The 54,537-nt window shown below is 57.0% G+C and carries 58 protein-coding genes, 5 tRNA genes and 4 pseudogenes (1 of these 67 only partly in view); 41 read left to right on the top strand and 26 right to left on the bottom strand.

Going from position 1 to position 54,537, the window contains the following annotated elements; genetic code table 11:
* The 4 genes from AB2L51_RS07420 to AB2L51_RS07405 all read left to right on the top strand — a co-directional run.
* Positions 1-213 carry the 3' portion of a tetratricopeptide repeat protein gene (locus tag AB2L51_RS07420; protein ID WP_395582037.1) on the top strand. Its footprint begins 744 nt before the window's first position, so only the last 213 of its 957 coding nucleotides appear in the window; its start codon lies beyond the left edge, outside the window; its stop codon occupies positions 211-213.
* Between the two features lie 74 nt (positions 214-287).
* Entirely contained in the window at positions 288-929 is a 642-nt protein-coding gene (locus tag AB2L51_RS07415; RefSeq protein WP_395582087.1) for an LON peptidase substrate-binding domain-containing protein, read from the top strand.
* Between the two features lie 24 nt (positions 930-953).
* On the top strand, positions 954-1,139 hold the full coding sequence (locus tag AB2L51_RS07410) for a Trm112 family protein (protein WP_059024588.1): 186 nt from the start codon (positions 954-956) through the stop codon (positions 1,137-1,139).
* 34 nt (positions 1,140-1,173) lie between these two features.
* Positions 1,174-1,569 (top strand): hypothetical protein, encoded by a 396-nt coding sequence (locus AB2L51_RS07405; RefSeq protein ID WP_400921351.1) that lies wholly within the window; start codon positions 1,174-1,176, stop codon positions 1,567-1,569.
* Between the two features lie 9 nt (positions 1,570-1,578).
* On the opposite strand, the gene AB2L51_RS07400 is transcribed toward AB2L51_RS07405, so the two are convergent.
* Together AB2L51_RS07400 and AB2L51_RS07395 are read right to left on the bottom strand one after the other, a co-directional pair.
* A complete protein-coding gene (locus AB2L51_RS07400) occupies positions 1,579-2,811 on the bottom strand; it encodes a multidrug effflux MFS transporter (protein WP_395582039.1) in 1,233 nt (410 codons plus the stop codon).
* Positions 2,812-2,957: 146 nt separating this feature from the next.
* Positions 2,958-3,566, bottom strand: a complete 609-nt coding sequence (locus AB2L51_RS07395; protein ID WP_395582040.1) for a Spy/CpxP family protein refolding chaperone — start codon at positions 3,564-3,566, stop codon at positions 2,958-2,960.
* A 614-nt stretch (positions 3,567-4,180) separates the two neighbouring features.
* Here AB2L51_RS07395 and AB2L51_RS07390 point away from each other — a divergent pair.
* Together AB2L51_RS07390 and AB2L51_RS07385 are read left to right on the top strand one after the other, a co-directional pair.
* Complete coding sequence (locus AB2L51_RS07390; protein WP_395582041.1) at positions 4,181-5,674, top strand: methyl-accepting chemotaxis protein; 1,494 nt, start codon at positions 4,181-4,183, stop codon at positions 5,672-5,674.
* A 251-nt stretch (positions 5,675-5,925) separates the two neighbouring features.
* Positions 5,926-6,318, top strand: a pseudogene (locus AB2L51_RS07385) (tyrosine-type recombinase/integrase); the annotation flags it as partial.
* Here AB2L51_RS07385 and AB2L51_RS07380 read toward each other — a convergent pair.
* Together AB2L51_RS07380 and AB2L51_RS07375 are read right to left on the bottom strand one after the other, a co-directional pair.
* Positions 6,303-6,635, bottom strand: coding sequence for a type II toxin-antitoxin system HicB family antitoxin (locus AB2L51_RS07380; RefSeq protein WP_395582043.1), 333 nt, complete (start codon positions 6,633-6,635; stop codon positions 6,303-6,305). The pseudogene AB2L51_RS07385 and the gene AB2L51_RS07380 overlap by 16 nt on opposite strands.
* A complete protein-coding gene (locus tag AB2L51_RS07375) occupies positions 6,632-6,886 on the bottom strand; it encodes a type II toxin-antitoxin system HicA family toxin (protein ID WP_086640009.1) in 255 nt (84 codons plus the stop codon). The genes AB2L51_RS07380 and AB2L51_RS07375 overlap by 4 nt, the downstream gene beginning before the upstream one ends.
* 274 nt (positions 6,887-7,160) lie before the next feature.
* Between AB2L51_RS07375 and AB2L51_RS07370 the strand changes: the two genes are divergently transcribed.
* A complete protein-coding gene (locus AB2L51_RS07370) occupies positions 7,161-7,601 on the top strand; it encodes a RusA family crossover junction endodeoxyribonuclease (RefSeq protein WP_395582044.1) in 441 nt (146 codons plus the stop codon).
* Positions 7,602-7,971: 370 nt separating this feature from the next.
* On the opposite strand, the gene AB2L51_RS07365 is transcribed toward AB2L51_RS07370, so the two are convergent.
* The 3 genes and pseudogenes from AB2L51_RS07365 to AB2L51_RS07355 all read right to left on the bottom strand — a co-directional run.
* On the bottom strand, positions 7,972-8,358 hold the full coding sequence (locus AB2L51_RS07365) for an ImmA/IrrE family metallo-endopeptidase (protein ID WP_395582088.1): 387 nt from the start codon (positions 8,356-8,358) through the stop codon (positions 7,972-7,974).
* Positions 8,359-8,593: 235 nt separating this feature from the next.
* Positions 8,594-8,947, bottom strand: a complete 354-nt coding sequence (locus tag AB2L51_RS07360; RefSeq protein WP_395582045.1) for a helix-turn-helix domain-containing protein — start codon at positions 8,945-8,947, stop codon at positions 8,594-8,596.
* 160 nt (positions 8,948-9,107) lie between these two features.
* A pseudogene (locus tag AB2L51_RS07355) lies at positions 9,108-9,188 on the bottom strand (transcriptional regulator); the annotation flags it as partial.
* A 57-nt stretch (positions 9,189-9,245) separates the two neighbouring features.
* On the opposite strand from AB2L51_RS07355, the gene AB2L51_RS07350 reads away from it, so the two are divergent.
* Positions 9,246-10,003 (top strand): IS5 family transposase gene (locus tag AB2L51_RS07350; RefSeq protein ID WP_395582046.1). Its coding sequence is split into 2 segments (ribosomal slippage): positions 9,246-9,582 and positions 9,582-10,003, totalling 759 coding nucleotides; the frame shifts between segments, so codons are not numbered across the junction.
* A gap of 160 nt (positions 10,004-10,163) precedes the next feature.
* Here the strand turns inward: AB2L51_RS07350 and AB2L51_RS07345 are convergent.
* Both AB2L51_RS07345 and AB2L51_RS07340 read right to left on the bottom strand, forming a co-directional pair.
* Positions 10,164-10,239, bottom strand: a tRNA-Ala gene (locus AB2L51_RS07345).
* A 94-nt stretch (positions 10,240-10,333) separates the two neighbouring features.
* Positions 10,334-10,966, bottom strand: a complete 633-nt coding sequence (locus AB2L51_RS07340) for a Maf family protein (protein WP_395582047.1) — start codon at positions 10,964-10,966, stop codon at positions 10,334-10,336.
* A gap of 368 nt (positions 10,967-11,334) precedes the next feature.
* Here AB2L51_RS07340 and hemE point away from each other — a divergent pair, with 368 nt between their 5' ends.
* The 5 genes from hemE to AB2L51_RS07315 all read left to right on the top strand — a co-directional run bounded on the left by hemE (position 11,335) and on the right by AB2L51_RS07315 (position 14,537).
* On the top strand, positions 11,335-12,414 hold the full coding sequence (gene hemE / locus AB2L51_RS07335) for a uroporphyrinogen decarboxylase (RefSeq protein WP_395582048.1): 1,080 nt from the start codon (positions 11,335-11,337) through the stop codon (positions 12,412-12,414).
* Positions 12,414-13,106 carry an HAD family hydrolase gene (locus AB2L51_RS07330; protein WP_395582049.1) on the top strand — a complete coding sequence of 231 codons (693 nt, stop codon included), beginning with the start codon at positions 12,414-12,416 and terminating at the stop codon, positions 13,104-13,106. The genes hemE and AB2L51_RS07330 overlap by 1 nt, the downstream gene beginning before the upstream one ends.
* A complete protein-coding gene (gene hemJ / locus AB2L51_RS07325; protein ID WP_395582050.1) occupies positions 13,106-13,558 on the top strand; it encodes a protoporphyrinogen oxidase HemJ in 453 nt (150 codons plus the stop codon). Before AB2L51_RS07330 ends, hemJ begins: the two co-directional genes overlap by 1 nt.
* Positions 13,559-13,805: 247 nt before the next feature.
* Complete coding sequence (locus AB2L51_RS07320) at positions 13,806-14,390, top strand: LOG family protein (protein WP_395582051.1); 585 nt, start codon at positions 13,806-13,808, stop codon at positions 14,388-14,390.
* A 70-nt stretch (positions 14,391-14,460) separates the two neighbouring features.
* Positions 14,461-14,537: transfer RNA gene (locus AB2L51_RS07315), tRNA-Pro, on the top strand.
* Between the two features lie 219 nt (positions 14,538-14,756).
* Here the strand turns inward: AB2L51_RS07315 and AB2L51_RS07310 are convergent.
* Positions 14,757-15,206: a hypothetical protein gene (locus AB2L51_RS07310; protein WP_395582052.1), complete on the bottom strand. Its 450-nt coding sequence runs from the start codon at positions 15,204-15,206 to the stop codon at positions 14,757-14,759.
* A gap of 249 nt (positions 15,207-15,455) precedes the next feature.
* Here AB2L51_RS07310 and AB2L51_RS07305 point away from each other — a divergent pair, with 249 nt between their 5' ends.
* Positions 15,456-16,082, top strand: coding sequence for a hypothetical protein (locus AB2L51_RS07305; protein WP_395582053.1), 627 nt, complete (start codon positions 15,456-15,458; stop codon positions 16,080-16,082).
* Positions 16,083-16,134: 52 nt separating this feature from the next.
* On the opposite strand, the gene AB2L51_RS07300 is transcribed toward AB2L51_RS07305, so the two are convergent.
* A complete protein-coding gene (locus tag AB2L51_RS07300; RefSeq protein ID WP_395582054.1) occupies positions 16,135-16,599 on the bottom strand; it encodes a methylated-DNA--[protein]-cysteine S-methyltransferase in 465 nt (154 codons plus the stop codon).
* A gap of 181 nt (positions 16,600-16,780) precedes the next feature.
* On the opposite strand from AB2L51_RS07300, the gene mnmE reads away from it, so the two are divergent.
* The 6 genes from mnmE to AB2L51_RS07270 all read left to right on the top strand — a co-directional run bounded on the left by mnmE (position 16,781) and on the right by AB2L51_RS07270 (position 22,416).
* Complete coding sequence (gene mnmE, locus AB2L51_RS07295) at positions 16,781-18,100, top strand: tRNA uridine-5-carboxymethylaminomethyl(34) synthesis GTPase MnmE (RefSeq protein WP_395582055.1); 1,320 nt, start codon at positions 16,781-16,783, stop codon at positions 18,098-18,100.
* 21 nt (positions 18,101-18,121) lie between these two features.
* Positions 18,122-20,002 (top strand): tRNA uridine-5-carboxymethylaminomethyl(34) synthesis enzyme MnmG, encoded by a 1,881-nt coding sequence (gene mnmG / locus AB2L51_RS07290; protein ID WP_395582056.1) that lies wholly within the window; start codon positions 18,122-18,124, stop codon positions 20,000-20,002.
* Positions 19,992-20,588, top strand: a complete 597-nt coding sequence (rsmG, locus tag AB2L51_RS07285) for a 16S rRNA (guanine(527)-N(7))-methyltransferase RsmG (RefSeq protein WP_395582057.1) — start codon at positions 19,992-19,994, stop codon at positions 20,586-20,588. Before mnmG ends, rsmG begins: the two co-directional genes overlap by 11 nt.
* Complete coding sequence (locus AB2L51_RS07280) at positions 20,575-21,366, top strand: ParA family protein (RefSeq protein ID WP_395582058.1); 792 nt, start codon at positions 20,575-20,577, stop codon at positions 21,364-21,366. Before rsmG ends, AB2L51_RS07280 begins: the two co-directional genes overlap by 14 nt.
* The gene (locus AB2L51_RS07275) at positions 21,363-22,274 is read left to right on the top strand and encodes a ParB/RepB/Spo0J family partition protein (protein WP_395582059.1); all 912 of its coding nucleotides are present in this window, start codon (positions 21,363-21,365) and stop codon (positions 22,272-22,274) included. Before AB2L51_RS07280 ends, AB2L51_RS07275 begins: the two co-directional genes overlap by 4 nt.
* Positions 22,275-22,340: 66 nt before the next feature.
* A tRNA-Lys gene (locus tag AB2L51_RS07270) sits at positions 22,341-22,416 on the top strand.
* Between the two features lie 703 nt (positions 22,417-23,119).
* Here AB2L51_RS07270 and AB2L51_RS07265 read toward each other — a convergent pair.
* Positions 23,120-23,194, bottom strand: a tRNA-Gly gene (locus tag AB2L51_RS07265).
* A 181-nt stretch (positions 23,195-23,375) separates the two neighbouring features.
* Between AB2L51_RS07265 and AB2L51_RS07260 the strand changes: the two genes are divergently transcribed.
* The 9 genes and pseudogenes from AB2L51_RS07260 (at position 23,376) to ubiM (ending at position 31,676) form a co-directional block, all read left to right on the top strand.
* Positions 23,376-25,427 (top strand): NAD(+) synthase, encoded by a 2,052-nt coding sequence (locus tag AB2L51_RS07260; RefSeq protein ID WP_395582060.1) that lies wholly within the window; start codon positions 23,376-23,378, stop codon positions 25,425-25,427.
* Positions 25,428-25,485: 58 nt separating this feature from the next.
* Positions 25,486-26,082 carry an imidazoleglycerol-phosphate dehydratase HisB gene (hisB, locus tag AB2L51_RS07255; protein ID WP_165991186.1) on the top strand — a complete coding sequence of 199 codons (597 nt, stop codon included), beginning with the start codon at positions 25,486-25,488 and terminating at the stop codon, positions 26,080-26,082.
* Positions 26,083-26,219: 137 nt separating this feature from the next.
* On the top strand, positions 26,220-26,876 hold the full coding sequence (gene hisH, locus AB2L51_RS07250; RefSeq protein ID WP_395582061.1) for an imidazole glycerol phosphate synthase subunit HisH: 657 nt from the start codon (positions 26,220-26,222) through the stop codon (positions 26,874-26,876).
* Positions 26,876-28,215: pseudogene (gene hisA / locus AB2L51_RS07245) on the top strand (1-(5-phosphoribosyl)-5-[(5-phosphoribosylamino)methylideneamino]imidazole-4-carboxamide isomerase). Before hisH ends, hisA begins: the two are co-directional and overlap by 1 nt.
* Positions 28,209-28,997 (top strand): imidazole glycerol phosphate synthase subunit HisF, encoded by a 789-nt coding sequence (gene hisF, locus AB2L51_RS07240; RefSeq protein WP_395582062.1) that lies wholly within the window; start codon positions 28,209-28,211, stop codon positions 28,995-28,997. The pseudogene hisA and the gene hisF overlap by 7 nt, the downstream one beginning before the upstream one ends.
* Positions 28,994-29,476 carry a phosphoribosyl-ATP diphosphatase gene (locus AB2L51_RS07235; protein ID WP_395582063.1) on the top strand — a complete coding sequence of 161 codons (483 nt, stop codon included), beginning with the start codon at positions 28,994-28,996 and terminating at the stop codon, positions 29,474-29,476. The genes hisF and AB2L51_RS07235 overlap by 4 nt, the downstream gene beginning before the upstream one ends.
* Positions 29,477-29,482: 6 nt before the next feature.
* Positions 29,483-29,857, top strand: coding sequence for a histidine triad nucleotide-binding protein (locus tag AB2L51_RS07230; protein WP_086646532.1), 375 nt, complete (start codon positions 29,483-29,485; stop codon positions 29,855-29,857).
* A 40-nt stretch (positions 29,858-29,897) separates the two neighbouring features.
* Complete coding sequence (locus AB2L51_RS07225) at positions 29,898-30,479, top strand: nitroreductase family protein (RefSeq protein ID WP_395582064.1); 582 nt, start codon at positions 29,898-29,900, stop codon at positions 30,477-30,479.
* A gap of 3 nt (positions 30,480-30,482) precedes the next feature.
* Positions 30,483-31,676 (top strand): 5-demethoxyubiquinol-8 5-hydroxylase UbiM, encoded by a 1,194-nt coding sequence (gene ubiM / locus AB2L51_RS07220; protein WP_395582065.1) that lies wholly within the window; start codon positions 30,483-30,485, stop codon positions 31,674-31,676.
* Here the strand turns inward: ubiM and AB2L51_RS07215 are convergent.
* Both AB2L51_RS07215 and AB2L51_RS07210 read right to left on the bottom strand, forming a co-directional pair.
* Entirely contained in the window at positions 31,658-32,134 is a 477-nt protein-coding gene (locus tag AB2L51_RS07215; RefSeq protein WP_395582066.1) for a DUF4186 domain-containing protein, read from the bottom strand. The two genes, ubiM and AB2L51_RS07215, sit on opposite strands and share 19 nt — an antisense overlap.
* Positions 32,135-32,142: 8 nt before the next feature.
* The gene (locus AB2L51_RS07210) at positions 32,143-32,595 is read right to left on the bottom strand and encodes an Ivy family c-type lysozyme inhibitor (protein ID WP_395582067.1); all 453 of its coding nucleotides are present in this window, start codon (positions 32,593-32,595) and stop codon (positions 32,143-32,145) included.
* Positions 32,596-33,358: 763 nt separating this feature from the next.
* Between AB2L51_RS07210 and AB2L51_RS07205 the strand changes: the two genes are divergently transcribed.
* On the top strand, positions 33,359-33,628 hold the full coding sequence (locus AB2L51_RS07205; protein ID WP_025826862.1) for an HU family DNA-binding protein: 270 nt from the start codon (positions 33,359-33,361) through the stop codon (positions 33,626-33,628).
* Positions 33,629-33,717: 89 nt separating this feature from the next.
* Here the strand turns inward: AB2L51_RS07205 and AB2L51_RS07200 are convergent, their stop codons facing one another.
* The 6 genes from AB2L51_RS07200 to AB2L51_RS07175 form a co-directional block, all read right to left on the bottom strand.
* A complete protein-coding gene (locus AB2L51_RS07200) occupies positions 33,718-34,959 on the bottom strand; it encodes an MFS transporter (protein WP_395582068.1) in 1,242 nt (413 codons plus the stop codon).
* A gap of 246 nt (positions 34,960-35,205) precedes the next feature.
* Positions 35,206-35,280, bottom strand: a tRNA-Gln gene (locus tag AB2L51_RS07195).
* A gap of 69 nt (positions 35,281-35,349) precedes the next feature.
* The gene (locus tag AB2L51_RS07190; protein WP_395582069.1) at positions 35,350-36,009 is read right to left on the bottom strand and encodes a TetR family transcriptional regulator; all 660 of its coding nucleotides are present in this window, start codon (positions 36,007-36,009) and stop codon (positions 35,350-35,352) included.
* 64 nt (positions 36,010-36,073) lie between these two features.
* Complete coding sequence (gene proC, locus AB2L51_RS07185; RefSeq protein ID WP_395582070.1) at positions 36,074-36,895, bottom strand: pyrroline-5-carboxylate reductase; 822 nt, start codon at positions 36,893-36,895, stop codon at positions 36,074-36,076.
* A gap of 2 nt (positions 36,896-36,897) precedes the next feature.
* Positions 36,898-37,398, bottom strand: coding sequence for a type III secretion system chaperone family protein (locus AB2L51_RS07180; RefSeq protein ID WP_086646539.1), 501 nt, complete (start codon positions 37,396-37,398; stop codon positions 36,898-36,900).
* 60 nt (positions 37,399-37,458) lie between these two features.
* Positions 37,459-37,749: an accessory factor UbiK family protein gene (locus AB2L51_RS07175; RefSeq protein WP_395582071.1), complete on the bottom strand. Its 291-nt coding sequence runs from the start codon at positions 37,747-37,749 to the stop codon at positions 37,459-37,461.
* Between the two features lie 421 nt (positions 37,750-38,170).
* Here AB2L51_RS07175 and AB2L51_RS07170 point away from each other — a divergent pair, with 421 nt between their 5' ends.
* The gene (locus AB2L51_RS07170; protein ID WP_395582072.1) at positions 38,171-39,085 is read left to right on the top strand and encodes a DnaJ C-terminal domain-containing protein; all 915 of its coding nucleotides are present in this window, start codon (positions 38,171-38,173) and stop codon (positions 39,083-39,085) included.
* A gap of 73 nt (positions 39,086-39,158) precedes the next feature.
* Here the strand turns inward: AB2L51_RS07170 and AB2L51_RS07165 are convergent, their stop codons facing one another.
* On the bottom strand, positions 39,159-39,572 hold the full coding sequence (locus AB2L51_RS07165) for a hypothetical protein (protein ID WP_395582073.1): 414 nt from the start codon (positions 39,570-39,572) through the stop codon (positions 39,159-39,161).
* Positions 39,573-39,748: 176 nt separating this feature from the next.
* On the opposite strand from AB2L51_RS07165, the gene AB2L51_RS07160 reads away from it, so the two are divergent.
* Positions 39,749-40,090 (top strand): hypothetical protein, encoded by a 342-nt coding sequence (locus tag AB2L51_RS07160; protein ID WP_395582074.1) that lies wholly within the window; start codon positions 39,749-39,751, stop codon positions 40,088-40,090.
* Positions 40,091-40,119: 29 nt separating this feature from the next.
* Here the strand turns inward: AB2L51_RS07160 and AB2L51_RS07155 are convergent, their stop codons facing one another.
* The 5 genes from AB2L51_RS07155 to AB2L51_RS07135 all read right to left on the bottom strand — a co-directional run bounded on the left by AB2L51_RS07155 (position 40,120) and on the right by AB2L51_RS07135 (position 46,465).
* Entirely contained in the window at positions 40,120-40,872 is a 753-nt protein-coding gene (locus AB2L51_RS07155) for a 2OG-Fe dioxygenase family protein (RefSeq protein WP_395582075.1), read from the bottom strand.
* 12 nt (positions 40,873-40,884) lie between these two features.
* Positions 40,885-43,374 (bottom strand): mechanosensitive ion channel family protein, encoded by a 2,490-nt coding sequence (locus AB2L51_RS07150; protein WP_395582076.1) that lies wholly within the window; start codon positions 43,372-43,374, stop codon positions 40,885-40,887.
* A 134-nt stretch (positions 43,375-43,508) separates the two neighbouring features.
* Positions 43,509-44,162, bottom strand: a complete 654-nt coding sequence (locus AB2L51_RS07145) for an RDD family protein (RefSeq protein WP_395582077.1) — start codon at positions 44,160-44,162, stop codon at positions 43,509-43,511.
* A 56-nt stretch (positions 44,163-44,218) separates the two neighbouring features.
* Positions 44,219-45,466, bottom strand: coding sequence for a bifunctional glutamate N-acetyltransferase/amino-acid acetyltransferase ArgJ (gene argJ, locus AB2L51_RS07140; RefSeq protein ID WP_395582078.1), 1,248 nt, complete (start codon positions 45,464-45,466; stop codon positions 44,219-44,221).
* Positions 45,467-45,553: 87 nt separating this feature from the next.
* Positions 45,554-46,465, bottom strand: coding sequence for a peptidylprolyl isomerase (locus tag AB2L51_RS07135; protein WP_395582079.1), 912 nt, complete (start codon positions 46,463-46,465; stop codon positions 45,554-45,556).
* A 248-nt stretch (positions 46,466-46,713) separates the two neighbouring features.
* On the opposite strand from AB2L51_RS07135, the gene secA reads away from it, so the two are divergent.
* From secA to AB2L51_RS07090, 9 genes and pseudogenes are all read left to right on the top strand, one after another.
* Positions 46,714-49,437, top strand: a complete 2,724-nt coding sequence (secA, locus tag AB2L51_RS07130; RefSeq protein ID WP_395582080.1) for a preprotein translocase subunit SecA — start codon at positions 46,714-46,716, stop codon at positions 49,435-49,437.
* 40 nt (positions 49,438-49,477) lie between these two features.
* Positions 49,478-50,227 (top strand): YebC/PmpR family DNA-binding transcriptional regulator, encoded by a 750-nt coding sequence (locus tag AB2L51_RS07125; RefSeq protein WP_166115676.1) that lies wholly within the window; start codon positions 49,478-49,480, stop codon positions 50,225-50,227.
* 2 nt (positions 50,228-50,229) lie between these two features.
* Positions 50,230-50,736, top strand: a complete 507-nt coding sequence (gene ruvC, locus AB2L51_RS07120) for a crossover junction endodeoxyribonuclease RuvC (RefSeq protein WP_395582081.1) — start codon at positions 50,230-50,232, stop codon at positions 50,734-50,736.
* A complete protein-coding gene (gene ruvA, locus AB2L51_RS07115) occupies positions 50,733-51,341 on the top strand; it encodes a Holliday junction branch migration protein RuvA (RefSeq protein ID WP_166115671.1) in 609 nt (202 codons plus the stop codon). Before ruvC ends, ruvA begins: the two co-directional genes overlap by 4 nt.
* Positions 51,338-52,414, top strand: coding sequence for a Holliday junction branch migration DNA helicase RuvB (gene ruvB, locus AB2L51_RS07110; RefSeq protein ID WP_395582082.1), 1,077 nt, complete (start codon positions 51,338-51,340; stop codon positions 52,412-52,414). Before ruvA ends, ruvB begins: the two co-directional genes overlap by 4 nt.
* Positions 52,411-52,824 carry a tol-pal system-associated acyl-CoA thioesterase gene (gene ybgC / locus AB2L51_RS07105; RefSeq protein WP_395582083.1) on the top strand — a complete coding sequence of 138 codons (414 nt, stop codon included), beginning with the start codon at positions 52,411-52,413 and terminating at the stop codon, positions 52,822-52,824. The genes ruvB and ybgC overlap by 4 nt, the downstream gene beginning before the upstream one ends.
* A 97-nt stretch (positions 52,825-52,921) precedes the next feature.
* Complete coding sequence (tolQ, locus tag AB2L51_RS07100; protein WP_025826892.1) at positions 52,922-53,662, top strand: protein TolQ; 741 nt, start codon at positions 52,922-52,924, stop codon at positions 53,660-53,662.
* A gap of 2 nt (positions 53,663-53,664) precedes the next feature.
* Positions 53,665-54,096: a protein TolR gene (gene tolR, locus AB2L51_RS07095; protein ID WP_166115665.1), complete on the top strand. Its 432-nt coding sequence runs from the start codon at positions 53,665-53,667 to the stop codon at positions 54,094-54,096.
* A 32-nt stretch (positions 54,097-54,128) separates the two neighbouring features.
* Positions 54,129-54,537 (top strand): annotated as a pseudogene (locus tag AB2L51_RS07090) (energy transducer TonB); the annotation flags it as partial.

Raw genomic sequence — 54,537 nt, 5'->3', positions numbered from 1 at the left:
TACGAAGCCCGCTGTGAACTGGCCACGGCCCTGAACGCCGCAGGCAAGCGGGAGGATGCCGCAAACGAACTGCTCCACATCATCAGGGCCGACCGGGGCTGGAAGGATGGCGCGGCCCGCCAGCAGCTCCTGCGCTTTTTTGAAGCATGGGGGAACGATGACCCCGCCACGGTTCTGTCCCGCCGCCGCCTGTCCTCCCTCCTGTTCTCCTGACCCGCGCCTTGCCCCGCACAGCACCCCTGTTTGTAGATGATGATGTTCCCCGCCGCATTCCACGGCTGGGGGACATGACACTGGCGGATATTCCGCCAGAGGTAGGGCTTTTCCCGCTCAGTGGCGTGCTGCTCCTGCCACGGGGCAAGCTGCCGCTCAATGTATTTGAGCCCCGCTACATTGCACTGGTGGAAGATGCTCTGGCATCACACAGGCTGATCGGCCTTATCCAGCCCCGCTGGCAGGAAGATGAGGACGAAGGGAACGAAGCACCGCCCCTTTATACCACTGGCTGCCTTGGTCGCCTGACATCCATGACCGAACGGGCCGATGGCACCTACGCCATGACCCTGACCGGCCTGCTCCGCTTCCGCCTGCTGCGTGAGACGGGGCTACGCCGTGGGTACCGGGTTGCGCGTATTGACGTATCCTCCTTTGCGGGGGACCTGAACGAAATTCCATCCGAACCGTTTGACCGGACCCAGCTTTTGAACTCGCTGAAGAGTTATTTTCAAAAAAAAGGGCTGAATGCCCGCTGGTCCCTGATAGAACAGATGGACGACAGCCTGCTTCTGGTGACTTTACCCATGATCTGTCCTTTCCCTCCGGCGGAAAAACAGGCATTGCTGGATGCAGAAAATCTGACAGACCGTGTGCGGGTCCTGCAAACACTGCTAGACCTGTCCGGTCCGGAACAGGAAGGCCCTCCTTCCTGACAATAATGATGTGGGAACCGTTTTATGTCCGATACAGCACCGCTTGATCCGCGCCTTCTGTCCATTCTGGTCTGCCCCGTGACCAAAGGCCCACTGGTTTTTAACGCGCAGACCAATGAACTGATCAGCGAAAAAGCCGGACTGGCCTTCCCCATCCTTGACGGCATTCCCGTTATGCTGCCTGATGAAGCCCGCCGTATTGAAGGCTGACTGACGTTTTTTTCCCTCTGCCTCGGATTTGCCCATGCTTCTGGGAAAAAAAAACAGTGCTTGTTTTAGGGGGTTGCTCCTGCTCGCTCCATTGCTGGCAGGCTGCCATCATCTGATTGAGGGGGATGATATTGATCTCCCCCCCGAACGCCCCGGTCGTTTTTTACCCGAGGCCGCACCGGCAGAAGCACGGGCCGCACAAAGAGATGTCGAACGGCAGGAAAAACTGGATGCAGCCCAGCAGGCCGCAGGCATAAAAAAACCGGATACCCTACCCAAACCCGAAGACCACTACGAAGTCCTGCCCCCCATGTATGATGGGGGAGGCTCTGCTGGCCCAATGCTTACGGAAGATGGCCATACCATTACGCCTCAGGCGCAGGCTGTTTACGGCAGGTCGGACAACGGGCAGGTACAAAAATCCAAATAGCGCGGGACGTTAATGCTCTGCATCATACAGGTGGGATGTTCTGCGACGCAGAAGATCCCCTATGGCCATACCCATCACGCCGGTCATCATGCCTATGGCGGTTGGTATGGCGCCTCCTCCGGGCAGCAGGCCAACCAGCACACTGCTAAGCGCGCCAAAGCTGTACTGCATGGTCCCCAGCAGGGCTGAAGCACTCCCCGCATGATGCCCATGGCGGGAAAAGGACATGACCGTGCCATTGGGACCAATAAACCCCAAAGCTCCGGTTAATCCCACAATAAAAAGACAGGTCATCCATGGATGACCAACCCCGGCCACACCAGCCAAGGCCAGAGCCACAAAGGCACACCCCAGCACAAAGGCCCACAGAATAGCCCCATCCAACAGGGCAGGCATGGACACACGATGTATCAAACGCCCGTTGATCTGGGTGCCCAGAATAAAAGCCGCCGCATTGGCACCAAAAAAAAGCCCGAACGCGCCGGGCGAAAAATGCAACCTCTGTTCAAACAGAACAGGGGCACTGCCCAGATAGGCGAACATGACAAAAGTGGAAAATGTTGTGATCAGGGCATTGGAAAAAAAGACAGGCTCACGCAAAATCCCCTGATAACGCCATAAAATTTCCACTGGACGGAAACGGATACGCCTCTCAACCGCCAGCGTATCGGGCAACATAAGCAGCACACCCATAATGGCCGCAACCGCGTAGAGCGCGCCAATCCAGAACATCCACCGCCAGTCACCAATTTTTAAAACAAGGCTCCCCAGCCCCGGAGCAAGAACAGGCATGACACCAAAAACCAGTGTCAGTTGCGCCATAATATGTGCGCCTTTTTTGCCTGTTGCCACATCCCGCACAATTGCACGCGGAATAACCGCGCAGGCAGACCCACCAAACGCACCAATAAAACGCAACACGCAGAACAGGTGGTAATGACTGACCAGCGCGCACCCGGCAGAGGCCAGTGCATACACACCCAGCCCCACAACCAGCGGCCCCTTGCGCCCGAACCGATCAGACAGAGGACCTTGAGAGAACTGGCCAAGCGCCAGCCCCAAAAACCACGCCCCCAGCGTAAACTGCGCAGACCCGGCCCCACCTCCCAGATCATGCTCAACCGATGGGAAAGCGGGCAGATACATATCTGTCGCTAATGGCCCAATGGCCGTGACCAGCCCCAGAAGGAAAATAAGCCTGAATGGAAAAGAGGATATCGGGGCCGTGGGAGAAGATGTCATCTCGTGAATTACCGGAGAAAGAATGGGTCTTTTTTTCTCCCGCCACTCCGCTTTTGTCCACCACCTAAAACCGGGCATCTCCTGCTCGGGTAGCGTATCTTATCAAAAAAGGCTGCCGGACGAACCGGCAGCCTCTGATATCTGGCTTACTCTGGCTTGCCACTCTGGGCAGGCTTGGGTGGTAGCGGCATTTTGCTGCCACAACCAGGCGGGTGCTCAGGCTGCTCGGCAATCTGCTTGAGTTGCTGGCTGGTCAGAATGTCATGAATCTGGGCTTCAACCTGAAGCATATGCAGGGCATGCTGCGTATGCAACGCACTGATCTGCTGTTCCAGACCCTGCAATTTAGCCTGATCAACCGGACCCGGCGTTGTCAGCACGGTACGGATCTGCTCCTGCAGAGCATGCGCCTGCTCCATACCTGCCTTGGGGTCTTCCGGGCGATTGGCATCAAATACAGCCTTGATCTTTTTTTTCTGCTCGGCGGTCAGTTTGATCCCGTCCAGCCTGAGAATATGCCCACCCGGCCCATGGTGCATGCCACCACATTCCGGCGGAGGGGGAGGTGCCCCAACAGGAGGAGCCGCACTGTCCGCCCGAGCCGAAGCCCCGGTAAACGCAGCAAGGCCTATAACCAGTGTTGTTGCCAGCAATGCTTTTTTCATCATTCCGCCTTCATCAATACCAAGCTGCAAGGCGCCACACACCCTGCCTGTCAGGAACAGTGCCACCCGGATATGTCTGAAAAAAGGCATTACACCTTCACAGGCGGCCAGTTTGAACGGGCAAATGCACCGTGATATCGGCAATTACTCTGTAGTAATGACCATCAGACCTTCTCCCCATAATCCGGGACTATTCACCATGCTGCTGGCCCGTTTGCCCGCTCAGATGGCCGGTCATCACAGAAGAGACCTGAAGGAAAATTTCAACCCTCTTGTCATCAGTTCAACCCCGAGCCATATAACCGAGGCTCCTCCCTTTCGGCAGTTCCTAACAAGGGTAAGTCAGTCGCATCGGATAGGGCATATGTCATTGATAGCGTTACAGAATTTTCTGCGGGAAAAGGTGCACGGTTTCTGAGAAATCGGACACAAATGATTTCGACAGGATTAAAAAAGGATGCTGGATATCAGAACGGCCGTCATATGGCGGCTATCAGGTCCGTACAGACCCATGATATTTTTTGCTTAAAAGTCCCTTATCTGTTGCGAAGGATTTGCAAAATGGCAGACTGGCCAGGAAATGCAAAGTGAAAGCAAATTTTTGTTTTCACTTACGAAAGGGTCCGATTATGAAGTAGTGTTAATAAATCAATCAAAGAAACAATCAATAAAAATAATTTTACACTTAATGGGATTCCCACAAGATGAATGAGATTGCTGTAAAACTGATTGATGAAATTGACACGATCATTGAAAGAGAATGGCCTAAAGCACTGTTTTCTGGGAAAAACCGTGTGAATTTGCAGCGGGCTAAAGAGACTATATCGGAAGTTATCAGGAATGAGATAGAGAAAGTTATCTCTCATTCAAGACAGAGCAATAGAGAGATAGAAGTAAAAGTTGAACAGCACGTCGATCCTGGCGTTCCAAAATATATTGACGAAGGTCTTATCGCATTATCAGCCGCTGATTTGACTTATCGCATACCAACGCCGGTTCCTGCTGAATTTCAAGACTTATGTGACGATTTTAACGTGATGATGGAGACCCTTCAGGGCACATTGCGTGTTATCAATAACAATAGCCAGCATCTTTATGTAAGCGGTCATGAAATCAGCAAATCAACCATGGATTTGGCGAAAAGAACGGAAAGTCAGGCATCAAACCTTGAAGAAACCGCTTCGGCTCTTTCTGAAATTACGGATGCGGTAAAAAGTACCGCAAAAGATGCAGAAACTGTAAGAGATATTGTTAAAAATGCAGAGAATATTCTTTCTGAATCAGGAAGATTTATGGAAGAAACCGTTTCTGTTATGTGTGGAATTAAAGATTCGTCAAGTAAAATTGAAAATATCATAGGAACCATCAACGATATTGCCAGCCAGACAAATATACTGGCTGTTAATGCCAGTATTGAAGCAGCCAGAGCAGGCGTAGTCGGAACAGGCTTTGCCGTTGTGGCGAGTGAAGTCAGGGCATTGGCTGCACGTACCGCAGTCGCTTCAAAAGAAATCCGGCGTTTGATTGGTGATGCCGGTCACGAAATTGAACATGGCGTGCAGTCTGTAGGGAATAGTCAGGAAGCGTTAAAAAATGTTGTTGGCAATATAAATCAGATCAATACCCTGACCCAGAGACTGGCCGTAGCGGCACAACAGCAGGCAACCGGACTCCAGCAAATCAATACGGCAGTCAGCACCTTGGATCAGATTACGCAGGAAAATGCAGCCATGGTGGAGCAGTCGGCATCCACAATCAGTAAAATGGCGGAAGAAACTGATACACTACAATGCTTTATCAATCAGTTTGAAGGTATAGACGGTCAACCAGCGGTTCTGCATGGTCAAATTGACTTAAGTTCAGCGTTAATTGCACATGCCGAATGGAAAGCCAAACTCCGTACTGCAATCATGCGGCGGCAGAAGCTGGATGCTCAGACAATAGCAAAAGATAACTGTTGCATGTTGGGGAAATGGTTGTACGGGCCGGCAAGGCAGGATTACAAGAATATGCCCGAATTTGAATTCTGTCGGCAAAAACATGCGGAATTTCATAGAGCCGCTGGTGAGGTCGCCGAGGTTATTAATGACGGATATTATGACGAAGCCACGGCAATGCTCAAGGCACATACTCCATACGCTGAAGCCTCCCGGTCTACAGGTGCTGCAATTATGAAGCTGAAAGAAATGTTAACCTAAAAATTTTGTTTTCCATTGTCACAAACATTACATGCCAATAGCAACAGGAGAGATACCATACCTCTCCTGCTTCTGAGATGATCGTTCATGTTTATTTTCTCACGAGTTTGAATATGAGAAAGGTGGGGCAGCTAGAAGAATACCCCTCACCACCGAAGAACATGAAGAACGGTCAATATCCGCTCATGCCATGCTGCCAAACACAGGCTACCGCCAGTAAATAGCGTCTGCCTACCATTACAATTGAACACCCAGCCATACCGAGAAAAGACATTGCCCACAGTATGGCAAATCTGGCCGAAGCCGATGGCATGGCAGCAAAAGCCGTCTGCTTCACCTACCTGACTGCTGGCCGCTCTGGTAAGATCAGAAACGCCGTCTGGCCGGAAATTGATCTGGCAGCCAAGATATGGACCGTCCCAGCCTCTCGCATGAAGACGGGCAAAGAAGTGACCGTGCATGGCCTACGCTCTACCTTCCGCGACTGGGCCGCCGAGGAGACCGATTACCCGCGGGAAGTAGCTGAAATGGCTCTGGCTCATGCCATCAGTGACAAAGTGGAAGCCGCTTATAGGCGAGGTGACCTGTTTGATAAACGGCGGGAGATGATAACTGAATGGTGCGCGGTTCAGCAATCCACCTGAGATAACGCATCCTGCACCAGCCGGTTAAGGCTTACTCCACGAGCGGCGGCAATTTCAGCGGCGCGCGCATGGACATTCTCAGGCAGGCGCACCACGAACCGGCCCGAGTAGTGCTTGACCGGATTAATCCCCTTCTCCGCGCACATCTCAAGGAACACGCGCAAGGATGCCTCGCCTTCCTGCTGGAGGCCTCCTACACTGTCAGCATAGAAGTCTGCCCCACCGTTGAGGCCCAGAAACTCGCCACGGAACATACCGATTTCCGGGTCAAACTGAATGGCAGCCCGATGGCCGCCAATTTCCATCACATTATTCATGGTGTCACCCCATTTGCTTCGAGCCATTTTCGTATGGATGCAACAGCCCCTTTGTCTGTATCCGGCTTGGGATGAGGCCGATGGAATACGCGCACCTCACCGAACAGGAACACACCAACGCGGGAACCTTCGCGCTCTGAAACCTCACCACCGAGGGACACGAAGAGTGCTTCAATATCCGCCCACGGCACGTTGCCGGATACGGGACGCTTGAAGATCAGTTCCAACGTACGGCGATGCTTGGCTTTCATGACATAAATGATACTGATTTATGGTATCATATGCAAGATAGAAGTGGAATGATTGGCCGAACCGACATGCCTTGCATAGTTAGATACGCGCGTTGCTCAATTTAGAGCAGAACGTTGCATTGTTAGGAGGTAACGGGGTTACGGGTCCGCCTCTGGTTTTCAGTTTGGATTGCCTTGCAGTTCCAATTTGGGTCGCCTGCTCCAGCCTCTGCGCCGCAATTCTGGCGACCACTTTCTATTGTACTGACCACCGCCCCTGTACTATGATTCCGGCATGGAACCCACGGCATCCGAACAGCCTATTTACCGTATCATCATCCCTGGTCTTCTAAGAGCCAAGAGCCGCCCCCGCTTTGGGAACGGACGCACCTTTACCGATGCCAAGACGGTGCAGGCAGAAAAGCATATCCAGCGCCACGCCATAGAGCAGATTGGCAAGCCATGCCTGAGCGGGCCGCTTCATATCTCCCTAACGATCAACATTGCACCACCTCCGTCATGGAGCCGGAAGAAAACCGCCGATGCACTGGCAGGGCGCATACTCCCAACCAGTAGGCCAGACATAGACAATCAGATGAAGACCGCGGCTGATGCCTTAAACGGTATCGCGTGGAAAGATGATGCCCAGATTGTGGACGCCAACCTGTCGCGCCGCTACGGGCCGGAGAGCGTGACCGTAATTGTGGTACGGCGTCTAAATTCATTGTGCGTATAATTTTCAGCCACTAATTTAAAAGTATACAGCCCAGAAAAATTACATGCTACTGCACTCAATATCTCAAGATAATTATAAAAATAAAAGCAGCATAATAATACGAGGGAGATAAAAATATCTCCCTCGTAAATTATTTTAGACCGGGATCAAAATCGGCCAAGCCTTAAGCCCGAAATTACGAGCATAAAGCACTTTGCCAGATTTCGCACATTTCCGCCATGAACGGAAAATATAGCGATATCCTGGCGGCGCTGGCGGTAAAGGTTTCTTCACCATCACGCTTCCTCTGGGGCGACATTTGCCTTGACAGAGCATCCAACCTGTACCACTTGTACGGCTGTTGAGACCTCGTTGGTGCTCTGTGGCTTTCCTACCAGCTAGCCCCTTGCCCAGCAGGAAAAGTAGAGACTTGAGGATTTATCCTCAGGTCTTTATTTTTTTGTGGAAGAATCCTCCTTTTGCGATGCAAATATGACAGTCTATTGGCTGCAGCTTGATAGCTGACCCCATGTCTTAGCATCACGGTTTCCGGAGTATCTTCCGCAGAAAAAAATCTAGCAGGCATAAGCAACCCGCTAGCAAATTGATTAGCTTGCGGTTCGCTTTGCCTAAAGATAGGAACACTCTGTTCCGGTTGAACCCGAGCCAACTGTACATTTGTATGCATGTCCCAATGGCCTAGTTCATGAGCAGCAGTGAAACGGTCTCTAGGTTCACCTTCCCATGCACGTCGATATACATCTTCTCGAAGATAAATCGCTTTACCTAACTAATCAGTATACCCCTCGGCACTACCCATTTCTTGATTTTCTACAATAATTAAATCAAAAAAATTAAGCTTATTGTCGAGAACTTTCTCCAAAACCTCCATTATTGGAAAAAAAAGGATCATTTTCCAATCCTAAAATTCTGCGCCATTTGAGTGTATTATTCTCAATTTTAGACCAGCTTAAAGGGGGAACAATAAAACCATTTCCATTCATTGTTTCTACTCACCTATTATCCTTACTGAGAATAGCCAGAATCTCACTTAATTGTTCTTCAGATAATTCATTCATACGCCTCGCCATCAGGCCTGCTGTATCTCGTCCTAAAATGCTGCATGGCTCAATAGTGAAACTCTTACGTGCTCTGTCAGCAACTTGTTTTAGTTTCTCTCCGACATCTGCGGCTAAACCGTAAGCCTGAGCAATAATGTCTTCGAATCCATGCGGCGGAGATTTTTTTCCGACTTCAACTGCAGAAATAAAAGCAGAGGATTTTCCGATTTTGTCCGCCATATCCATCAACCGTTCATCACGGTCAATGCGGATCTTTCGAAGCTCCTTTCCAAATTCTGTCACCATTCCTTGGCACCTCCTGTTGGGGTCTAGATTATATAAATCAACCTGATGGGTTAAATCAAGTGTCTGGGTAAAAAAAATAAACTGTTCTGGTTAATTTTTGTCGTATTCCATTACGCCAGCTACATGCAGACGTTAGATTTTACCCTTTATTTATCTCGAACTAACACTTCACTTTCCTCAGCCTTACCCCAGCCCCGCCACCATTCTCAGCAATGAACTCGACGCCTGCGGCTTCTAGGCTCAGGACCCATTGATATGAGTGTCAGGTTGTGATTCGGGCTCCTTGAGGAGACTGAAGATGAGTGACCTGTATTGGCTGACGGACGAGCAGATGGAGCGTCTGCGACCCTTTTTCCCGAAGAGCCATGGCAAACTTCGTGTTGATGACCGTCGTGTGTTGAGCGGGATCATTTTCGTGAATAGAAATGGTCTGCGCTGGCGTGATGCACCCCGGGAATACGGTCCGCACAAGACGCTTTACAACCGCTGGAAACGGTGGGGAGCCATGGGCGTTTTCGCCCGGATGATGGACGGTCTGACTCTTGGGAAAGCCGAGCTGCAGACCATTATGATTGATGCGACTTATCTGAAAGCGCACCGCACAGCATCGAGCCTGCGGGTAAAAAAGGGGGGCCTGGTCGCCTGATCGGTCGCACCAAAGGTGGCATGAATACGAAGCTTCATGCCGTGACCGACCGCAATGGGAGACCTCTGAGTTTCTTTATGACCGCAGGTCAGATCAGCGACTACACGGGGGCAGCAGCCCTTCTCGACAGATTACCAAAGGCCCAATGGTTGCTGGCTGACCGGGGCTATGACGCCGACTGGTTCCGTGAGGCTCTTCAGGCGAAAGAGGTCAAGCCATGTATTCCCGGACGGAAATCCCGTGCTCGTCCCATCAAACACGACAAGCAGCGCTATAAACGCCGCAACCGCATCGAAATCATGTTCGGCAGGCTCAAGGACTGGAGGCGTGTCGCCACGCGCTACGACAGATGCCCTACGGTTTTCTTCTCGGCAGTCTGTCTCGCCGCAACAGTCATGTTCTGGTTATGAGTCCTGAGCCTAGGAGCAACGCGCGGTGACAACCCAACAAACCTCAAATTTGGGTAATCACAGCACTAAATAAGCGCTATCGTAAGGGGAGTTTTAAGTGGGGTACGGCTTCCAAGCTCTAACAAAAACATTTATTTTTCAGAGGCTTAGTAAGAAGAACTGGTGGAGCCAAGCGGAATCGAACCGCCGACCTCTTGAATGCCATTCAAGCGCTCTCCCAACTGAGCTATGGCCCCACTGTTCTGTTACACACTGCCCTGTCCTACAACAGTCCTGCGGTGTGTGTTGAGCCTCTTACAACCTCCTGAAAATGCTGACAAGCCCTAATTTTTAATCTGGAAGCACTTTCATCTCACGCAGTGCCGCAACAAGGGGAAGGAGCGGCAAACCCTGAATGGCGAAAGCATCACCCTCTATTGCAGCAAACAACTGTATGCCCGGACCTTCCAGACGGTAAGAGCCGACACAGCCAAGGCAGGCCTCTCCCTCCAGCGTCAGATACTCTTCCATAAATGCGTGTGAAAATGCACGCATGCTCAGCTTTGGGCTGGCAACATGCTGCCAGAGAATATGCCCATTCCGGCACAGCACGACCGCAGTATGTAAGGTATGCGTCTTCCCCCTCAGTTCAAGCAACTGCTGGCGAGCCCCAGCCACTCCCTCCGGCTTGTCATACCATGTGCCATCACAACTCAGCATCTGATCCGCCCCGATCACAAACCGATCGGTTTTTTGAATCGAGAGTGCTTTTGCTTCAGCAAGGCGAAGGGCGACCGTATCGGCAGACCAGTTCTGCCGTAAGCCTTCGTGCTTGAGATGCGCCTCATCTACCTTTGACACTTCAACATCAAAGACCAGTCCGGCATTTTCCAGAATACGCCGCCTAGCAGCAGAACCACTGGCCAAAAGCAGTTTGTCCGCTCTGTTCTGTATTAGAGTCGGCATTAGTACTAAATCAGTCACGGAAGCGAGTCTCTTTCAGGTACTGGTGAAAAATGGGGCTGTGAGTACTTCCCTTAGTACCGGGGTACATGTGGATTGTACGGAGTTCAGAACATGGCCGTACCGAGTACCGGGCACAACCTGCAACTCTCATGAACCGGTGAGTTGTACACAGGGGTGGTTGGATGTTTTCTGGATAACTCCAAAAAGCCTTTATTTTGCAAGGGTCTTCAATCTGTACACAGTGTGGGAAAGATGGGGTACATTTTTGGAATGCCGGGTACCCCGTTATCAACAGTACCCTCATATCTCATCAAATCTTTTTCTTTCTTTTTTTATAGGAAGAGGGGCGTGGACAGCGCGGACAAAGACGTGCAGGACTTCTGCTCATGACAACGCAAACACATATTCCCGCCGCCAAACGTCTGCTCCGAACTCTGAACGGGGAGGCTCTGTGGCCCCCTCCGATGTGGCTGATGCGGCAGGCTGGCCGGTTCCTGCCTGAATTCCGCGCCATGCGGGCGCAGGCGGATTTTCTGACCCGTTGCATGACCCCCGACATTGCAACGGAACTGACCTTACAGCCTATCCGTCGCTTTGGCATGGATGGAGCAATCCTGTTCTCGGATATTCTGATCCTGCCATGGGCTATGGGTCAGTCCCTTGAATTTGTGGAAGGCGCAGGCCCGGTTCTTGGTGCCATCCGCTCCGAACAGGATCTTAACGCACTGGACCCCGCCCGCATTGCAGAGGCAACCGCCCCTGTGCTGGAAACCCTGTCCCGCCTGCGCAAGGCCGTAGATGGGCCAGAAAGCATTGGGGTTGCCAAACCTGGTGCAACCACATTGCTCGGCTTTACGGGTGCTCCGTTTACCGTAGCCTGTTATATGGTTGAAGGCCGTGGCTCGCGTGAGTTTTCTGTAACGCGGAACATGGCTTTTTCCGAACCTGCACTTTTTGACCGGCTTATGACCCTGCTGACCGAGACAACAGCAACCTATCTGTGTGCCCAGATTGAAGCCGGGGCAGAAGCTGTCATGCTGTTTGATTCATGGGCCGGACTGTTGCCGCCTTCGGAATTTCGTCGCCATGTTATTCAGCCCAGCCGGCAGATCGTACAGACCATCAAAGCCCGTTACCCGCACGTCAAAGTTGTTGGGTTTCCCCGCCTTGCTGGTGTGATGGCCGCAGAATACGCGCGTGAGACGGGTGTGGACGTTCTGGCACTCGATACCGGAGCCGATATGGCGACCGTGCGCCAGATGGTGCCAGAAACGTTGGGCTTACAGGGCAATCTGGACCCGATTGCCGTACTGGCCGGGGGAGAAGCCATGCGGCGTGAAGCCCTGCAGGTGCGTGAAGCCGGGCGGGGACGTGCCCATGTGTTTAACCTTGGCCATGGTGTTCTGCCGCAAACGCCTGTGGAGCATGTGGCTGATCTTGTCCGAACCGTGCGGGAAACGCCCTGATGAGTCTGGCTCTCTCTCAGGTTTTTCGCGGGCCACTCAAACTGGTCATTTTTGACTGTGATGGTGTGCTGGTTGATAGCGAGGAAACCTGTTGCCGCCTGTGTGCACAGGCGGCGCGAGAGGCCGGATGGGATGTGCCTGATGCTCTGGCGGTGCACACATTTTCGGGCATGTCTCTGGCGACCATTCAGCCTATGATCGAGCGCAATGCTGGTAAAAAGCTTGGCGCTGGGTGGGAGCCAGCAATGCAGCAGCGTTTTGTTGTGGCCATGAAGGAAGGTGTAGAACCCATTACCGGTGTACACGCCATGCTTGATGCGGTACAAAAGCTGGGTGTTTCCGTACGTGTTGCGTCCAATTCCTCCTGTGAGGAAATGGATGTAAAGTTTGAAAAAACCAGCCTTTCCCCCTATTTTGATGGGCGTATCCACTCCGCGCGGGATATGGGTGTGCCAAAGCCTCAACCGGATGTGTATCTGAAAGCCGCTGAAGCAGAAGGCGTTCTGCCATGGGAGTGCGTGGTGCTTGAGGATAGTGATCCCGGTGCCAGGGCAGCTGTTGATGCTGGTATGGCCTGCGTTATGCTCCGCGCGCCGGAAAAAGCGGTTCCTGATTGGAAAGGGATTGAAAGGATAGAGAAATTATCTGACTTTCCTCATCTCCTTTCCAAACTGATCAAGGTTGCATCATAATGGTTTTTGACATGCTTCTTCCGTGGGTCAGATGGTTTGTCGCGTTTCATATCATGTCTGTCATGGCATGGATGGCGGGATTGTTTTATTTGCCCCGGCTGTTTGTGTATCATTGTCAGGTCGAGATCGGGACTGCGGAAAATACGCGTTTCAAAACCATGGAACGCCGGTTGATCAAGGCCATTATGATACCGGCCATGTGTTCCAGTCTTCTCTTTGGCGTCTTGCTGGTTCTAACACCGGGCTCGGTGGACTGGATGGCGGGCTGGTGGCATTTAAAGCTGCTGTGTGTACTGCTTATGTTTGGCTTTCAGGGCCTGTGTGGCCGGTGGTGCCGGGAGTTCGCACGGGACAATAACCAGCATTCGGAAAAATTTTACAGGCTGGCCAATGAAGTCCCAACTGTGCTGATGATGATTATCGTGATTATGGTCGTTGTCAGACCATTTTGAAAACAATCATAGAGTATAATGGAATTTCATATATTATATGATTTCTTCATACTGCCGGAGTTCTGTTTTTTTATGAAGGGCATGGTTTTGGTTTTTCTATGAAAAGCCCGGATTTGCGTTTTATATAAATCCTTGTAACCTGAAAACAGGGTTTGAAAACCCTGTGGTAAAAACATGGATTATTTTTTGCCCGTATGTTTGAATTGCTAAAATTTACAAAAATACAATTTCTGGGAGAAGGCGTAATATGTCCTTAACTGTGCACTCCGTTGCGGTATTTTGTGGCTCCCGTATGGGGGATAATCCTGTTTATAGGCAGACAGCGGAACTGGCTGGCAAAACATTAGCCGAAAAAAACATTCGACTGATTTATGGCGGTGGAGCCAATGGACTCATGGGCGTGGTGGCAGATGCCGTTATTCAATCCGGTGGGACGGTAACAGGGGTTATCCCGGAGTTTTTGAAAACCCGTGAACAGATGCATGATCAGATTTCTGAACTGATTGTGACGGACTCCATGCATGTCCGCAAGCAGATCATGTTTGCACGGGCCGATGCATTCTGGATTCTTCCGGGTGGATTTGGCACGTTTGATGAGACAATGGAAATTCTGACCTGGAAGCAGCTTGGTCAGCATAAAAAGCCCATTCTGCTGGTTAATGTGGACGGCTGGGGGGACGCCATGGTTGCCATGCTGGATATGGCGGTCAGTCAGGGGTTTGCCTCGGCCGAAGCTCGGGCGCTATTGCAGGTCGTGCCGGACATATCGGCTGCTCTAGTGTGCTCCGTCATGGCGGACCAGGTGCATGATCTGCCGATGTCTGCCCTGTAAAACAAGGGCGTTCATGCATTTCCTCTCTTGCTTATGAAGCAAGAGAGATGTATAGCGCATTCAGCCATAACGGAGTGTAGCTCAGCCTGGTAGAGCACTGTGTTCGGGACGCAGGGGCCGGAGGTTCGAATCCTCTCACTCCGACCATGGCTTTTCTGGAAAAATCAGTCTTCCCTGTGTGCTGCTCTTGGAGCACTGCGTTTTTGCACGTCAGAAACATCCGGCACCGACGAAATCCAATTCCTATAAAATACAGACGATGCGTTCCATAGTGTCGCATCATTTTTAAAAATCATTGATTTGTTCAATAAAACCCCCTCATGCGTTCCAAGAGCATGAGGGGGTTTTTGTAGTAGGCAGTTCTGTTCAGGCCCGTTTGGCTACAGCGGTGTAATGGCTGTCCACAAGGGTATTGGCAGCGAACAGGGAGGGATGATGCGCCTCCTGCATCTGCCCGACCAGAAGGTTTTCCCACCGGCGCATATCGGCCTGTCGATCCGCCTGAATGCCCTTGTTCAGTTCCTCAAACTGCAATGCGGCAAAATATCCGAGTACAACGCTGGACATAAAAGCTGCACTGGCGACCAGACCGGGGAGCGAGAGTGCATAGTCCGACCATTGCTCGGACTCCGGCAAGGATTGCCACAGGAACCGCGACAGGGCGGAATTATCTGTAAAATCCTGCCAGTGCACGGCCAAACCGGCATGGAAGACAGAAAATTTAAGTCCGCATGTTATAAAAATAAATGTGGAGCAGATAGCAAGGCTCAGGGCCGCGAGCCAGAGCGAGACAAAAGTTGCTTTTTTCCATGCCATGTGTCCGGCCTCCTAATTTGGGTTCGTTAGGGGGCAAAAGCGGAATGGTGTCTAAAGACCCGCCGCTTTCTCCATTGTTCAAAATGTATACCAGGCATTCAATATATGCAAGGTGAATCGTGCAGAGGCAGCTTTTCTGGCATACTGGAAAAGAGGGAATTCCATGCTGGAAAGCCTTCCTGATCATGCCCATTATTAGAACAAGATTTTCTTGTCTCCTGATCAGCAGGCAAGAGTGGGGGCGTAGGAATGAAGCAGGTACATACGGTAAAGGTAGGTCTTCTGGCCTTGCTGCTGGCGGGAGTTCATCTTTCTTTCGGTCATGCTTATGCACAGCATTGGGGTGGCCATTTTTATGGTGGTCCCGGTGGCTGGCACAGGGGGGGCTATGGCGGTTGGCATGGTCCCGGACGATGGGACAGAGGCCCGCGCTGGGGGTGGGGCTGGGGCGGCTATTACGGTGGTGGCTGGGGGTACCCTTACCCTTATGGCGGGTACAGGGTCTATGGCGGCTGGAATCCGTATTGGGGTAACCCCTACTGGAGCCCTTACTGGGCTGGCTGGGGCTGGGGGTGGTCCATGCCATACGCCTATGGCCGTATGGCGGACGTAAAAACATATAGCGGGTCATATGCACCGCCTGAGCAGGTTCCTCCGCGGCCCATGCCAGAGGGAACACCACCACAGCAGGCACCGGAGCAGAGCTACTATGCTCCGCCATCCTATTATGCCAACCCGGATTATGGGCAATATCCGGCGACACAAAGCGCACCACCGCCCAGCCAGAATGTGGAAGGGAGCGATGGAACAGCAATGTTCAATTGTAAAAGTGGTTATTTTTACAACAATTTAACGCAAAACTGCGATAAACGCTAAGGCCAGAGCCACAGGTTGCTACGCGGGAGCATTGGCAACCTGTGGGGGCTGTTCAGGCCCGCTGAGGGAGTGCCACCCCTTCAAGTTCAAGCAGCCAGACTTTGTCATCTACGCCACCATCGCCCGAATATCCTCCAAGCCCATTGCGCGCCAGCACGCGGTGGCACGGGATAAGAATGGGAATAGGGTTGCGCCCGACAGCCTGTCCTACGGACTGGGGGCTGCCACCTGCTTTTTGTGCCAGTTCGCCATATGTTATGGTCGATCCTGTGGGGATGGTCTGCAAAACTGTCCAGACTTTTTTCTGGTATGGCGTGCCATAGGGTTCGAGCGGAAAGGGAAAGGCGCCTAGGGCGGACGGGTTATCAAACCACTGGTCCAGCCAGTCCCGTGCCTGGCAGAGGAGTGGTGTTTCGGTCTGGTCCCGTCCCCAGCCCCAATCCAGGGAAATGATTTTTCCATCTTCTTCAGACAGGGTAAGTGGTCCCAAAGGAGAGTGGAGGGAAAGCTGAGGCATGGGTCAGGCACTTTCTGAATAACAACAGAGTGGGGCGGGACAAAAGCAGGCAGGGTGTGGTGGTGCTGCGAGCACTTTCCATATAGGCCGTTTTTTATCATTTTTTAAATCTACGTTTGCGGACAAAACTGCACTAAAAACACGGTGTTGTCTTGAACAAAACAGTAAGGAACACAGTACGGTGGGATATCAGGGGGAAGACACTATTTTTGCTCTGTCTACAGGTGTAGAGCGCGCGGCTATTGCCGTTATGCGTGTGAGTGGCAAAGGGAGTGCGGACCTTCTGGTAAAGCTCTGTGGTGTGCTGCCTCCACCACGCAAGGCTGTTTTACGCCGCATATGGCGGCAGGCGGATGTGCAGGACACCTTGTTGGACGAAGCCCTTGTTCTGTGGTTTCCCGGCCCCAAAAGCTATACGGGGGAGGATGGGTTTGAGCTGCACCTGCATGCAGGGCCTGCCATAATTCAGGCTGTGGCCCATGCTCTGGTGGATGCTGGGGCACGTCCTGCGGAACCGGGTGAATTTACGCGCAGGGCTTTTATCAATGGCCGGATGGATCTGGTGGAGGCCGAAGGCATAGCCGATCTGGTGGCTGCGGAAACCGAAAGCCAGCGCAGGCAGGCGCTGGCGCAGGCCGATGGTGCACTGAGCCGTGTTTATGAGGGATGGTCAGAACGGCTGAAAAAGCTTCTGGCTTTTCAGGAAGCCCTGATAGACTTTCCTGACGAGGACCTCCCCCCTGAGGTGGAGGAGGAAATCCGATCAGGAATCCGCCAGCTTATCGGGCAGATGCAGCAGCATATTGCCGATGGGCAACGTGGGGAGCGTATTCGGCGTGGGGTGGTGTTTGCCATTACAGGCCCACCCAATGCAGGTAAATCCAGTTTGCTGAACTGGCTGGCGGAACGGGATGCCGCCATTGTTTCCCCCATTGCAGGGACCACGAGGGACGCGCTGGAAATTGTGGGCAGTCTGGCGGGGATCAAGGTCACGTTTGTTGATACTGCTGGCCTGCGTGAGACTGAGGATGACATAGAGGCCGAAGGTGTGCGTCGTGCTTTGTTTCACGTGAAACAGGCTGACTGTGTTGTGCAGATGTTTGCAGCCTCCGAGATACCACAAAGTATCTTCCCCGGTGCGCTTGTTGTTGGGAACAAGCTTGACTTGGCCGACCTTCCGGCAGAGGTAGAGGGCGTTGGTGTTATTCCTGTCAGCCTTAAAACAGGTGAGGGGCTGGATGCGCTACGCCAGATTCTGGAGCAGAAGGTGCTGGCGTTAACCGCATCGTCCACAGGGATGCCACTGTTAACCCGGGCCCGCCATAGTGCAGGGGTGCAGGATGCCTGCGCCAGTCTGGAAGAAGCGCTCCGGCAGGAGTGGCCCGAAGTGCGGGGTGAGGAACTCCGGCTGGCCATGCGGGCTCTGGGGCGGTTAACAGGACATGTAGGGGTTGAGGAACTGCTGGATGCCATTTTTGGGCAGTTCTGTATTGGCAAATAAGGGCATGGTGCAGGCGTTGTTATGATAGGGTCTTACGATGTGATTGTGGTTGGCGGTGGTCACGCCGGGTGCGAGGCAGCCGCCGCAGCTGCCCGGTGTGGGGCCAGAACGCTCCTGCTGACGCATAACAGACACACGGTTGGTGCCATGTCCTGCAACCCGGCGATCGGGGGCATAGGCAAGGGCCACCTGGTGCGGGAAATTGATGCACTGGATGGGCTTATGGGCCGTGCGGCAGACCGTGCCGGTATTCATTTCAAACTGCTTAATCGCTCCAAGGGACCAGCCGTACAGGGGCCGCGTGCGCAGGCGGACCGTATGCTGTACCGTCAGGCCATACAGGACCTGCTTGCCCAAACACCGGGGCTGGATATTGTGGAAGGCGCTGTGGCAGACCTGCTGTGCCAGAACGATGGACGGGTCTGTGGCGTTGTATGCGAAGATGGCAGGCGATGGCAGGCCGGTGCGGTTGTGCTCACAACCGGCACGTTTCTGGATGGGGTTATCCATATCGGGCATCAGTCCCAGCCAGCAGGGCGTATAGGGGAGCAGCCTGCAAAAGCTCTAGCGCAGCGCCTGCGGGGCATGAGCCTGCGCATGGGGCGCTTAAAAACCGGTACACCGGCAAGGCTTGAACGCAGCAGCATAGACTGGCCCGCTCTGGCTGAAGACAAAGGAGACGTTGTTCCCGAACCCTTCAGCCGCATGACACAGGCCATCACCAACCCGCAAATGGTGTGCGGCATTACCGCGACCACGCAGAAAACGCACGAGATCATTCGTGAACATCTGCACCTGTCCGCGGTCTATGGGGGAGGGATTTCGGGCCGTGGGCCAAGATACTGCCCATCCATAGAAGATAAAGTCGTGCGGTTTGCGGACAAGACAAGCCACCAGATTTTTCTCGAACCCGAAGCTCTGCCCGAGCATGAGGGAGGTCATCTGGTTTACCCGAACGGTATTTCCACCAGCCTGCCTGCCCATGTGCAGGATGCCATGATTCATTCCATTCCCGGTCTGGAACGCGTAGTGATCGCGCAGTACGGATACGCGGTGGAGTATGATTATGTTGACCCGCGTGAACTCACAACATCGCTTGAACTGCGGCAGTGCCCCGGCCTGTTTCTGGCAGGGCAGATTAATGGAACAACCGGGTATGAGGAGGCCGGTGCACAGGGCCTGCTGGCCGGGGTGAATGCCGCCCGTTGTGCAGATGGACAGTCTGGCGTGAGTCTGGACCGTGGGAAGGCTTATATTGGCGTTATGGTGGATGACCTGACAACGCAGGGGGTTAGCGAACCCTATCGCATGTTTACGTCCCGGGCTGAATACAGGCTGACCCTGCGGGCAGATAATGCCGATATCCGCCTGACACAGCTAGGTGTGGAGTGGGGGTGTGTTGGTGCGCAGCGTCAGGCGGTTTTTGAGCACGAACTGGCGCAGATCAATACCGTAACGGAGCAGGCCGAAGCCGAGGGCTGGCAGCCACAGCAGCTTGCCAGCGTGGGGATGAAGGTCGCGCAGGATGGCCGGCGCAGGAGCTTGCTGGAGGTTCTGGGCTATGGGGCTGATCCATCGGTTGTAGAGCAGATTGCTCCATGGTTTTTGCAGGTGCCAGAGCGGGTACGCCAGTATGTGACCACACAGGCGCGCTACAGTGGGTACCTGACCCGCCAGAATAGGGAAATCAAACAACTGGAAGCCGAAACGGAAATCCGTTTTCCGCCGCAGCTGGATTTTGCCTGCATTGGTGGGCTGAGCACGGAAATGAAGGAAAGGCTGGAGCAGGCTAAACCAGAAAGTTTTAGTGCTGCACAGCGTATTCCCGGTATGACACCTTCTGCGCTCATGGCGATTCTGGCCTATTTGCGCAAAGGGCAGGAGCAGGTGCATGTTGGCTGAGTACGAGACTGTTTCACGTGAAACAGAAGAACGTCTGCATGCCTATATGGCTGTGCTCAAAAAGTGGAATGAGCGGATCAACCTTGTCTCCCCCAAGGATATGGATAACCTGTGGGAGCGGCATATTCTGGATAGTCTCCAGCTTGTACCTTTGGTAAAAGGGCATGAGCGATTTGTGGATATGGGGTCAGGTGGTGGTTTTCCCGGTATTGTGCTGGGCATAGCGGCCAATATTCCGGGGGTGCTGATCGAATCCGATCAGCGTAAATCCGCGTTTTTGCGTGAAGCCGCCAGAATAACGGGTGCGCCACTTACCGTCCTGCCCTGTCGGCTGGACTGTACCGAGGTCGCTCCCGCACCAGTGGTTACGGCGCGTGCGCTGGCCCCGCTGGATAAATTGCTTACATGGGCGCGTCCACTACTGGAGCCCGGTGGTGTTGGCCTGTTTCTGAAGGGACGGCAGGCCGAGCAGGAGATTGAGGAGGCAGCTAGGACCTGGCGGTTTGATGTCCGGTCATGGCCCAGCAAAACAAGCCCCGATGGTGTTATTCTGGAAGTGAGTAATTTTAATCGTGCAGAAGGCTAAAAAAAATCGAAAAGACTGCTGCATCCTTGCAGTAGCAAACCAGAAAGGTGGCGTGGGCAAAACAACCACCGCCATCAATCTGGCCGCAGCTTTGGCAGCCGATGGCGCTCGCGTTGTGCTTCTGGATCTGGACCCGCAGGGCAATGCCTCTACCGGTGTTGGTGTCAGCTACGATGCCAGGAAAGGTGGTACTTATGCCCTGCTCATGCACGAAAAACCTGCGCATGATCTTTTGCAGCCAACCGAGATTGATAACCTGTCGGTTATCGCAGCCAACACGGAACTGGTCGGAGCCGAGATCGAACTGGTTGAAATGCAAGGCCGCGAATACAGGCTGCGCGAGGCACTGGAGCCACTGGCCCAGCAGGTAGATTATATTATCATAGACTGCCCCCCAAGCCTTGGCCTGCTGACACTGAACGCTCTGGTCGCCGCCCACGGCGTACTGGCTCCCTTGCAGTGCGAATTTTTTGCGCTCGAAGGTTTGGGGCATCTGGTCAAAACCATCGGGCATGTGACCAAAAACCTGAACCCCGGCCTTAAGGTCGCAGGCATTGTGCTGACCATGTATGACAAACGGAACAATCTGTCCGAACTGGTCGCAGCAGACGCACGCAGCTTTTTTGGCGATGATGTGCTTGAAACCCTTATCCCGAGAAATATCCGCATTTCCGAAGCGCAGAGCCACGGTCTACCCGTCATGACCTATGACCCCCGCGCAACCGGAGCCACGGCCTATCAGGCGCTTGCCGCTGAAATCATGAGGAGAACGGCATGAGCACGCCGCCACGGAGTAAAGCCGCAGCCCGCCCAAAACTGGGCCGGGGACTCGCCGCATTACTGGGGGATGCCGCCGGAGCGGGCATGAGTTCAAAAGGGAATGAATCCGAACACAAGGGTGGTGGTGTGAGCGTCCTTCCGGTTGAAGCTCTTGTTGCCGGGCCATTCCAGCCTCGGCAGATTATGGAACCGGCTGCTCTTGAAGAACTGGCGGATTCCATTCGTGAGCGGGGAATCCTGCAGCCTATTCTGGTGCGCCCTGACCCGGATAAAAAAGGCCAGTACCAGATTATTGCAGGTGAGCGCCGGTGGCGGGCCGCTCAGTTGGCCCAGTGCCATGAGGTGCCCGTGCATGTGCGCGACCTGAGCGAAGCCGATGCCATGGCTGCGGCACTGGTGGAAAATCTCCAGCGTACAGACCTGAACCCGGTGGAAGAAGCCGAAGGCTTTAACCGCCTGATGGACGATTACAGCCTGACGCAGGAAGACCTTGCCAGAGCCATTGGCAAGTCCCGGCCCCATGTTGCCAACATGTTACGCCTGCTCAAGCTGCCAGATGCCGTTCGGGCGGAGCTTAAAAAAGGCACATTGTCTGCCGGTCATGCCAGGGCATTGCTGTCTCACCCCAACCCTGTGGCTGCCGCGGCTGAAGTTATTGCCCGAGGTTTGTCTGTTCGCCAGACCGAGGCTTTGGTGCAGAAGGCATTGGAGCAGCAGACTGGCAAACCAGTGGTTCAGGAAAAGAAGATCCAGAACCCGGAAATCGCAGCCCTTGAGCGTGATCTTGCCAGCCGGTTGGGGCTCAAAGTGGCCGTTAACTTTGATGGACGCAAAGGGGGATCTCTGGAGATTCATTATAAAAGTCTCGATCAGTTGGATACGGTTCTGGCTTTGTTAAAATCCTGAATTTTCAGGCTTGTGCTTATCAAAAAGGGGTGGTAAAAGACCCCCACTTCAGCCCAATGGCTGTAAGGGTGCATAGCTCAGTTGGTAGAGCAGCTGACTCTTAATCAGCGGGTCCAAGGTTCGAGTCCTTGTGCACCCACCAAATTTTCCTAGATTTTGGTGGTTCAGATGTCAGGCTGGGAAAGTAGTCCAGCCTACCGGAGTTTATTCGGGATCATTTGAAACTGTTTTTTCAAGATGACCTGACGCGAGTTTTATTCCGTCGTGGGAGTGTTCCCAGTCAGGACTGAGGCTTTCCCCTTTTTCTCCAAAAACTGCCTGTTTTTGTGGTTCTTTTTCACAAACGGCCATACGGCCATACGTGCATCGGGCATAAATATGCCGCCAGACCCCGCCTTGGTTACGTGTTTGCTGCATTGTGAGGAAGAATGGGGCTGGTTCTTAGCAAGGGAAGTCTTGCCAGCCTGAAGTCACACGCCCTTCGTGTGGTCATGTTTTTAGTATGGCGAACTAAGCAGGAAAAAGCCGTGCAAAATGCAAGGGAAAGCTGGTTGGACTACTGTAAGCCCCGTTCTTTTAGGCCGGTCCAGACGCAGCCATACCGTGTGAGGACACTTCTATTGGGAATGGCGCTGCGCGCCCGCAAAGGTCTACGTCAGGCAATCTGGGGGGATATGTCCAATGACTGCACAAGACGTGCTAACCAAAGATAAAGGCAATGCTATCAGCCGCACTAAACGTGGTGGATAATTGCAGTATTTACGAATATCATAGGGAAGGTAAACAATGCGGCAGGATGAACATTTCTGGTATTCATCCAAGCTCCAGAATTTTTCAGGAAAATCTGGAGCGGGCGATGGGATTCGAACCCACGACCCCAACCTTGGCAAGGTTGTGCTCTACCCCTGAGCTACGCCCGCATTGGATGGCCTCCTTTTATGGGGGAGCGCTCAATTGTGCAAGAGGGAAAATGCAAGAAAGGCGCTTTTTTTGCATGCAACTGCACGCATCTGTCATGGGGCAGCGCTCTACCAGCCCTTGGCGGTCGGTTTGCCTGCCTGCTAGACAGAACAGTGCTCCTCGCAGCAAGGAAGGAAAGCCGTGACCACGTTCTTATTCCGATCTCTGTACCATCAGGGATTTGTGCGCGTGGCGGCCTGCACGGCACCCGTCACTCTTGCAGACCCGTATGCCAACAGGGACCAGATTCTGGCCACTGCCCGCACCTGCGCCCAGCAGGGGGTAGGCTTGTGCGTTTTTCCCGAACTCGGGCTGAGCGGTTACTCCATTGAGGACCTGATCCAGCACAGCACGCTCCAGCGTGGGGTGGAAAACGCACTGGTGGAACTGGCGCAGGCCACGGTGGACCTGCTGTCCGTGCTGGTGGTTGGGGCTCCCCTGGCCCACCGGAACAGCCTGTATAATTGTGCGGTAGTGCTGCACAGGGGCCGTATTCTTGGCGTGGTGCCCAAAAGTTATCTGCCCAATTATCGTGAGTTCTACGAAAAACGACACTTTGCTCCGGGCGCTGCCGTGCGTGGGCAAAGTATGCGTCTTGGCGGGCAGGATGTTCCCTTTGGTGTGGACTTGCTGTTTACCGCCCATGATGTGCCGGGCTTTTGCCTTGGGGTGGAAATCTGTGAGGATATGTGGGTCCCCAATCCGCCTTCCTCAGCGCAGGCCATGGCCGGGGCCACCGTGCTGGCCAACCTGTCTGCAAGCGATATTACCGTAGGCAAGGCCCGTACCCGCAGTTTGCTCTGCCTCTCCCAGTCCGCGCGGTGCGTGGCGGCTTACCTGTATGCCGCTGCGGGCGAGGGCGAATCCACCACGGATCTGGCATGGGATGGCCAGACCGCCATTTTTGAAAATGGCGTGCTGCTGGCTGAAAGTGAGCGTTTCCCCACAGGCGCACAGGCCGTTGTGGCGGATATTGACCTCACATTGCTCCGCCATGAGCGCGCACAGGTTGGCTCCTTTGCCGATTGTGCCGCCATGAGCGGCCAGCCTCAGACTCTCTGGCGGTCCATAGGGTTTACGCTGGCCCCCCCGACATCTGACCTGGGTCTGCTGCGCCCGCTCTCGCGCTTTCCCTTTGTGCCAGCGGACCCGGCACGGCTGGAGCAGGATTGTTTTGAGGCTTTTACCATTCAGGTTTCGGCTCTCAAGCAGCGGCTTAAAAGCTGCCGGGCTGCGGGCATGGTTATTGGTGTCTCTGGCGGGCTGGACTCCACCCATGCCCTGCTGGTGGCGGTACGCACGGCGGACGAACTGGGCTGGCCCCGCACGGCCATCCGTGGCTACACCATGCCCGGCTTTGGCACCACGGAGCAGACACTGGCCAGCGCACGTGCCTTGATGGAGCATCTGGGCATTACGCAGGCAACGCTGGACATCCGGCCTGCCGCAACCCTTATGCTCCAGACCATGGACCATCCTTTTGCCAGAGGGGAGCCCGTGCATGACATTACGTTTGAAAATGTGCAGGCCGGGCTGCGTACGGATTTTCTGTTCCGTCTGGCCAACCAGCACAACGGTATTGTTATTGGCACGGGTGACCTGTCGGAGCTGGCGCTGGGGTGGTGTACCTACGGCGTGGGAGACCAGATGGCGCATTATAACGTGAATGCAGGTCTGCCCAAAACCCTTATCCAGCACCTTATCCGCTGGTGCATTGCCTCGGGGCATTTCCCGGCGGATGTGTGTGTCGTGCTGCGCACCGTTCTGGCAACCGAGATATCCCCCGAGTTGATCCCCGCAACGGCGGGTGCCAGCCAGAGCACGGAAGAAACAATCGGGCCATATGCCCTGCATGACTTCACGCTTTATTACGTGCTGCGTCATGGCTTTGGGCCGGCGCGCATTGCCTTTATGGCCGAACAGGTCTGGCGCGATGCCGGGCATGGTGTCTGGCCGCCGGGCTTTATGCCGCATGACCACAAAAGCTACGGTCTGCCGGTTATTCGCAAATGGCTGAAGGTCTTTATGTTCCGGTTTTTTACCACCAGCCAGTTCAAGCGCTCGGCCATGCCCAATGGTCCCAAGGTCATGGCGGGGGGGAGTCTCTCCCCCCGGGGGGACTGGCGCGCCCCCTCTGATGGCAACGCAACCCTGTGGCTGAAGGAGCTGGAAGACCTTGTGCCCGAAGCCTGAAATACCGCCCAGTCGGCGGAATGGCATTGTGCCCGGTCTTGGGTTATAAGCTGGGACCATGACAACATCGCGCCACGCCACAGTTCACCGCGTTACCAGCGAAACCGATATTGCCATTGCCCTGACTCTGGACGGGACTGGCAAGGCTCGGGTTGAAACCGGTATCGGCTTTTTTGACCACATGCTGACCGCTCTGGCCAAGCATGGCCTGTTTGATCTGGATATAACGGTCAAGGGTGACCTGCATATAGATGGCCACCATACGGTGGAGGATACGGGCATTGCTCTGGGGCAGGCCATGCGGCAGGCACTGGGCGACAAGCGCGGCGTGCGCCGGTTTGGCTCGGCTCTTGTGCCGCTGGACGAAGCGTTGTGCGAGGCGGTGGTCGATCTTTCTGGCCGTCCGTTCCTGACGTTTGAAGCCACCTTTGACCGGGACCGTATTGGCGGGCTGGATACGGAACTGGTGGAAGAGTTTTTCCGGGCGTTTGCCATGTCCGCCATGCTCACCCTGCACCTGAACCAGCGGGCTGGTAAAAACTGCCACCATATTGCCGAGGCGGCGTTCAAGGCTCTTGCCCGTGCCCTCCGTATGGCAGTAGAGCCGGACCCACGCGCCCTTGGGGCCATTCCTTCGACCAAAGGCGTCCTGTAAACCAACCGGCGGCGGGTGTGATTCCGCCATGTTCTGGCCAGAACATGGTCCCGCCCCAATAGACAACCAGCCGTGTTTTTTGCCCCGGTGCGGGGGAGTGGCACGGTTTTCCGCACGATCAGAACCAGGAGGGTTTTATGGCCCCGCCTCTCTCCATTGCTGTTGTCGATTACGAAGGGGGCAATCTGGCCTCTGCTGCCCGGGCCGCCCTGCGCGCAGCCGAGCTTTCCGGCCTTAACGCCTCGGTGATCATTACCAACGAACCGTCCGAGGTCCGACGCGCGGACCGCATTATCCTGCCCGGTCAGGGTGCATTTGCGGACTGTGCACAGGGGCTGGAGGCCATTGCGGGTCTAAAGGATGCCATTTTGCAGACTGTGGCAAAAGGCACGCCGTTTTTGGGCATCTGCGTTGGCATGCAGCTTATGGCCGAACGCGGGCTTGAGCATGGTGTAACCGAAGGTTTTGGCTGGATCGCGGGGGAAATCGCCCCTATGGAAGCCCCCGGCCTGCGCCTGCCGCAAATGGGCTGGAACGAGTTGGAACTCCACCAGTCCCACCCGCTGACCCAAGGGCTGGGCCCAGCCCCGCATGGCTATTTTGTACACTCTTACGCCCTGCGCAACACCACGGATGACGTGCTGCTGGCCAGTGCGGATTACGGTGGCAGCGTGCCAGCCATCGTCTGCCGCAATAACGTGGCAGGCACACAGTTTCACGTGGAAAAAAGCCAGACCGTGGGGCTGAAGATTCTTGCAAACTTTTTAGCATGGCAACCGGAAGCGACGTTCTGATGCCCCGCGTAACCCGCGTCCAGCGCATTGTGTCGCTGGAGGAAGATGACCTTCAGGCTTTGTGCGAGTCCGTGGATGCCGCCATTCTGGATGGCGGCGGGTTTGGCTGGTTACAGCCACAGGGCCGGCAGGTGCTTGAGCGTTATTTTCGGGGTCTGCTGCTGGTGCCCGAGCGCATGCTGTTCGCCATCCGGCTGGATGGGGTTATTGTTGGAGGGGCCCAGCTTATTCGCGCTCCCCGCAATAACGAGTTGCAGGCCATGTGCATTACCCTTGCCCACCTGTTTGTTGCACCGTACGCGCGCAGGCGGGGGCTGGGGGCAGCCTTGTTGCGGGAGGTGGAAAACGCCGCACGTAACATGGGCTTCCGGGTGCTGAATGTGGATGTGTTGCAGACACAGACCGCAGCCATTGCTCTTTTTGAAAAGACCGGGTTCCACATATGGGGCAGACACCCGTTTTACGCCCGGGTGGGGGATGAGCTTGTATCGGGGCTGTTCCTTACCAAATGCCTCGATGATAGCCTGCCTTTACAGTCCACCAAGACCCGTAACGAACAAGAAGCCAGCCACACGCCATGATCACATCCACGCCCTCCCGTCCGCTGACCCTCTACCCCGCCATTGACCTGAAGGATGGCGCGTGTGTGCGCCTGCGCCGTGGGGAAATGGACGATGCAACCGTTTATTCCGACAACCCCGGCGCACAGGCTACGGCATGGCAGGATGCAGGGTTTGAATGGCTGCATGTGGTGGACCTGAATGGCGCGTTTGCCGGGGCATCGGCCAACACACAGGCTGTGCGTTCCATTCTGGACGCCGCCCATGTGCCGGTCCAGCTTGGTGGGGGGCTGCGGGACATGGCCGCCATTGCCGCATGGTTGGAGGCGGGGATTACCCGTGTTATTCTGGGTTCGGTCGCGGTCAAGAATCCCGCTCTGGTGCGCGAGGCCTGCCGTGCCTTCCCCGGTCGTATTGTGGCCGGGATTGATGCGCGCTCCGGTCTGGTGGCGACCGAGGGCTGGGCGGAAGTGTCGGACATGCAGGCAACCGACCTTGCCCTGCGGATGCAGGATGCAGGGGTTGGCGCAATTATCTTTACCGAAATCAGCCGGGACGGCATGCTCGAAGGGCTGGATATCGAGCAGACCGTAGCGCTGGCCAACACCATATCCATTCCCGTTATTGCCAGCGGGGGGGTGGGCAGCCTTGACCACCTTGCAGCCCTGCGCGAGGCGGCCAACACCACACCGGGCATAGAAGGTGTTATTGTTGGTCGTGCGCTGTATGATGGCCGCGTATCACCCTCACAAGCCCTGCGAGTGCTGAGCGGATGCTGAAGCTACGCGTTATTCCCTGTCTGGACGTAAAAAATGGCCGGGTGGTCAAGGGGGTCAACTTTGTTGCCCTGCGTGATGCGGGCGACCCGGTCGAGCAGGCAGCGGTGTACGATGCTGCCGGGGCCGATGAACTGACTTTTCTGGACATCACCGCCAGCCACGAAAACCGGGATACCATTCTGGATGTGGTGAGCCGCACCGCAGAAAAAATCTTCCTGCCCCTGACCGTGGGCGGGGGTGTGCGCACCACGGATGACATGCGCCGCCTGCTGCTGGCCGGGGCAGACAAATGCGCCATGAACTCGGCCGCCGTGACCCGTCCCGAACTGATTAACGAGGCCGCACGCAAGTTTGGCAGCCAGTGTGTTGTGGTGGCGGTGGATGCACGCCAGACCGCACCGGGGACGTGGGAGGTCTTTACCCATGGTGGCCGCACCCCAACGGGCATGAACGCCATAGACTGGTGCAAACAGGCTGCCGAGCGCGGCGCGGGTGAAATCCTGCTGACATCCATGGACCGTGACGGCACGGGCAGCGGGTTTGATCTGGATCTGCTGCGTGCGGCAACACAGGCTGTACGCCTGCCGATTGTGGCGTCTGGTGGTGTTGGCACGCTCGACCATTTTGTGGAAGGTGCCCGGGCCGGGGCAACAGGGTTGCTGGCCGCCAGTGTTTTCCATTTTGGGCAGTTTACCGTCTCTCAGGTCAAACAGGCTTTGACCCGGGCCGGACTGCCGGTTCGCCCTTCCCCCGCTCCTTTTCAGGTCAGTCAGACGTCATGATCAAAAAAGCTCCGTCAAAAGCCACTGCCAAAGCCGAGACCAAAACCGTCAAGGCTAAAAAAACCAAGGTGGCAGAAACCCGGAAACTCCCTCCGCTGTCCAATGGGGCAGATGCTTTCGTGCTCAACCGGCTGTATGACGTTGTGCAAAGCCGCAAGAACGCGGACCCCGCAGTAAGCCATTCGGCCCGCCTGCTCTCACGCGGTACCTACAAGATCGCGCAGAAGTTTGGTGAGGAAGCGGTGGAATGCCTGATCGAAGCCGTGGCAGGCCGCACCAGTCTGCTGGTGGGGGAAAGTGCCGATGTGCTGTACCACCTGATTGTCATGTGGGTGAATGCAGGCATTACGCCAGATGAGGTCTGGGCCGAACTGGCCCGGCGTGAAGGCACAAGCGGCATTGCCGAAAAAGCCTCCCGCCCCAAGGTGTCCCTACCCCCATCCGGCGCAACCGCACCAGACGCAACAGAACAGGACTGACCGACCATGGCTGTGACCGGCAAAGGCCCTTACGACCAGCAGAACATTTTTGCGAAAATCCTGCGTGGTGAAATCCCGTGCAAACCCGTTTTTGAAAACGACTGGGTACTGGCCTTTGAGGACATTGCCCCCAAAGCCCCGGTGCATGTGCTGATTATTCCCAAAAAACCGTATGTCTCGTTCATGGATTTCAGCAAGACCGCTCCGGCGGAAGAAATTGCCGGGGTCATGCGCGCAGCCGGGCAGATTGCCCACACTCTGGGGCTGGAAGAAAACGGCTACAGGCTGATTACCAACGCAGGCACCAATTCGGGGCAGGAAGTCCCGCATTTTCACCTGCACCTCATGGGGGGTGGCCCGCTTCCGGCGTTCCCACAATAACGCGGCTTAACGCCCCCTTTTGCAACAAAGGCACCAGACCATGACGCCTATGGACATGCTTCTCTCCCGCGCCTCCACCGACCGGCTGCGGGACCCGGCTCCTTCGCCCGAGCAGTTGATGGCTATTCTGGGAACAGCCATGCGCGCACCCGACCATGGTCGGCTTCAGCCATGGCGTTATGTTGTGATCGAGGGGCAGGACCGCCCCGCTCTGGCCGAGCGCATTGTGGCCAGCATGGCGCGTGTGGAGCCAGAAGCCCCCGCTGCCAAAATTGAAAAACGCCGCACCCGTTTTGCCACCATGCCCATGATTATTGCTCTGGGCATGCACCTGCAGCCTGAGCATAAGATTCCGCTCTGGGAGCAGGAAATGTGCGTGGCCGCAGGTGCTATGAACATTCTTAACGCCCTTTATGCAACCGGTTTTGGTGGCGTATGGGTTTCCGGCGAACTGGTGGAGGACGCCGTTCTGGCGGCCGAGCTGGGGTTAAGCCGGCTGGCGGGTTTTTTGTTTGTGGGTACGCCAGATGGCGCACAGCACACACCCAAGCGGGCCGACCCCGCCCTGTTTACCGCGCGCTGGCACGGCCAGCCCGTAACCTTTGGCGCAGATAAGGACTAACCCATGTCCGACATACAGCAGACAGACGTTGCCGTTATTGGTGGTGGTCCGGTCGGGCTGGCCACAGCCCTTCTTATGGCGCGAGGTGGTCTTTCGGTAACCGTTCTGGAGCGCGCTCCGCTTGATGCATGGTCCGAACCCGGTTTTGACGGGCGCGAAATTGCCCTGACCCACCACTCTGTCCGTCTGCTTGAACAGACCGGAGCGTGGTCCCACATTCCGCAGGCGGTTGTTTGCCCGCTCAAGGAAGCGCGGATTGAAACCGGTAGTTTCCGGCACCCGCTAACGTTTGACACGCGGGGCGAAGGGGTGGATGCGCTGGGCTGGCTGGTTTCCAACAACCAGATCCGTCGCGGCCTGTTTGCTGCGGCACAGCATATGCCCAACATTACCCTTCAGCCCGGTACGGCCGTGCAGACCATCCGTCAGGGGCAGGATTATGCGGCGGTCCACCACACGGGCGGGCAGGTGAATGCAAAACTGGTTGTTGCGGCGGACGGGCGTTTTTCTCCCACCCGGCAGCGGGCAGGGATTGGCGCAATTGTGCATGATTTTGGCCGGTCCATGATGGTCTGCCGCATGGCGCACGAATCCCCCCACCATAATGTTGCGCTCCAGTGGTTTGATGAGGGGCAGACAATCGCCCTGCTGCCCGTTAACGGCATGGCCTCCTCCCTTGTGCTGACCCTGCCCCCGCAGGAGATTGAGGCACTGGTCCACATGCCGCGTGAGGCGTTTAATGCCGAAATCATGCGCCGTGTAGGCAACCGGCTTGGGGCCATGCGGCTTGTCAGCACCCGGCATGTTTACCCGCTCAAAGGCGTTTACGCGCACAGGTTTACAGCCCGCAGGCTGGCGCTGGTGGGCGATGCCGCGGTTGGCATGCACCCGATTACGGCACACGGGTTTAATCTGGGTCTGAAAGGGCAGGACATACTGGCCCGGCAGGTGCTGGCAGCGGTTGCGAATAATGGGGATGCAGGCAACCCTGCGGCCCTGCGCGCATTTGAGCGTCAGCACCGCAAGGCAACGGCGCTGCTGTTTGCTGGCACAAACGGGATTGCCTCGCTCTATACCCATGATGGCCCGCCTTTCCGCCAGATCCGTGAAGGGTGCCTGCGTGTGGCGGACAGGTTCTCCCCCTTCAAAAAGGTGGTGACATCCCTGTTAATGGACCGTCAGCCCTCTACTCCTTGAGCCGGAGGGCGGGCAGGCTTACGGGTTTTGCGGGCTGGTTGCGGTGTTTCCGGCCGCGCCAGTTCTCCTGCCAGCCAGTGGGCCAGTACGCTGAGAATATAGTCCTGTTCCGCTTCATTCAGCTGGCGGCCGGATGGCAGCGCATGCCATTTGGCCAGACATGAGCGACAGCATGTTCCCGTGGCGTGCTGGGCTACAAAAACCGGATGCCCCTTCCACGGTGTCTGCCGTCCGTCTTTGAGTGGTGCGGCGGGTGCCAGGCGGCGGGCTATGAAATCCTGCCCATGCTCCAGCACCAGCGGCAAACCTTTTTCCCGCAGATACGCCATATCCTGCGCATTGAGATGAAAACGCTGCCTGAACGCGGAACGCGCCAGTTTTTCCCACAATTCTGGTGGCACCACAGCTTGTGGCGTCACAGTCCGGCGCGGGAAAAGATCATCCTGAAAAAAAGTCATCCCCTGCTTTATGGGGTTGGCTGGTCTGTTTTTCCAGCGGCAGGGCTGTTGCAGCCGGGATGTTCGGGGTTGTTGGTTGCATAAGCGGCCCTGAGTGCCGCCAGAATGGGGGCAGATGGTTCACCCAGTGGCATCTGGTACAAAGCGCCATTGGTTACAATGGACAGGAACCCCCATGCCTTGTGGCCATCTGGGGTAAAGACCACCTCCATCTGGTAGGCCGCACAGTCATGGGGTTTGCACAGGTGCCCCAGCAGGTAGGGTTTGCCATCAATGCTTGTTTTTTCAACCGGGACCGAGGTCGCTTTTAACGCCGAGACCCAGGGCGGCAGGGTGCTCATGGCATGGTATGCGGGAGCAAAGGCTGGCTGTGCGGCAAATTCCGCGGTAACGGGAAGATCCGCTGCCAGAGCAGGCGTTGCCAGACCAAGAGCAGACAGTAAAAGGAGGGAAAAACGCATGGTTACACCTCATGAACTCTGTTTGCCACAATAACAGCACCATATCCGTTCTGTCTTTGGCTTATGGTGCAGATTATGCCTGTATTATGATCAAACAAGGGCAATAAATGCACGGACAGTTTTTTGCATCAGATAATAAAACCTGAGCGAATTGTTCCTGTTAATATTAAGTTAACTGTGACGGACTCCATCATTTACAAAATTCGGAATCCCCGGAAAGAACGGGGAGGCAGGTGTCTTGCCGAAAACAAAAAGACGGAAGCATAGGCTTGCATAACCGTCTATGCATGGAGTGATTGTGCATATGATTGGAGAAACTTCATTATTTATAAACGGTCTTTTCAAAAAAAATCTTCATATGCAAACACTATGGCTCTCTGGTTGTTGCATCAGGTCAGAGGTGTTGCTTTTATCCGCACAAGAAATGATCTGAGTCATTGAATATGTTCTGTAAATTGTCATGCTATTTATGGTTAGGAATTATGTAATGGCATAAGGGAGTTTTGTAACAGTTGGAGAGAATAGTGCGGGTTTTGCGGGATGCACAGCCAGCACGCCGTGCCTGTGGGCGGGGGGGAGGTGTGTGTCTGTAAAGACACAGATTCTGTTTCTGCTGTTCCCATCGGGAGGAATCGAAAAAAGATATATTTTTTATGTTGGTAATTTTTAAGAAATGTGATTACAAGCCGTTAAAGCCTTTTAGGCATATCCGTTCAATAATTGTCATGTACAAAATTCTGTCTGAGAGGGAGCCAGTAACTCTATGAGCAAGGCCTTTATTGCAGCAGTGATTCAGGATTCGATCAACTGCACAGGGGTTGCCGCCAATCAGGCTGCGAATGACCTTATTGATGCTATTGTTGTCGAACTCAAGCGTGAGGGTGGGTTTACCCTGCCGTCCTTTGGCACGTTTACAGTCCGTAAAACCAAGGCCCGCAAGGCGCTCAACCCCCGCACGGGCGAGCCGGTCAAGGTTAAGGCTGGTAAAACGGTACGGTTTAAAGCCAGCCCCAATCTTAAAAAAGCTGTCTGAATACCAAAGCCATACCGGTCTTTCGGGGCCGGTGGTCATGCAAGGAGCCGCACCGGTCTTTTGGTGCGGCTTTTTTTATTGTTCCAGATTTATACTGTATCGGTTGTAATATCTTCCAGCCTGTCCAGCTTGCGCAGGCCGGGGAACAGGCCCATCCATATGCCGGTAACAACCAGTGTGCCAACGCCTCCCAGCACAACGGCGGCAACCGAGCCCATAACAGCAGCCAGCATCCCGCTTTCAAATTCGCCCAACTGGTTGGATGACCCGATAAAAAGCATGTTCACGGCAGATACGCGGCCGCGCATTTCATCTGGTGTACCAAGCTGGACCAGTGCGCCGCGGACCATAACGCTCACCACATCCGCCCCGCCCAGAATGGCCAGCATCAGCACGGATACGGCTATGGAATGGGAAAAACCGAACAGAATGGTCGCTACACCAAAAATGGCTACGGCGGTAAACATCCACCGTCCGGCATGCCGACCCAGCGGGTGGCGGGCCAGAACCGCAGCAACAAGTAAGGCGCCAATGGCCGGGGCTGCCCGCAACAGCCCAAGCCCCCACGGCCCGGCATGCAGGATATCCGTGGCAAAAATGGGCAGCATGGCTGTGGCACCGCCCAGAAGGACGGCAAACAGATCAAGCGAGATCGCGCCCAGCATGGTGGGTTTGCGTCGCAAAAAGGCAATACCGCCAAAAACAGCGGCCAGAGTCGCTGGCTGCCGTGGCCGGACCGGGCTTGTGATGACCATGGACCCGGTCGCGAGTGCTGCTACGGCGAAGCTGATCGCGCAGAGCGAATAGCAAACGCCCGCGCCCAGACCGTACAAAAGTCCGCCCAGAGATGGTCCGGCAATGCTTGCGACCTGAAACAGGGAGGCAGAGAGCGCTGTGGCACGGGGGAACAGGGCTGGCGGCACAATGGAGGGCAGAAAGGTCTGTTGGGCAGGCATTTCAAACGCCTTGCAGGTACCAAATATGGCAACCAGCCCGTAAATCATGGTGGCGTTCAACTGGTGCGTAAAAGAGGCATAGGCCATGAATGCCGCGGCCAGAAGCTCTATGCTCTGGCAGGCGACCACAATGCGCTGGCGGTTGTGCTGGTCCGCCGCATGCCCGGCAGGGAAGATAAACGCCACCATGGGCAGGAACTGCGCCAGCCCCACAAATCCCAAGGCCGCTGCACTATGGGTGAGTGCATAAACCTGCCAGCCAACGGCTACGGCCTGCACCTGCCCGGCAAAGGCGGACAAGGCCCGCGCGCCAATAACAGCGGCCAGACCGGGGTGACGCAAAAGGGAGGGTGAAGGGGCAGGGGCATCAGGCATGGCAAAAACTATGTCGTATCCGGGAGCAGAAAAAGGGGCGGGACTAAAAAGCACTCTGTTCAGGTATGAATGCGCATGCACACCCGCAGGGCTAATCAAAAATATCGTATTGGTAAAAACGGATGTGCTATGGCCCCGCCTGATGTGGGGGGCATGGCGTGTGGTGGAACAGATCAAGACCACCGTACCCTTCCACAGGACCGGGAAGGACCGCAACCACGGGTTTGTCGGAGGGAAAACAGGTTCTGGCTGGGGCGGGAGGATTCGAACCTCCGCATGGCGGAATCAAAATCCGCTGCCTTACCGCTTGGCTACGCCCCAATGGCCTGAACTGCCTGCGCCCCTTTTAAGCCAAACAGGGTTCGGTCGTAAAGGCCGCTTGTCGCAAAATTAGCCGCGCGGGGCTGATATTGTGGCCTGCGTAAAGCTTGTCTCCATGTCGGCCACATCGTCCAGATCAGCCAGCCCGTCCTGATGGGTGTTCGCGTCCGCTCCGGTGGGGAACAGGCCAAAGCGCCCGGCCCTGTCCAGCGCCTGATCAAGAGCTGCCATGGTGCTGCCCATATCGGGGCTTTCGTCCTTTTCCCAGACGCGCAGGGTGTGGGTCCATACGGCTACCAGCATGTTCACGCGCACAAAGCCAGACACGCCATTGGCGTTTATGCCTGCGGCATCGGCCATCCAGCGCATGCTTTCCACTGTTGCTCCTCCGAGCAGCAGGGTCAGGACCGGGTCCATGGGCAGGGAGCGCAAAACGGACTGCAATCCACCGCGATACTGCTGGAACACATCCAGCCTGCGCATCAGCAGGTCAAACAGCCGCTCGCGTGCAGTGCCACAGAGCATGTCGTCCGCTAACGCCACATTATCGGCCATGCGGCCAAGACGGAGCAGGATACTGGCCTTGAGGGGAAAGCGCTGCCGGGCTTCAGGCAGGGGCAGCCCCGCCTCGCGCGCTGCTGCCAGCACGGTTACGGAGTCCCAGCCCCGGTCCTGAGCCAGTGTCAGGGCAGCCGAGACAAGAGCTGTGTCAAAGTCGTCATTATCCATATCAAAGACCTGTCGCATGAGCGGTAAATGGCTTGGCGGAGTGGTGCTGGCAAAGCAGTAAAGTCTAGCTGGCCAGTTCTCTTGCGCGGTGTACGGCAGCGGCAATGGCGGCGGAGGTGGTTGCAGGCCATGCCTGCGGGGCCATCATCACCTTTAAGGCTTCAGCCGTGGTGCCGCCGGGGCTGGTTACGTTGCGGCGCAGCTCTTGCGCATCGGTCGGCAGAGTATGCAGCATGCAGCCTGCGCCATACAGGGTGCCACGGGCCAGCTTGCGGGCAACATCGGCGGGCAAGCCCTGCTCCACGCCTGCTTTTTCCAGCAGTTCGGCCATTAAAAACACATAGGCTGGACCACTGCCGGAAATGGCTGCAACGGAGTCGATCAGCCCTTCCTCGGCTACCCATACGGTTTCTCCCACGGCAGAGAGCAGGGCATTACAATGGGATTTCTGTTCCGCTGTGGCGTTGGGCGGGGCGTATAGCCCGCTCATGCCCGCCCCCAGCGCGCAGGGTGTGTTGGGCATGGAGCGGATAATAACCGGGTTGGCCTGCGGGTTGGCCTGCACACAGGTGTCGTGCAGGCTGGCAATGGTACGCCCCGCCATGACCGAAAGCAGCGTTGCCTGCCCAAAACGCTGGGCCAGTTCAGCCAGCACGGGGTTGGCCTTCTGCGGTTTAACCGCAACAATAATCACGTCCGGCGTAAAGCTGGCGGGAACAGCCTGTATGCTCTGCACCACCTTGTGGGGGGCTGGCAGGTCTGCAAGGTGGCGATCAATAATGACGGAGGGGGCCAGCCCGGCCTTGAGCCAGCCTTCAAGCATGGCACCACCCATTTTGCCGCACCCGACAAGCAGGATGGAGGGAAGGGGAAAATGCTCAGTCATGTTCATGCCTCTCCATGGCAGTCCAGCATGGCCGAAGCCAGGGCATCTGCCGCACTCAACCCACCGGTCAGGAAAAAGCGCAGGGCCGGATAAAACCGCTCGCACTCGGTCAGGGCGATGTCGATCATGTCTTCAAAAATGTCGGTTGCGGTTTCCGTGCCACGCAGGAGCAGGGCGTGGCGGAACAGCAGCACCCCATCTTCCGTATCGACGCTAAAATGGCCGACCCATACCTGCTCGTTGGCAAGCCCTATCAGCTCGTACAGGGCCAGTCGCATGTCCGGGCTTACGCGCAGGTCAAAGGCGCAGGTAAACAGAATGGTGCCCAGCTCGGCCGACCACGAAAAAAACAATCCGTAGTCGCACCATCTGGCCGGGGCTTCGGCCGCCATTTCGGTCGGGGTGCAGCGGTCAAAGGTCCACCCATGCCCGGCAATGACCTGTTCCATCAGGTCCAGCGGGTTGGTGGGTGGGGTGGTGGAGCCGGTTGTCAGGGCTGGCATGGCATGACTCCCGTGCCTGCGGTCAAAAACAAAAACGGGACAAAAGGCGAGCGGGCTCTTTTAGTGTGCGCCGCCCTTGTGGCTGCTGGTCAGGTGCTGTTCCAGTGCTTTTATCCGTGTTTCCAGTGCGGCCAGTCGGCGTTCGGCCTCTTCCTGGCCAATGCGGGCCTGTGCGGCCAGTTCGCGCATGACTTCAAATTCTTCACGGCGGACAACCTGCAGGCTGGTCAGCACTTCGTCCACACGGCTGCGGACAATGGCGTTCATTTCTTCACGCACACCGGTCAGCGCGGACACTGCACCTCCGGCAACACCTGCAAGATCATCAAAAAAGCGCGGTTTGTCAGCCATGCGGGGGTCTCCAATCAATCCGTTATGAGCGACCAGCAGCCTGCTGCTGTCTGGCGTAGCGCTCTTATGGTTCCGACTTTATAGAGAATAAAGGCCCGGCCGGACAGAGGCCATGCCCCGGTTTCCATTTTTGTGGTGCAGTTTATCTGTCGGGCGCGCACGGGGCTTTCTCTGGCTCTCCATTGACCGCTTGGAGTCTCGTTCCCATTATTAAGGATAACAGTTGCAAAAACGGTGCGCGTAGCCAACACCCTTTGGGCAGGCGTGCAGTGTGGTATGGAGACACTCTTATAATGACAACAGTCTTGGGGGAGGCTTTTTGTACCCCCCGCCTGAACGCATGCTCTGGGGCGGCGGCTGGCTGTGGGCGGCGCAGGATGCCGCCCGGTAATGGTAACAGGATGGGGGAAGGGACGGCTGCATGAGTGATCGTGATCCGTATTCAGTATTAGGTATTGCCAGAACAGCCAGTCAGGATGACATCCGCAAGGCGTACCGCAAGCTGGCCAAAAAATATCATCCGGACCTGAACCCCGGAGATAAAAAGGCCGAAGAGGAGTTCAAGGCCCTCAATCAGGCCAATGACCTTTTGTCCGATGCGGACAAACGCGCGCGTTTTGACCGGGGCGAGATTGATGCCTCCGGGCAGGAACGCCACCCCGGTTTTGGGGCTGGTGGCTTTGGCGGCGGCGGCTTTGGCGGTGCAGGCGGGTTCCGCCCTGGTGGCGCTGGCATGGGCGGTTTTCAGGAAGAAGACCTGAGCGACCTGTTCGGCGGTATGTTTGGCGGGGGTGCCCGCGCGCGGCGTGCTGGCCCGCGCAAGGGGGCGGACCGGTCCTTTGCGCTGAATGTCAGTTTTCTGGACGCAGTAAATGGCGCTACGTCACGCGTGAACCTGCCAGATGGCGCAACGCTGGATGTGCGTATTCCCCCCGGTATGGAGGATGGCAAGGTCCTGCGCCTGCGTGGCAAGGGCATGCCCGGCGTGCAGGGTGGCCCCGCAGGGGATGCGCTGATTACGGTGACCGTACTGCCCGACGCCATCTTTACGCGCGAAGGCTCCGACCTGCGGGAAACCCTGCCCGTGGACCTGAAAACCGCAGTGCTGGGCGGCCCCATTATGGTGCCAACCCCTACAGGCACGGTGAAGATGAACGTACCCGCGGGCTCCGATACCGGCACCGTGCTGCGCTTGCGTGGCAAGGGTGTGCAGGCCCATGGGGGCAGGGAAGCGGGGAATCTTTACGTGCGGCTGGAGGTCAAGGTTGGCAAGGCCGATGCCGCACTGGAGGCTTTTCTAAAGGACTGGACGCCAGAGAGCGCGGTGAACGCATAATGCGCGCCCCGCCTCCCGCCCATCAAAGCATGCGGGAGGCGTGATCTGGCGGACCCGCAGGCCAGTCAGTGGCTTACGGGTCGTTGCGGTACAGGGGAACGTCCACCTTGTGCCCGTTTTTGCTGGTGATCAGGATATGCCCCGCGTTAGGGGAGATCAGGGTCATGGTCATAGTTGTGCCATTCTGGGTGCCAGCCCAGGATGAACCGGTTTTCTGGGCAAGGCTGAAGCGGCTTTCACCAATATTAGAGGCATAGACTTCGGGGACAGTGACCAAAAGCCGGGCGGCCGGGCCCATGGCCTTGTTGCCTGCAACCGTAAAGGCAGGCACCTCGGCCCGCACGGTCCATGAACCCATAAAGGTGGCCATGGGGTAAGAGGCTGCAGCCGTGGAGGCCTGTGCAGGGGCTGTTGTGTGGGGAGCGGCGGCCATTGCGGGGGCTGCTGCCAGCCCCAGCATGGCGGAACAAAGAAGAAAATGTTTCATGTCTGTTTCCATAGCAAAAAATCAGCTCCGGTCTATGTGCCGTGTTTGGTCAGGTGCCGTCCAGTGCTGGCTCCGTGAGGCAGAGGCCCTGAATGGCTTGACGAACCTTCATGACAGGATCAAGAAAAAACAGGATCCTTTCCGGTCTGCATGATAATCACGTGGAGAACAGCATCATGAGTGAGCAGGAAACACAAGGCCGTGTTGACGGAGCCACTCCTCTGTACGATGGGCAGTCTTCCGCTGTGCAGGCCGGGCAGCAGGGGGATGGAACACCATCTGCCGTGACTGGCGATGCCACGGTGCACACGCAGACACACGAGGCGCTGGCCAAGCCGGTGCATGTGCTGCCTGCTTCCAGGCCAGACACCCCTGCTCCGGTTCAGAACCCCGTTGCCCCGCCCGCCAATGACACGGGAATGACGTTCAAGGAGTTTTCCCAGATGGGGGGCGCGCTGGTTTTTGTCATCGGCTTTGTAGCCCTTGGGCTGCACGCCATTTATTACGCAGGTTACTAAAGCGGCCCTGCTCAGGGCCGCTGCTCCGCCTATTCGTGGCGGAGGGTTACGACCAGTACATCGCGGTAAGCCGGACGGCTGGGGTCCACGGGCTGTACGGGCGTGACGCCGTGGTAGACCCTGTTGTCATTCACAACGGCTGTGTCCATGGGGTTGGTCAGGGTAAAACTGCCAACCTGTTTGTGGCTGAGGTCGTGGATGGATGTTTCCCCCTGCGCCACGTTCTCCCGCCGTACCATCACGACAAAAACCCAGTCCACACCATCACGGTGCAGTCCTTCAGGCGTTGGGTGGCCGAGCGCATCTGGCCGGGCTTCAATACGGAATTGGTGTATTTCCGTATGCCATGCGTTGGGCCTGCGCTCTGCGGGGGTCAGGTCCGTTACCACACGCAGGGCCAGCCGTAATATGGCCATGAGTGCCGGGTGTTCGCCAAGGGCGGGCAGCACGGGTTTGAACCAGCGCTCCACGCCCCCGTTAAGGGTATTGTAATCCCGGCTCTGGTAGTGGGGCTGGTGTGGTTTGCGTGTCACTGCGTCCAGTGTCAGCGAGAACGTGGCGTAGCGTCTGCGCCGGTAGCGCCCGCCATCGGCCATGTAACGGTCCACGCCCAGATCGTTCCAGCTTGCGGCAAAATCCTCCCATCCCCGCAGGCCCCCGGCCTCCAGCACGACCTGCATGGCCTGCGCCTGAAGGAAGGCAAAGCCGTCCTTCGCCAGAGGGGTTTCCAGACTCTGGATAATCGTGCCCGCAAGGGTATTGGTAAACATGGGCTCGGACATGGGATGGGCCTCTTAATCGTCGGCTTTGGGGTGGGTGGGCGGTTGCGTGCTGGCCGCAGGTTGTTGCGCGGGTTGTTGCAGGGGTCTGGCCGGGTTGGGGGTTGCCGGGCCGCCTTGCGGCATGGGGGGCATGGCGTCGAGCGCCATATGTATGGGTACGTTGGGCGGCGTGGTGGAGTAGCTGGTGGAGGTGTAGAACCTGACGCCAGCGGCCGCCATGCGCAAGGCAATACGGCGGTAGAACTCGCGCTGAACCTTCCACTTCATCATTGGTGCGGTTTTGATAATACCAACCAGTACCGCGCCGTTTCCATCCGAATTATCTACACCCAGATCGGTATAATCAGAGAAGATGATGGGGCGGAAGGTCTCTTCCTTGCGCATGTCTTCAATGGTTTTCTGCATGATCTTGACGACCTTGCCCGTGTCTTCGCTCAGGTCCAGAGTCTGGCGCACGATAATCTGGTTAAAGCCGCGCGCCGTGTTGGCAATGGAGGTTACAGAGGAGAACGGAATGATATGCAGGTCTCCGTCAAACGACCGGACACGCAGGGTACGGATGGAAAGGTGCTCAACCGTACCGGCAATGCCACCTGTCGTCACCCAGTCTCCTACCTGAATGGCGTCTTCGGCCAGCATGAAAAAGCCGGTGATCACGTCTTTGACAAGGCTTTGCGAACCAAAGGACAGGCCGACACCCAGAATGCCTGCGCCTGTCAGCAGTGGCGTCACATTGATCCCGATCTGCGAGAGGGTGGTGACCGCGACAAAGATGACAATCACAGTCAGCAGCACCGTGCGGATAATGGGCAGTACGGTACGCAGTCTTGCCGCCCGGGCCTCCTGCGCGCTGGCCGAATAGCGCGAGATCTGCTTGTTCAGCATACTGTTCACCGTCTCCCACGCCACTGCGGCAATAGTCATGCCGATCAGCAGGCAGGCCACGGCTCCAATCAGGCGCAGCCCAAGGGCTGAGTGGAAGAAGAAGTCAAAGGTGGGAATGCTCCAGCTTTGCGCAACACAGATCGCGGTGGTCAGGATAATGGCGATGGTGATGATCTTGCGTACGAACGGGTAGTAAAAATCCGCCCGTTTCTGCAGGTCAGGGTACTGGGCCTGCAATTCCGGCCCAACGCGGAACAGCCGGTCCTGCAACCCGTAAACCAGTAGCGCGAGAATGCGGGAGACAATCAGGCACAGAAGGTTCAGCAATGTGCCATGCAGAATCCACTGGTACCCCCCCTTCAGGTGGGCCGCCCAGACAAACCACAACGCCATGTCCAGAAAAATGACCGGCACCCACCACAATTTGGCCAACGTGCCCGCAAATGCCCACAGGGCATTTTTGCGCAGCCCCGGGGAAGGCTGGAGTGCGCGGGCCACAATATGGCGGATACGCCAGATAAAGGCGGCAATCAGCAGGTGTTCGACCAGCACCACACCGCGCATCATGGCTTCTACCCCGCGCGTATCCAGATCAAACTCCCGTCCCAGAATGGACAGGCAGATGACAACGGACGGTGCGGCGACCAGCACGTTCCACCACCGGGTCAGCAGTCGGGCCGTGTCATCTGGCATGGGCAGCAGGCGGATCGCGGGGGAGCGCGGGACCAGAATGGTCTCGACAACAAGGTACAGGCCACGGGCAATGACGTAAGCGTTAACCAGCGTGAGTGCGACTATACGGGCCTGATCGGTAGAGGTCAGAAACTCCGCGCCAAGGTAGCTGAACAGCAGACACATCCCTACCGGCAGCAGTTTGAGCAGGAAGTGCATGGCATTGTAGGGAATGCGCACAAGGTAGCGGAGCACTTCGTTCCCGCGGCGCTGGTCTTTTTCGCGCGTTTGGGTTGTGTCCGCGTCTGTTTCCGTGGGGCTGTCCGCATCTGCCACCGTTTCGGTTCCGGCAGGCGCATCGCTGCTTATGGTCTGGGCCTTCGCCTGTCGGACCTCCCGCGCTTCGGCCATTTTCTTGACCGAGGTCAGGGGCCTGCGCAGGCCAATGCTGGTTGCCCGCTCGGCCACAAGAGCCAGGGCAATAATCAGCAGGGCGCGGCCAAAGGAATCCAGCAGGGACTGGCGGGACTGCGGATTTTGCACCTCATGGCGGAACCATGTGCCAACTGAGCCCAGATCGGTAAACAGGCTGGTAAAATTGTCCACATACTCTGTCGCTGTGTTCCCCAGATCATCAAGTTCCGAGTGTACGGAATTATCTATGACCGCGGGTGTGACGGTAGAATCCGTACTGGCAGGAGCCGCGGGCAGCCCTTTGGCCATAAGGGTCAGAGTTCTGGAAAATTCGGCGCGTTTTTGCGGGTCGTTCAGCACATCCAGCAGTTGCTGGGCATCCTGCTGGCTTAGCCCGCCTGTCTGCACGGCGGCTGGGCTATCAGCAAGAGCGTGCGTGGTGGGGAGCAGGCACCAGCCGAGCAGGAGCACAAGGCAACTTTTGGAAATCCAGGAAAAAAAGAAAAACCGGTCCCGGCTTTGTGCGGTCATGACCTGCCCTGTCCTTTGCTGAACGGTCTGGAGGTTTTGCGCTACGCGCCTGATGTTGCCCGCAGGGTAGGAGGCAAATCAGGCGGTATCAAGACCGGCAGCCGGTTCAGCTATTATTCGGGCAGGGGGTGGGCTCAGGCGTGGGGTGGAAAAGGGGCAATCTGGGCGGGTCTTGTATGCCGCAGGACCAGTGTGCCTGCTATCATGTCATGCAGCCCCTGTTTGCGCTGAGTGAACGCCACCATCAGCACCCCGATGTAAAGTAGGGGAAAGGACAGAAACGCCTTGATGACAAACCGCAGCAATGCGCGCAGATGCGAAATCTGCTCCCCCTGAAGCGTAACCACTTCCATCCCGAACAGCCGCTTGCCCGGTGTCGCCCGGAACGCGGAGGCTTCGAACATGACGCAGTACACCATGGGCAGCAGGCTGAGCACAATGCCAAACGTATGCCACTCCGACCCCGCGTGCAGGTGCGGGATCAGGACGGATACCGGGCTTGCATGCGGGAGCGATGTTGTGGCGATGTTCACCACATCCACCGTCTGGCTGGAGGCGTCGGGAATGGGCAGTTCCTCCCAGTCCACGTTAATTTTGGGGCCAAAGAACAGGCCGAGAATACATTCAGCCGTGCTCAGGATGACCGCATCGATCAAAAACGCCCAGACGCGCCACCAGAATCCTGCGTAAACCCATACATCGGGCTGCGGCGGCGGTGTATTCCAAGCACCGGACCCGGCGGATTGTGGTGCGGCGCCCCAGCCGGGCGGAGGCGTAATGCTGGACATGATCAGGCTCCCTGATGTGCCGCGAAAAGGCAGGTCATCTGTAAAAAACGGGACACTCAGCTACGATACGAGCCGTTGATGTCGATATAGCCGTGTGTCAGGTCACAGCTCCATGTGCGGGCCGTGCCCTGACCAAGTCCCAGATCAACCGCAATAGCAATATCCTGCCCCTTCATGTGGGCAACCACGGGTGTTTCGTCATACCCTTCGGTGACAGTGCCATTACGGGCAATGCAGACGCCGCCAATGGAGACGCTCAGCGTGTCCCGGTCGGCAGGTTCGCCGCATTTGCCAACGGCCATGACTACACGGCCCCAGTTGGCGTCTTCCCCCGCAATGGCGGTTTTGACCAGTGGGGAGTTGCCAATGGCCATGGCCACACGCCAGGCGGATTCGTCAGATACGGCTCCGCTGACCGTAATGGTCATGAGCTTGGTCGCTCCTTCTCCATCGCGGATGACCAGCAGGGCAAGCTCGCGCAGCAGGTCGTTCAGTGCGGTTCTGAAGTCGGCCAGAGCGGGGTCGTGCAGGGCGTCCACCGTATCGGCCACGGGAGCGTTGCCCGCCGCACCGGTGGCAAACAGCAGAACCATGTCCGATGTGGATGTATCGGAATCGACCGTAATGCAGTTGAAGGTGGTTTTAACCCCGGTGCCCAGCAGGGATTGCAGCACGGAGGCTGGCAGGGCCGCATCCGTTGCAACAAAGGACAGCATGGTGGCCATGTCGGGCGCGACCATGCCGCTGCCTTTGGCCATGCCCTGAATAACCACATCCGTGCCGTTGATCCGTGTTTTGCGGATGGCGGCCTTGGGGAAGGTATCCGTGGTCATGATCCCGCGCGCCGCAGCCTCCCACCCGGTTTCGGACAGGGCGGCATGCAGTGCGGGCAGGGCGGTGGTAATGCGCTCGGCGGGCAGGATTTCCCCAATAACCCCGGTGGAGGCCAGATAGACCGCATCGGGCGAACAGCCTGTTACTTCGGCGGCTGCCTGTGCCGTGGCCTCGCATGTCTGGCGGCCTGCGCGGCCGGTGAACACGTTGGCGTTACCCGCGTTGACGACCAGAGCGCGGGCCTGCCCGCTGGGCAGAATGGCGCGGCACCAGTCCACCGGCGCGCCGGGGCATTTGGATTTGGTAAACACACCGGCAACAGTGGTGCCGGGTGCGAATTCGGCCAGTACCAGATCGGTCCGGCCCTTGTAGCGAATACCCGCCGCAATGGCGCCAAGCCTTACCCCACGAACAATGCCAAGCTCAGGCATTGGCTGGGCAAGGGGAGAAACGGGGAGAGACTGCGCCATCTGGCGGTATCCTTGGTAGATGATGTCAGCCCCGGTCCACCACAGAGTTCTCTGGAGTGGGCCGGGGCTGTTGCCGGTTGGAGTATCTTACTTTTTAGGCGCTGCGGGCGTATCGGCCATCGGCTTGCCCGTGGTGGGGTCAAAGCGCACGATCTTGACACCGGCTGCCGCTTTTTCCACGGCCTGACGCACGTATTTCTGGATCAGGGCCTGACGGATCTTGTCATGCACGGCGTCAAGCGTGGGGGTCGGGTCCGTGCGTGTGTCCAGCACCTGAATAACGTGGAAACCATACTGGCTCTGCACGGGTTTGGTGCTGATTTCGCCCTTCTTCATGGCAAAGGCTGCATCGGAGAAGGCAGGGATCATATCGCCCTTTTTGAACCAGCCAAGGTCACCACCGTTCTGTGCGGCGCTGCCCTTGTCGGTCGAGACTTCGGCCGCCAGTTTACCAAAATCCGCGCCACCTTGCAGTTTCTTGATAACGTCGTTGGCTTCGGCTTCGGTCTTGACCAGAATGTGGCGTGCGTGAACTTCCTGCTCGGCAGGCTTGCCCACGTAATTTTCGTTATAATACTGCTTGATGGATTCATCAGACAGATGCGGCATCACCTGTTGGGACAGCCATGCGTTCTGGAGTGCGTTGTCCGCTGCCGTCTGCATCAGCTTCTGGGTATCGGGCTTTTTGTTCAGCCCTTCCTTCTGTGCTGCAATCAGGATGGCCTTCTGGTCCGCCAGCTGGTTGACCAGCATGGGGTAGATCAGGGAAGTGGGGAGCTGGCGCATCTGCGGCGGCATGGTGCTCATGGCGTTCTGCACATCGGCAACGGTAATTTTTTCACCGTTAACGGTGGCCACAACCGTGTTCGGGTCCGTGGGCTGCGCGGGTGCCGTGGAGGCCGCCGGTGCTGGTGCTGCCGCAAAGGAGGGAGCGCACAGCATGGAGGAACCGAGCAGGGCAGTCGCTGCCAACCCGAACGCGTAGGGAATAAACCGCATAGGATAAAACCTTAAAGTCGGTAAAAAACAGTTCGATATGTATGAAGGAGGCTACCCGCCCCGGCAAGCCCTGTTTCGTTCTGATATGGGGTATGGACGGTAAGCTTGGTTGACCGAACCCCTGCCCGGCCCTATTTTGCAGGGCAAGCCACGCAAAACGCCTGTGTCTTTCGCCCTGTCCCGCATTATTTTTGCGGGATGATTGCAGGGTGGAGGGGGCAAGGCCGCACTGTTCTGGAAAGGTGTTCATGCTTTCACGCTTCGTCCGCGCCCTGTTCGGCACAGCCAATGACCGGACGCTCAAGGCATTCCAGCGCCGTGTGTCGGAAATTAACGCACTGGAGCCTGAGATTCAGGCTCTGGATGATGCTGCCCTGGCAGCCAAAACCATAGAGTTCAGGGAGCGGCTGGCCAAAGGCGCCACGCTGGATGACCTGCTGCCCGAGGCCTTTGCCGTCACGCGCGAGGCCTCGCGCCGCGTGCTGGGCATGCGCCATTTTGACGTGCAGCTGATTGGCGGCATGGTCCTGCATTCCGGCCGCATTGCGGAAATGCGCACGGGGGAAGGCAAAACGCTGGTGGCAACGCTGGCTGTGTATCTGAGCGCCCTTTCCGGCAAGGGTGTGCACGTGGTCACGGTCAATGACTATCTTGCCTCGCGTGATGCGGCGGAAATGGGGCAGCTTTACACATTTCTGGGGCTGACCACGGGCGTTATCGTGCCCAACATGCCTGATGAGCAGCGCCGTCAGGCTTATGCTGCGGATATTACCTACGGCACGAACAACGAGTTCGGGTTCGACTACCTGCGCGACAACATGAAGTACCAGCTGAACGAAATGGTTCAGCGGCCCTTCCACCACGCCATTGTGGACGAGGTGGACTCGATCCTGATTGACGAGGCGCGGACCCCGCTCATTATCTCCGGCCCGGCGGAAGACAGTTCCGACCTGTATCGCTCGGTGGATAGTGTTGTCGCCCGGCTGGTGCAGGACGAAACCGCATACGAAAAAGATGAAAAATTCCGTACCGTCATCCTGACCGATACCGGATCGGATGCGGTGGAACTGCTGCTGCGTGAGGAAGGTGTGCTGGATGAGGGCGGGCTGTATGACCTGCACCACGTGGCCGTTGTGCACCATGTCATGCAGTCCCTGCGTGCGCATACCCTGTTCGCGCGTGATGTGGATTACATCGTACGTGACGGCAAGGTTGTGATTATTGACGAGTTTACCGGCCGCATGATGGAAGGCCGCCGGTATTCCGATGGTCTGCATCAGGCACTCGAAGCCAAGGAACATGTGGAAGTCCAGCAGGAAAACCAGACGCTGGCCTCCATTACCTTCCAGAACTTCTTCCGTCTTTATCCCCGCCTTTCGGGCATGACCGGCACGGCCATGACCGAAGCCGATGAATTTGCCGAAATCTATAATCTGGATGTGGTGGCCATTCCCACCAACCGCCCCGTAGCCCGCAAGGATGGGGACGACGAGGTTTACCTGACAGAGGCGGAAAAATTTGCCGCCGTTGTCAAGCTGATCAACGAGGTGCATCAGCGCCAGCAGCCCATTCTGGTGGGCACAACCTCGATTGAGAAGAGCGAGGCCCTGTCCGCCCTGCTCAAGCGCGAGAACATTCCCCACCACGTGCTCAATGCCCGCTTCCATGAGATGGAGGCCAAGATTGTGGCGCAGGCTGGCGCACCGGGGGCCATTACCATTGCCACCAATATGGCTGGCCGCGGGACGGACATCAAACTCGGCGGCAATGTGGACATGCTGATCGCCCAGCAGCTTGGCGATATGGAAGACACGCCCGAACGCGCCGCTGCGGAGCAGGAAATCCGCGACCGCGTAACGCGTGACCATGCTACGGTGCGTGAGGCCGGTGGGCTGTACGTCATCGGCACGGAGCGGCACGAAAGCCGCCGGATCGACAACCAGCTCCGTGGTCGCGCGGGGCGGCAGGGGGACCCGGGGAACTCCAAGTTCTTTATTTCGCTTCAGGATGACCTGATGCGGATTTTCGGCTCCGACCGCATGGGCAGCATGTTCCAGAAGATGGGCATGCAGGAAGGCGAGGCCATTGTTCATCCATGGCTGAGCAAGGCGCTGGAACGGGCGCAGAAAAAGGTCGAGTCCCGTAACTTCGACATGCGCAAGAACACGCTCAAATATGATGACGTGATGAACGACCAGCGCAAGGAAGTGTATGCCCAGCGCCGCGAGTTCATGGCGCAGGATGACGTATCCGCGATTGTGGCCGACGCGCAGGACGATGTGACCGATATGCTGGTTGCACGCCACATTCCCGAAAAATCCTTTGCCGAGCAATGGGATGTTGAGGGGCTGACCCAGCAGGTCCACAAGACGTTCGGCCTTGACCTGCCAATTGCCGACTGGGCGCGTGAAGACGGAATGGACGCCGAGGGCGTGGCCGAGCGGATCAGCCAGGCGGTCACCCAGTCCCAGGCTGCGCGGGCAGCCAATATTGGCCCCGACCTGATGCGGTTTATTGAAAAGCAGATATTGCTGACAACGTATGACGCGGTCTGGAAGGAGCACCTGCACGCGCTGGACCAGCTCCGTCAGGGTATTGGCCTGCGCGCATACGGGCAGAAAGATCCGCTGAACGAATACAAGCATGAAGCCTTCCAGCTCTTTACCTTCATGCTTGAGGAAATGCGCCTGCGCGTTGCATCGCTCATGGCGCATGTGGAGGTCTCGCCTCCACCGATGGAAGACCCTTTTGCGGACACGGCGGCCATTCATGCCGACCCCGGAGTTGCAGGGTATGCCTCGGAACCGGGTACCGGGCTTACGCCGGGTGCCTCGCCGGAAATGGCTGTGCCCATCGGGGGTAGCGCCATTATGCCGGATGATCCGTCCAGTTGGGGAGAAACCCCCCGCAACGCGCTGTGCCCATGCGGATCGGGCAAAAAATACAAGCATTGTCACGGGCAGCTAGGCTGAATACGGCCCACCCGGCGGCAGGACAGGTAAGGTAAGGAATATGGCTGGTCATTCCCAGTTCAAGAACATCATGCACCGTAAGGGTGCGCAGGACGCCAAGCGCGCCAAGCAGTTTGGCAAGATTATCCGCGAGTTGACCGTGGCCACACGCTCCGGCCTGCCCGAGGCCAACTCCAACCCGCGCCTGCGCGCCGCCATTGTTGCGGCGCGTGAAGTGAACATGCCCAAGGACACCATCGAGCGTGCGATCAAAAAGGCATCGGGCGGCGCTGGTGGCGATGACTACGTGGAAATGCGTTACGAAGGCTACGGCCCCGCAGGTGTGGCGGTTATTGTGGAAGCCCTGACGGACAACCGCAACCGCACGGCATCGGAAGTGCGTGCGGCATTTTCCAAAAGCGGCGGCTCCATGGGGGAAACCAATTCCGTCTCTTTCATGTTCCGCAGGCTGGGGGTGATTACCTACCCCGTATCCGCGGCTTCGGAAGATGACATGCTCGAGGCGGCTATCGAGGCCGGGGCCGAGAACGTGGTTTCGACCGATGCAGGGCATGAGATCACGTGTGAGGTCGAATCCTTCTTTGCGGTCAAGGACGGGCTGGAAGCCCGGTTTGGTGAGGCCGAAAGCGGCAAGCTGGACTGGCGGCCTGAAAACACCGTGACACTGGATGAGGAAAAGGCCCGCAGTCTGTTCAAGTTCCTCGATGTTCTGGAAGACAATGATGATGTCCAGAATGTTTATGCCAATTTTGACCTGCCGGATGATCTGGCGGAAAAACTGTCGGCCTGATTGTGGTCCGTCTGCTCGGCATTGATCCCGGCCTGCGCTTTACAGGGTGGGGCGTGATTGATGTTGAGGGCAACAGGCTCCGGCATGTGGAAAACGGCGTCATCGCCACCAATAGCGCGGACAGCGTGCCAGACAGGCTCAAGGTTCTGCATGATAACCTGCACTGGCTGATAGAACGCCTCCAGCCTTCGGAAGCGGCGGTGGAGGAAACCTACGTCAACCGCAACGGAACAGCCACGCTCAAGCTGGGCTATGCCCGTGGCGTGGCCCTGCTGGCCCCCGCTCTTGCCGGGCTGAGCGTGGCTGAATACGGCGCACTCTCAGTTAAAAAAGCGGTGGTTGGCACTGGCTCGGCAGATAAAAAACAGGTGGAAATGATGGTGCGCAGGCTCCTGCCGGGGGTGGAGGTCATACGGGCGGATGCGTCCGATGCACTGGCTGTGGCTATCTGCCATGCTCACCACAGGGCCAGCGCCCGCCATATTGCAGCCGGAGTGCGCATGGCATGATTGCGTTTTTATGCGGACTTGTCATTCAGGTGGATCTGGGCAGTTGCGTGGTGGATGTGAACGGCGTGGGCTATCTGGTTGCGGCGTCCACCCGCACTCTGGCAGCCCTGCCCAACCCACCCGAAAAGGCCCGGATTCTGATTGAAACCGTGGTGCGTGAGGACGCCATTCTGCTCTACGGTTTTTCCGAAAGTGCGGAGCGTGAGTGGTTCCGCCTGCTTACGGGTGTGCAGGGGGTTGGGGCCAAGGTGGCGCTGGGTATTTTGTCCGCCCTCTCCGCGAGCGATTTGGTGGCGGCCCTGAGCACGGCGGACAAGGCCACCCTGATGCGTGCGCCGGGCGTGGGCGCACGGCTGGCCGAGCGGATATTGACCGAACTGCGCGATAAGGCCGGTAAAATGCCCGGCAGCAAGGGCGGCTTTAGTGTGCCTGTCATGGCAACGCCCGTTGGCAGTATAGAAGCCGATGCCCTTATGGCGCTGGCAGGTCTGGGCTTCCGCCGTATGGAGGCAGCCCCCGTTGTGCGCCGTATTATGGACGCCAGTGGGCCGGACGCCACGCTGGACACGGTGCTGCGTGACAGCCTGAAAGACCTGGCACGATGAGCCCGGAGTTTACCCCCGAGCGCGAGATTGACGCGACCCGGCAGGGCGAGGATGCGGGCGAGGCTGCCTTACGGCCACAAACCCTCTCTGACTTTACGGGGCAGCAGGCCAGCCGCGAAAACCTGTCTGTTTTTATTCATGCCGCCCGCAACCGGGGGGAGGCGCTGGACCATGTTCTGCTGCATGGCCCGCCGGGTCTGGGCAAAACCACACTGGCCCAGATTGTGGCGCGCGAACTGGGGGTGGGGTTCCGTGCTACATCCGGTCCCGTTATCCAGCGCGCGGGTGATCTGGCGGCTATTCTGACCAACCTGCAACCGCGGGATGTGCTGTTTATTGACGAAATTCACCGTCTTCAGCCCGCGATTGAGGAAATTCTCTACCCTGCCATGGAGGATTTCCAGCTCGACCTGATTATTGGCGAAGGCCCGGCAGCGCGTTCCGTGCGGATTGACCTGCCCCCCTTTACGCTGGTTGCGGCCACCACCCGTGCCGGGTTGCTGGCGACACCTTTGCGTGACCGCTTTGGCATTCCGCTCCGTCTGGTGTTTTACACGCCGGAAGAGCTTGCGCGCATTGTGGCGCGTGGGGCGGACAAGCTGGGGTTTGCCCTGTCCGCTGGCGGGGCCATGGAAATCGCGCGCCGCTCGCGAGGGACCCCCCGTATTGCAGGGCGTCTGCTGCGCAGGGTGCGTGATTTTGCCTCCCTCTCCGTGCCAGAGGGGCAGGTGGTTGAGGTTGATGTGGCCGATGCCGCCCTGACCCGGCTGGAAGTGGACGGTCTGGGGCTGGACGGCATGGACCGGCGTTACCTGCGGCGCATAGCAGAGTATCACCACGGTGGCCCCGTTGGGGTGGAAACACTGGCTGCTGCTCTGGCCGAATCGCGCGATACGCTGGAAGATGTGATCGAACCTTTTCTTATTCAGGAAGGGCTGGTCCTGCGCACAAGCCGGGGCCGTGTGCTGGGCGAGCGTGGCTGGCGGCATCTTGGCTTGACGCCCCCACCCCGGCCGGAAAATACAGCGGGACCGCAGATGGATTTTCTGGTGGATGATGAGGAAGCTCCATGAGCAGCCACTCCGTAGATTTTCGCGTTTATTATGAAGATACGGATGCCGGGGGCATTGTGTACCATGCCCGGTATCTGGCATTCGCCGAGCGGGCGAGAACCGAGGCCATTCGCAGTTGCGGCATGCCTGCCTCGGGCCTTTTGCATGATTACGGGCTTGTGTTTGTGGTGCATGACGCCAGACTGACTTACCGCATGCCCCTGCGGCTGGATGATGTGCTGACCGTTACAACACGGCTGACATCCCTGCGCGCCGCAAGCTGCCGTCTGGAACAGATTGTAACCCGCGGAGCCGATGTTGCGGCCGAGGTGGATGTAGGTCTGGCATGTGTGCGTGCGGTAGATGGGCGTCCTGCCCGATTTCCGCCGTTATGGCATGATCTTCTGACGCGGTTGGCACCAAAGGGCTAAAAGCGCCTCTTCTGCTTTTTTACGGAAAACAGTAAGAAGCAGCAATGTTGGGCCGTGAGGAATCTCGCCCGAGTCGGAGACTGGTGGCCCGCAACGGGTGCAGAGGCAGGAGGCATTATTGGATCGTGCGGTTGATGCGGCAAATCTCGGCGTAAGCGCGGCGGGAGACCTGTCGGTTTGGGCGTTGTTTATGAACGCCTCGCTTGTGGTCAAGCTGGTCATGCTGGGGCTGCTTTTATGCTCTATTATGGTCTGGGCCATTATTATCGACAAGTTTGTGACAATCCGGCGGATCAATCGCGCGGCTTCGGGGTTTGAGGACCGGTTCTGGTCCGGTGGCAGCCTTGATGACCTGTACGAAAGCGATGGCGCAAAGCCCGTAAGCCCGATGGCCGCCGTATTTGGCGCCGCCATGGGAGAATGGCGGCGTTCGGCCCGTATTCCGGGGGTGGATCTGGTGCGTGGCGGGGTCAAGGAGCGCGTGGACCGCGCCATTGGCATTACCATCACGCGGGAGATGGATCGCCTGCGCCGCTGGGTGATCTTTCTGGCAACCGTGGGGCCGGTCGCTCCGTTTGTGGGCTTGTTTGGCACGGTGTGGGGGATCATGCATTCCTTCAGCTCCATTGCGGCGGAGCACAACACCAACCTGAGCGTTGTGGCCCCCGGTATTTCCGAGGCGCTGTTTGCCACCGCCATTGGCCTGCTGACCGCCATACCCGCCTATGTGGCCTATAACGTGATCAGCAACAGCATGGACCTGTTTGAGGACCGTCTGGAAGGATTCGGCACCGAGTTTGCCGCCATTCTCTCCCGCCAGTCTGAAGAAAGGGTCTGAGCATGGCCATGTCGTCTGGTGGAAGCGGGCGCCGCCGCAGGCGTCCGATGGCCGATATTAACGTAACGCCCATGGTCGATGTCATGCTGGTGCTGCTGATCATCTTCATGGTCACATCCCCCATGATGACCAGCGGCGTGAATGTTGATCTGCCCAAAACCGATGCCCGGCCCGTAAACTCGGATACAAAGCCGATTACGGTGTCCATCAAGGCGGATGGGTCCCTTTTTCTGGGGGATGCGCCGGTCACGGCGGACCAGCTTGTGGCCCAGCTCAAGGCAGCCGCGAATAATGACTCCGAGCACCGCATTTTTGTGCGTGGCGATGCCCATATTGATTATGGGCAGGTCATGCAGGTCATGGGTCAGATTACCGCAGGTGGATTTACACATGTGGCTCTGCTGGCGCAGCAACCCGCCAGCTCCGGGCAATAAGCCATCCGGTCGGGTGGAGAGGTACGAACACGATGCCCATGGCACGGCCACGCCGGTCTGATCAGCTTCTGCTCAGGCGGTCTCTTTATGTGTCAGGTGCGGCGCATATCGCAGCGCTTGTGGCACTGCTGATCTCCCTGCCGCCGCCAAAGCCGCCGGAAGAACCGCCACAGCCAACGGTCGAGATGGAATTCGAGCCATCAGACGCGCAGGATGGAGGCCCCTCCGCCAAGGCTGACAAGCCTGCGGATGAGCCGCGTCCGCCTGCTCCCGCTGTGCAGGATGCCCCTCCCACGCCCGAGCCGCCCAAGAACGTGCCGAACGAGGAGCCGCCGCCACCGCCTCCACCGCCTCAGGCTGTGCCGCCCCCGCCCCAGGCGGAGGCTGAACCGCTGCCGGATGTGCCCCTGCCCCCCAAGGCGGAGGAACCCTCGCCAGAGG

The organism is Acetobacter fabarum (assembly GCF_040702925.2).
GTDB lineage: Bacteria > Pseudomonadota > Alphaproteobacteria > Acetobacterales > Acetobacteraceae > Acetobacter > Acetobacter fabarum_B.
The sequence above is the reverse complement of the archived record's forward strand: the minus strand, read 5'-3'. Positions and strand labels throughout refer to the sequence as shown.

Bases quoted from the DNA above. Each gene is read 5' to 3' on its own strand.
- AB2L51_RS07155 (WP_395582075.1), bottom strand. From the start codon at position 40,872: ATGTCCGAGCCCATGTTTACCAATACCCTTGCGGGCACGATTATCCAG.
- ruvB (WP_395582082.1), top strand. From the start codon at position 51,338: ATGAGCCCGGAGTTTACCCCCGAGCGCGAGATTGACGCGACCCGGCAG.
- mnmG (WP_395582056.1), top strand. From the start codon at position 18,122: ATGATAGGGTCTTACGATGTGATTGTGGTTGGCGGTGGTCACGCCGGG.
- AB2L51_RS07415 (WP_395582087.1), top strand. From the start codon at position 288: ATGACACTGGCGGATATTCCGCCAGAGGTAGGGCTTTTCCCGCTCAGT.
- AB2L51_RS07405 (WP_400921351.1), top strand. From the start codon at position 1,174: ATGCTTCTGGGAAAAAAAAACAGTGCTTGTTTTAGGGGGTTGCTCCTG.
- AB2L51_RS07170 (WP_395582072.1), top strand. From the start codon at position 38,171: ATGAGTGATCGTGATCCGTATTCAGTATTAGGTATTGCCAGAACAGCC.
- AB2L51_RS07275 (WP_395582059.1), top strand. From the start codon at position 21,363: ATGAGCACGCCGCCACGGAGTAAAGCCGCAGCCCGCCCAAAACTGGGC.
- AB2L51_RS07165 (WP_395582073.1), bottom strand. From the start codon at position 39,572: ATGAAACATTTTCTTCTTTGTTCCGCCATGCTGGGGCTGGCAGCAGCC.
- AB2L51_RS07310 (WP_395582052.1), bottom strand. From the start codon at position 15,206: ATGGCATGGAAAAAAGCAACTTTTGTCTCGCTCTGGCTCGCGGCCCTG.
- hisB (WP_165991186.1), top strand. From the start codon at position 25,486: ATGACAACATCGCGCCACGCCACAGTTCACCGCGTTACCAGCGAAACC.
- AB2L51_RS07390 (WP_395582041.1), top strand. From the start codon at position 4,181: ATGAATGAGATTGCTGTAAAACTGATTGATGAAATTGACACGATCATT.
- AB2L51_RS07150 (WP_395582076.1), bottom strand. From the start codon at position 43,374: ATGACCGCACAAAGCCGGGACCGGTTTTTCTTTTTTTCCTGGATTTCC.
- AB2L51_RS07190 (WP_395582069.1), bottom strand. From the start codon at position 36,009: ATGGATAATGACGACTTTGACACAGCTCTTGTCTCGGCTGCCCTGACA.
- AB2L51_RS07215 (WP_395582066.1), bottom strand. From the start codon at position 32,134: ATGACTTTTTTTCAGGATGATCTTTTCCCGCGCCGGACTGTGACGCCA.
- AB2L51_RS07145 (WP_395582077.1), bottom strand. From the start codon at position 44,162: ATGTCCAGCATTACGCCTCCGCCCGGCTGGGGCGCCGCACCACAATCC.
- AB2L51_RS07125 (WP_166115676.1), top strand. From the start codon at position 49,478: ATGGCTGGTCATTCCCAGTTCAAGAACATCATGCACCGTAAGGGTGCG.
- secA (WP_395582080.1), top strand. From the start codon at position 46,714: ATGCTTTCACGCTTCGTCCGCGCCCTGTTCGGCACAGCCAATGACCGG.
- ruvA (WP_166115671.1), top strand. From the start codon at position 50,733: ATGATTGCGTTTTTATGCGGACTTGTCATTCAGGTGGATCTGGGCAGT.
- rsmG (WP_395582057.1), top strand. From the start codon at position 19,992: ATGTTGGCTGAGTACGAGACTGTTTCACGTGAAACAGAAGAACGTCTG.
- AB2L51_RS07230 (WP_086646532.1), top strand. From the start codon at position 29,483: ATGGCTGTGACCGGCAAAGGCCCTTACGACCAGCAGAACATTTTTGCG.
- AB2L51_RS07175 (WP_395582071.1), bottom strand. From the start codon at position 37,749: ATGGCTGACAAACCGCGCTTTTTTGATGATCTTGCAGGTGTTGCCGGA.
- AB2L51_RS07205 (WP_025826862.1), top strand. From the start codon at position 33,359: ATGAGCAAGGCCTTTATTGCAGCAGTGATTCAGGATTCGATCAACTGC.
- AB2L51_RS07375 (WP_086640009.1), bottom strand. From the start codon at position 6,886: ATGAAAGCCAAGCATCGCCGTACGTTGGAACTGATCTTCAAGCGTCCC.
- tolR (WP_166115665.1), top strand. From the start codon at position 53,665: ATGGCCATGTCGTCTGGTGGAAGCGGGCGCCGCCGCAGGCGTCCGATG.
- ubiM (WP_395582065.1), top strand. From the start codon at position 30,483: ATGTCCGACATACAGCAGACAGACGTTGCCGTTATTGGTGGTGGTCCG.
- AB2L51_RS07410 (WP_059024588.1), top strand. From the start codon at position 954: ATGTCCGATACAGCACCGCTTGATCCGCGCCTTCTGTCCATTCTGGTC.
- hisF (WP_395582062.1), top strand. From the start codon at position 28,209: ATGCTGAAGCTACGCGTTATTCCCTGTCTGGACGTAAAAAATGGCCGG.
- AB2L51_RS07225 (WP_395582064.1), top strand. From the start codon at position 29,898: ATGACGCCTATGGACATGCTTCTCTCCCGCGCCTCCACCGACCGGCTG.
- hemE (WP_395582048.1), top strand. From the start codon at position 11,335: ATGACAACGCAAACACATATTCCCGCCGCCAAACGTCTGCTCCGAACT.
- AB2L51_RS07305 (WP_395582053.1), top strand. From the start codon at position 15,456: ATGAAGCAGGTACATACGGTAAAGGTAGGTCTTCTGGCCTTGCTGCTG.
- AB2L51_RS07135 (WP_395582079.1), bottom strand. From the start codon at position 46,465: ATGCGGTTTATTCCCTACGCGTTCGGGTTGGCAGCGACTGCCCTGCTC.
- proC (WP_395582070.1), bottom strand. From the start codon at position 36,895: ATGACTGAGCATTTTCCCCTTCCCTCCATCCTGCTTGTCGGGTGCGGC.
- AB2L51_RS07235 (WP_395582063.1), top strand. From the start codon at position 28,994: ATGATCAAAAAAGCTCCGTCAAAAGCCACTGCCAAAGCCGAGACCAAA.
- AB2L51_RS07210 (WP_395582067.1), bottom strand. From the start codon at position 32,595: ATGCGTTTTTCCCTCCTTTTACTGTCTGCTCTTGGTCTGGCAACGCCT.
- AB2L51_RS07180 (WP_086646539.1), bottom strand. From the start codon at position 37,398: ATGCCAGCCCTGACAACCGGCTCCACCACCCCACCCACCAACCCGCTG.
- AB2L51_RS07330 (WP_395582049.1), top strand. From the start codon at position 12,414: ATGAGTCTGGCTCTCTCTCAGGTTTTTCGCGGGCCACTCAAACTGGTC.
- argJ (WP_395582078.1), bottom strand. From the start codon at position 45,466: ATGGCGCAGTCTCTCCCCGTTTCTCCCCTTGCCCAGCCAATGCCTGAG.
- AB2L51_RS07320 (WP_395582051.1), top strand. From the start codon at position 13,806: ATGTCCTTAACTGTGCACTCCGTTGCGGTATTTTGTGGCTCCCGTATG.
- AB2L51_RS07360 (WP_395582045.1), bottom strand. From the start codon at position 8,947: ATGGTGACAGAATTTGGAAAGGAGCTTCGAAAGATCCGCATTGACCGT.
- AB2L51_RS07300 (WP_395582054.1), bottom strand. From the start codon at position 16,599: ATGCCTCAGCTTTCCCTCCACTCTCCTTTGGGACCACTTACCCTGTCT.
- hemJ (WP_395582050.1), top strand. From the start codon at position 13,106: ATGGTTTTTGACATGCTTCTTCCGTGGGTCAGATGGTTTGTCGCGTTT.
- ybgC (WP_395582083.1), top strand. From the start codon at position 52,411: ATGAGCAGCCACTCCGTAGATTTTCGCGTTTATTATGAAGATACGGAT.
- AB2L51_RS07395 (WP_395582040.1), bottom strand. From the start codon at position 3,566: ATGCCTTTTTTCAGACATATCCGGGTGGCACTGTTCCTGACAGGCAGG.
- hisH (WP_395582061.1), top strand. From the start codon at position 26,220: ATGGCCCCGCCTCTCTCCATTGCTGTTGTCGATTACGAAGGGGGCAAT.
- AB2L51_RS07160 (WP_395582074.1), top strand. From the start codon at position 39,749: ATGAGTGAGCAGGAAACACAAGGCCGTGTTGACGGAGCCACTCCTCTG.
- AB2L51_RS07380 (WP_395582043.1), bottom strand. From the start codon at position 6,635: ATGAATAATGTGATGGAAATTGGCGGCCATCGGGCTGCCATTCAGTTT.
- AB2L51_RS07400 (WP_395582039.1), bottom strand. From the start codon at position 2,811: ATGACATCTTCTCCCACGGCCCCGATATCCTCTTTTCCATTCAGGCTT.
- AB2L51_RS07370 (WP_395582044.1), top strand. From the start codon at position 7,161: ATGGAACCCACGGCATCCGAACAGCCTATTTACCGTATCATCATCCCT.
- AB2L51_RS07200 (WP_395582068.1), bottom strand. From the start codon at position 34,959: ATGCCTGATGCCCCTGCCCCTTCACCCTCCCTTTTGCGTCACCCCGGT.